We start from the raw sequence: 48,410 nt of genomic DNA, 5'->3' as shown, positions 1-48,410 counted from the left end.
GCGCGGCGAGGCGCTCCAGGCCGCCCTCTACCGGCTCAAGGACGCCGAGGGGCTGGAGTCCGTGGTGGTGGACCACCCGGAGCGCGGCCCGATGACCGTGCCGCTCAATCCCCACCTCTCCGTGACCGAGAACATGGAGCGCTATTTCCGCCTGGCGGCCAAGGCCCGGCGCGGTTTCCCGCACGTGGAGCGCCGCCGCCGGGAGCTGTTGGACCAGTTGGCGGCCGTGGAGGAAGGTCGGCTGCCCGAGGACTTTCCCGCCCCGCGCGACGCCGACGCGCCCGCCGCCTCGCCGCTGCCCACGCGCTACCGTGGGCTGGCCGTCTCCCTGTTCCGCTCCTCGGACGGGTTCACCCTGATCCGTGGCAAGAACAAGCAGGCCAACCACGCCATGTTGAGCAAGGCCGCAAGCCCCTTCGACTACTGGTTCCACCTGGCGGAGGGCCCCAGCTCCCACCTCATTCTCAAGCGCGACCATCCGGGCCAGGAAGTGCCGGAAAGCACCCTGGCCGAGGCGGCCATCCTCTGCGGGCTGAAGAGCTCCCGCAGCGAGGAGCGCAAGGCGGACGTGATGTACGCCCTGGTCAAGGACGTGCGCAAGGTCAAGGGCTTCGCCCAGGGCCAGGTCCGCGTGGACCAGCGCGAGGGCACCCTGCGCGTCGAACTGGATGCATCCCTGGAAAAGAAACTGGCCAAACCCATAGAATAAGAAAAGGACCGGCCCAGCCAGCCCCCCCCAACAAGCCCCCCCGCAAAGCGGAGCTAAAAAGTTCTGGAGAGTCCAGAGAACCTCTTTCAAGAGGTTCTTTGGCCCCGCCGGAGGCGACCCCCGGTAGGGCCGCCGGAGGCATTCCTACACCATCCGATTCAGCGACCGCGTGCCGAGCAGGTTCAGCGCGAGCTGCTTTTCGGTATCCAGCCGGTTGGCCACGGCCTGGCGGACGCGGGCGGTGGAGGAGCCGAACTGGCCCTTGCGGCTGTCGTAGACGCCTTCGATGAGCCGTGAATTGAAGTCCCCCCCCGAGACCGCACCCACGAAGCGGTCGATGACCTTGCCGAAGATGCGGGCCGCGCCCGTGGGGCCGTGCTGCACCGCCGTGCTCCAAAGCACCTCGCGCAGGGCCGGAGGCGCGTTGTCGAAGTCGAGGCCGGTCTGCTCCAGGATCATGCTCCGGGCCGGGGCATAGGTCTCGCTGGAGATGAAATCGTGCTGGAGCGCGCCGAACCGCTCCGGGTTCTCGGCGGCGATGGCCTGCCAGGCGGCGGGCATTCCGCCCGACGCGGAGCCGGTGTCGGCCGGGCCCGCCTCGCGCAGCCGGTCTGCCCAGCCGGGGGCCTCCTTGCCCAGATAGTCGAGAAACCGGTCCATGGTGCCGGGCTTGGAGGCGATCTGGTAGACGCCGTAGGAGGTGCCGCCCGTGCGGTCGTAGCCGACGGAGGCCACGCCCTCGTCGCCCGATTCGAACCGGGCCGAGAGCGCGCCCAGGCCGGAGAGGTCCGGCGCGGCCGGAGACGACGCGGCCGACGCGGCATCGACGCCGGGGCCGGGCGCGTTCGCCGGTTTCGCGCCGGAAGGGCCTTGCGGGTCGTGCTGCGACTCGGCCTGCATGAGCCTGGCGATGGTGGTCAGGGCCTCGTACATCATGGCGTCGCCCACAAAGGGCTCGCCCGCCATTGCGCCGCCCGCCGAAGAAGGACTCCCCTCCCCCCGGAGACGCGACCCTTCTCCAAAAAGATTCTGCGCCATCCGCAACTGCGTCTCGAACGCGGCCCGCATCCCGGCGTTGCGCGCCCCGGTCGCGGTCGCGGACGACACGCCGCCTTCACCGGCGGTTATCGCCAATTGGGCATCAAGGATGGAGTTCAGAGACATACGCATTCTCCCACGTCAAAATTTTGGCTTGGAAACAAGCCTCCGCAAGGGAGAAAGCAAGGGGTGTGCCGTCAGCGACAACCTGTCGGAATTACGTGAAATCAGAAAAGATGCGCATAGCGTGCGTCGCCGCGCATCCACTCGATGAGCCGCCGGTGGCCCGAAGGGAAGGCGAAGCCGTCCAGCTCGGTCCAGGCCACGAACCGCCCTTCCGTGGCCTCGCGGAACACCGGGGCCGGGGGCGTCGGCCCTCCGCTCTCGCACAGGAAGCAGTACATGGTCACCCGGTAGCGGGTGTAGCTGTAGCGGACCACGGTGATGGGCTCCACGGGCCGGACGCTGAGCTCCACCTCCTCCACGTACTCGCGTGCCAGGGCCTGCTCCGGGGTCTCGCCCCGCTCGATCACGCCGCCGGGGAATTCCCACAGGCCGGGCCAAACGTCGCCGGGCCTGCGCTTCTGGATCAGCACCCGACCGCCGTGGACCAGGACGCCGGTGGCCATGTTGATGGGGGTGACCTCGGCGGAGGGCGCGGGCATGGGCCGGTCGGCCACGGTGGAATGCGCCAGGGCCAGGCAGTGGGCCCGGACCGGGCAGTTGCCGCAGTCCGGCCCCCTGGAGCAGACCAGCGCGCCGAGCTCCATGAGCGCCTGGTTGAAGTCGCCGGGCCGGTCCCCGGGGATCAGACCGCGCACCTCCGCCTCCACGGCCTTGCGCAGCGCCGGGGAACGCACCGGCTCGGCCAGGTCCAGGAGGCGGGCGAAGACCCGGAGGACGTTGGCGTCCACGGCCGGCTCGGCCCGGTTGAAGGCGATGGAGGCGATGGCTCCGGCTGTGTAGGGCCCCACGCCTGGCAGGGCGCGGATAGCCGCCGGATCGTCCGGGAACACGCCGCCGTGATCGCGCACGATGGCCTCGGCGGCCTTGCGCAGGTTGCGGGCGCGGGAGTAGTAGCCCAGCCCTTCCCAGAGCTTGAGAACCGCCTCTTCCGGGGCGGCGGCCAGGTCGGCCAGGGTCGGCAGGGCCCGCATCCAGCGGTCGTGGTAGGCCACCACGCGGTCCATCTGGGTCTGCTGGGCCATAATTTCGGAAATCCACACGGCGTAGGGCTCGGGATTCTCCCGCCAGGGGAGGTCCCGGCTGTGGCGGTCGTACCAGCCGAGCAGATCGTGGGTGAAGCGTTTCCCGTCCATGACGGGTCCGGGTTTACCCCGCCTTGGCCTGGTTGGCAACCGCGTCGGCGGCCCTGGCCGCGGCCTCCTGGTCGCCCAGGTAGTAGTGGCGCAGGGGCCTGAGGTCGTCGTCCAGTTCGTAGACCAGCGGGAGCCCCGTGGGGATGTTCAGCTTGGTTATGGCCTCGTCGGACATCCCGTCGAGATACTTGACCAGCCCGCGCAGGGAATTGCCGTGGGCCACGATGAGCACCCGCTCGCCCGCGCGAATCTGCGGGGCCACGGTCTCGAACCAGTAGGGCATGGTCCGGTCGATGGTCAGCTTGAGGGACTCGCACCGGGGCAGTTCGTCGGGCGAGAGGTCGGCATAGCGCCGGTCATGTCCGGGGAAGCGCTCGTCATCGGGCTCCAGGGCTGGCGGCGGCACGTCGAAGCTGCGCCGCCAGACAAAAACCTGGTCGTCGCCGTACTTTTTGGCGGTCTCGGCCTTGTTCAGCCCCTGGAGCGCGCCGTAGTGGCGCTCGTTGAGCCGCCAGGTGCGGCTGACGGGGAGCCACATCAGATCCAGTTGATCCAGGACTATCCACAGGGTGCGGATGGCCCGCTTGAGCAGCGAGGTGTGGGCCACGTCGAAGGAGAGGCCCGCCTCGGCCAGGAGGCGCGCCCCGGCCGCGGCCTCGGCCGCGCCCTGTTCGGAAAGGTCCACGTCGGTCCAGCCGGTGAACCGGTTCTCCAGGTTCCACGCGCTCTGCCCGTGCCGGATGAGTACCAAAGTATGCATGTCCCCTCCGCTGGCTGGGATGATTCATGCGGCAAAGGTACCCGCAAAGCCGGGCGATGGGAAGCGGCGGGAGATGATAATCAGTAGCGCCTGGGTGCGGAGCTGCGGATTTCCTCGTCCAACTGTTCGAAGAGCTCCCGCTTTCGTTTCTCGAAGGTGAGCGCGCTCTTGATGGCGGCGAAGGCGATGCTCAGCACGCTCAGGATGATGACCAGCCCCTTGGCGAACTCCCAGCGCTGCTCGCGCAGGGCGTCCACCATCCAGTTGCCATGCACGTCCTGGGTGAAATAGATGAAGCCGGGCACTCCCACCAGGGCCAGGCCCAGGCAGATCAGTTCGAGCCAGATGAAATTGCGCCCCAGCATGAGCACGAACAGGGTGGAGTCGCGGATGATGCGCAGGGTCACCAGGCGGCCCTGCAAGGTGTCGATGTGGGTCTCCACCTCTTCCAGGAAGACCAGCGCCTTGCGGAAGTTGTCTGCGTCCTTGAGGTTCTGCGTCTTGATCCAGTTGATCTTGTCCACGCAGAAGTTGAAATCCTTGTTGAACTCCAGAAGCAGCTTGGGGAACGGAAACCAGGCCGCTTCCTTCTGGATGGAACGGATGCGGTCCGACTGGTATTCGAGGTTGCCGTTGATGCGCTGGATTTCGCGCCGGACCTCGCCGTCCAGGTCGGCCTGGAACTTGCGCGTGCCGCTGGCGAGCAGCCGGAAGGCCACGTAGTTGTTGGTCGAGGACAGTTTGTTCAGCCGGTCCAGCTCCTCGTTGGCGGATTCGTAGTAGTCGTGGTTCTCGTTGAACCGCCGCCCGATGTCCTTTATCAGCCCCTCCACCTGATCGCGCGCCTCCTGCATCTCGTCGGTGGCCGTGCTCCACAGCTCCCAGAGGGCGCTCATGATCTGCACACGGCCGCGATCCAGCTCCGGGTCGAGCAGGATGCGGTTGAAGATGTGCGGGTCGCGTCGGATGAGGTCGTTGAAGAGGTCCATGGCCTGGCCGGTGAAGCCCATTTTCACCATGCAGACGGCCTGGCGGTAGACCGGATCGATCCAGACCGGCGAATGGCTGTTGGCCCGCTTGTAGGCGTTGATGGCGTCCTTGAGAGCGCCCCCCACCTCCTTGAGCCGGGCCTGCTGATAGGCGAAAAAGCCCTGCTGCAACGGCGTGTAGCTCAGCCTCTCCGCCTCCTGCCAATGGAACAGGGCCTGGTTGAGGTCGCCCCTCTCCAGGTAGAGCAACCCCCACAGGGAATGGGGCTGATAGCTGCGCGGGTACTTGAGCTGGGCGGCCTTGATAAGCTCCTCGGCCTTGTCGTATTCTCCCGCCTCGACCAGCTTGAGCGCATCCCAGACCAGGCCGCCCTCCACGGGCGCGAGCTGGCGGAACCCGTCCGCCCACTCCTTGCTGCGGCTGCGCCAGACCAGCTTGAGCATCCGGATCTGGCCGGGCACGTTGATCTCGAACATGGCCCGCACCAGAAGGCTCGCGAGGTCGTTCTTCCGCTCCATGACCGCCGCGACGGTGTTCGAAAAATCTTCCGGGTTCACCTCGGCGTCCAAGGAAGCCAGGGCCTTGTTGAACTCCTTGACGTCCACCTTGGAGAGCAGGTGCCAGACCTGCGGATGGACCGCCGCCATGGTCCGGGACGGGCACTGGGCCGAAGAATGGTTTTTCTGCCCGCAATAGAAGCACTCCGCCCCCTCCATTCCGAGCAGGACGTTGGGCAGCATGACCTCCATGGTCCCATGCTCCATGAGCGCCCCGCCCTCCTTCTGGGCGATGGTGCACCACGAGTCCAGGGACAGGGCCTCGGTGCCGTAGCGGGCCTCGTTGACCTTGAACCACTGGGAGAGGAGGAAGCCGTCCATGAACCGGACGTGGGGGTAATCCGGGGTCAGCCGGTTCCAGTCCAGGCCCACCTTCTTGGGCAGGTCCTGGGTGAACTGGAGCTTTTCCTGCGACACCGCCGCCATCACCACCGGCCAGCCCTCGCGCTCCGGGTCCTCCTTGACCTCGCGGATCAGGTTCAGGATCTCGATGCAGAAATTCTTGAGCAACTGGAAGTTGTCCAGGGGGAAGAAGATGGCCCCTTCCTTGACGTCGGACACGTACTTGAGGCCGAGGCGCTGGACCAGGGCGAGGATGAGGGAGGAAAAGTCGCGCCAGCCCACGATGCTCTCGCGGTCCGACATCCTGCCCAGCGGCTTGATGATGAAATACCACTTGCGGACGGTCTCGTAGTCCAGCCCCTGGTCCACGTGCAGACCGAGCCACTCCACCGGAGCCAGGCCGTCCACGTTTCCCACGGTCGAGGTGCTCAGGCCCGGCACCGCATTGACCCGGTCCTTGAGCTTGGGGTGGATCAGAATCTCGAAATCATCCGGCACCCGCGAGTCCTGCCGGTCCAGCTCCGCCGACACGGACGCGGAAAAGTCCATGTTGTAGCCCACCAGGAATGTCAGGGGGATCACCTGGCAAAGCACCGCCATGGGATTGACGCGCGCCCACATCTGGAGCCGGGCCAGGGCGCGGAACAGCTCGCTGGTGTTGCAGAACCACAGCGCCTGCCCGTCCTCCTCGGCCATGAGCAGCGAACCGTATTCGCGCAGGGTGTTCTCCAACGCGGAGTTCGGGCTCCCCTTCCAGGACACCCATACGCCGTATCCGGACGCGACCATGCGCGACTGGTCTATGGACGGGAGCAGGTCGATGAGACGGGCTATGGACGACACGAAACACCTCTGCCCGGCCCTTTCCCGATATCCTCAGGGAACGGCCGGACGCGTTGCCGCTGGCGCAAAGCTAACACAGCGAATTCAGGGGAACTTCTTTCCCCTCCCGCACCATGCAAAACAGGTTCCAAACCTGTTTTGCCTCATCACTTTTTCCTCTTTTTTCGCACCCTTGCATATAAATCCGCACTTTACGCTCCAGGGCGGCCAGGGCGTCTTCGGCCTGCCCGGCGTCAAGTTTCCCGCATTGCAGGATTTTCACCAGGGCGCGGATGCGGTGGACGTCCGCGCAGGGCACGCAGTTGGAGAGCTGGTCCGGCCTGCCCCCGTGTTTGACGGTCAGCCGCTCGGCCACCAGCCCCACCGGATAGTGCAGGCAAGCCCGCAGCCACATGTCATAGTCCTCGCAGGACGGCATTCGCACGTCGAACGGACCGATCCGCTCCCAGGCCGCTCGGGTGAACATGGTGCACGACGGGCTGATCAGGCACATCTCCAGCGACTCGCGGAAGAACCACCCCTCGGGCTTGGCGTACTTGGCCTTCTGGTTCACGCGGCGGCCGCCCCGAATCCAGATTTCGTCGGTCTGGCAGATCTCGTAGCCGCGCTCGCGCATGTAGGCCCACTGGGTGGCCAGCTTCTTCGGCAGCCATTCGTCGTCGGAATCCAGCAGGGCGAGGACGGGGCCGGAGGCGCTGGCGATGCCGGTGTTGCGAGCGGCCGAGACGCCGCCGTTCTCCCGGCGGACCACCTTCACGCGCGGGTCGGCGTAACGGGCCAGGACCTCGCCGGTGCCGTCGGTGGACCCGTCGTCCACCACCACAAGCTCCCAGTGCGGCCAGGTCTGGGCAAAGACCGAGTCGATGGCGGTCCCGAGAAAGGCGGCCCTGTTGTAGGTGGGCAATATAATTGAAATCAGCGTCTCATCCATCAATGCTAAACCTTGCCTTCACGTCCGCGACCTGTCATGCTGACAGAATATCGAAACCGGAGCCGTCATGAGAATATTTCAGGTCATCAACGTCCGTTGGTTCAACGCCACCGCCTGGTACGCCATCACCTTGAGCCGCCTGCTGGCCGACGCGGGCCACGAGGTCCTGGTCCTGACCCAGGCGGATACGGACGCCGAGCGGGCCGCCAAGGCCCTGGGACTCACGACCGTCTCCGTGGACCTGAACACCACCAATCCCGTCCGCTTCGCCCGCGCCATCGGTCATATCATACAACTGCTCCGGGCGCACCGTCCCGAGATCGTCAACTGCCACCGGGGCGAGGGATTCTTCCTGTGGGGCCTGCTCAAGCTGGCGGGCTTCCGCTTCAAGCTGGTGCGCACGCGCGGCGACCAGCGCCCGCCCCGCTGCGACGCCTTCAACCGCTGGCTCCACGCCAACGCGGCCGACGCCGTGGTGGTCACCAACCGGTTCATGGCCGACTATTTCCTCAAGCGGATGCGCACGCCCCCCAAGGGCGTCTGGCTCATCCAAGGCGGCGTGGACACCGAACGCTTCGCCTTCGACCCCGAGGGCCGCGAGGCCGTGCGCGCCGAGTTCGGCTTCGGCCCGGACGACCTGGTGGTCGGCCTGCTCGGCCGGTTCGACCGGGTCAAGGGGCACCGGGAGCTGATACGCGCCGTGGCCCGGCTGCGCGCCGAGGGGCTCGCCAATGTCCGCCTCTTCCTCATCGGTTTCGACACCGCCATGACCCGCTCGGAAATCGAGGCCGACATCGAGGCCGCCAAGGTGGGCGACATCACCCGCATCAGCGGCCGTCGCGACGACGTGGCCGCCTGCGTCTCGGCCCTGGACGTCGGCGTGGTCGCCTCCCTCTGGTCCGAGGCCATCGCCCGCTCCGCCCTGGAGATCATGGCCGCCGGCCGCCCCCTGGTCTCCACCTCGGTGGGCGTCATGCCCGACCTGGTCAGCCCGCCCGCCCTAGTGGCGCCCGGCGACGAGGCCGCGCTGGCCCGCGCCATCGCCGAGGTGACGAAGCCCGAGGTCCGGGCCGAGGTGCTCGACCGGCAAAAGCGGATCATGTCCCAACTGACGCTGGAGGAATTCCTCAAGCGGAGCCTGAACCTGTACAGCAGTCTGCTCGACGGCTAGTTCCCGAAAAACCGGTTGGTCTTGTCGATCCTGTCCGCCACTTCCAGGATGGTCAGGGCGTAGCTCTGCGAGTGATTGTAGCGAAAGATGATCTTGAGCTGCTCCTCGCGGCCAAGCCCTTCCTTCCAGCCGTGCTGCCGGAGAAAATTGGCCATGCTGTAGAGTGCGTCGGTGTTGTCGAAGAGGTCCACCCGGCCGTCCCCGGTGCCGTCCACGCCGTAATGGAGCGCGCTGGAGGGGATGAACTGGCACAGGCCGATGGCCCCGTAGACCGAACTGGGGATGTTCATCGGGTCCTGGCCGTTGCGCCGGGCGTAGGTGATGAGCGCCTTGAGCTCCGCATAGGCCCAGTTGCCCTTCTGGGCCGTACGCTGGACCAGCCACTCCTGATCCGCGTGCGACAAATCCTTGTTCGTAATGTACGGGCGGATGCGCTCGAAATCCCCGGCCAGGGCCATGGAGGCGAGGATGGAGAGCCCGTTGCGGCTGCCCACCTGGGTGCCGAGCTTGGTCTCCACCAACATGAGCGCGGTGAGGACCTCGCCGCGCACCTCGTACTGCTTCCGGATGCGCTCCAGCACCGCCGCGTGCTCGCGGAAGTAGGCATAGCCCCCGGCGAGCAGGATGGGATTGAGGTAGCGGTCCAGGACCTGGGGTTCGGACGCGGGGGCCGGGCTCGCGGCCTGGAGCCGCGAGTTCAGCAGGACGTTCATCTTGCGCGCCAGGATCTGCGGGTCGAATTCGAGGCTCTTGCGGCCAAAGAGGGACTGGACGTAGGTGCGGTCGAAGCCGTCGTCCACCAGCCGCTCCACCAGAGGCCGCCATTCGTTGCCCTCGGCGCGGACCGGCAGGGGCGCGAAAAAGAAGACGGCGGCCAACGTGAAGACGATGGCCGCGCGTCCCAGCCGCCTTCCGGCGGCGAAATCAGATTCGGTCCATGGGCACAAACCCCATCTCCTCCTCGAAATCGTCGTCCATATCCTCAGCGAACTTGCGCAGGTCGTATTCCTTTCCGCAGGAGGGGCAGCGCAACGTCACTTCGCGGCAGCCCCGGTAGGCGGTGAGGTCGCGGCCGCACTTCTCGCAGACCATACCCTTGGCCTGCCAGGACCGTTTGCGTCCGAACATGGGGGCTACTTGGCCTCCTTCAGGCCGAGGTTCTTCTCGCCCATGGAGACGTACAGCGTGGAGATGGCGGTGCCGTAGTTGGCCAAGGACTGCGAAAGCTGGGCCTCGGTCTCGGTCAGGCGGGACTGGGCGTTCAGCACATCGGTGTTGGTGCCGACCTGGGCCTGGTAACGGGCCACGGCCATGCGGTAGGCCTCGGTGGCGGCCTCCACGGACTTGCGGGCCACGTCGATGCTGTCGGCGGCCGACTTGATGTTCAGCAGGGCCTGCTTGACCTCGAACCCGGCGTTGAGGCGGGTGTTCTCCAACTCGGCCTCGACCTGCTTCACGACTTCCTGGTACTGCTTCAGGTTGTAGTAGTCCTGGCCGCCCCGGAAAATGCTCATGGAGGCGCTCACGCCGGCCGTCCAGTATTCCTTGTTGCGGTAGGAGTAACCGTCGGAACCGCCCTTGCCCAGTCCGGCGTCCACACCCTTGTTGGTGTAGTCCCACCCGGCGTCGACCTGGGGATAGAAGGTGCTCTCGGCGCCGGTCACGTCCTTCTTGGCGATCTCGACGCTCTTCACGCCGATGACCAGGTCGGGCCGCCCCTTGTAGGCGCGGGTCAGGCAGTCCCTGAGGGTCAGGTCAAAAGGGATGTCCTTGAGCTCGCCCACATAGTCCACCTGGGTCTCCACCGGAATGTTGAGCAGGGTGTTGAGCTGCGTCTCCTGGATGGAGACGTTGTTCTGGGCGTTGAGCAGCCCCTGGCGGGCCGTGGCCAGGTCGACCTCGGCGTCGAGCACTTCGGCCTTGGGCCGCAGACCGACGTCGTAGAAGGCGGTGATCACCTTGAGCTGGGATTCCAGGCGGGCCACGGAGTCCTCGGCGCTCTTGACGTCCATGCGGGCCTTGAGCAGGGACAGGAAATTGGATTGGACGTTGCCGATGAGCGTCAGCTCGACGTTGTCCAGGGAGGCGGCGGTGGATTCCTCTGTCAGTTGCGCCTTCTGCCAACCGGCCAGGATGCTGAAGCCGTGAAACACGGGCTGGCTGACGCTGACGCCGCTCGCCCAGTCGCTGTAGTGGTTGCTGTACGAGTTCTGGCGGTCATAGTGGGTCCAGCCGTAGTTGGCGGAGGCGGAAGGCAGAAACGCGCCGAAGGCGGACTTGGTCCCGAATTTGCTGCCCTGCAACTGGGCGCGGATGGAGGTCATGCTCGGATTGAGCTCCAGGGCCCGCTTGACGCAACGCTCCATGTCGAAGGGACCGGAGATGTCCTGCTGGCCCGCGCCGGGGGCTGCGGGGCCCGCGGCCTGGGGAGCGGGGTCGGCGTCCTGGGCGACGGCGAAACCGCCGAAAACGAGCATCGCCGCGATGACCACGGGCAAAAACCAAAACCGTTTAAGGCGCATAAATATAATCCTGTGCTGATATTTCAATCACTTCTGTTGAACCTGCAACAAAGTCACATCAAACCTAATAGCAAGACTCCGTTCAACCCGCAAGCCTAAACACGACGAATCATTTACGTAAAATTGCACAATCCGAGGGATCGCCCTGCAGTTTCTCCAGGGTGTGGCGCAGGGTCGGCAGCAGGGGCTCCAGGCACTCGGCCACGGCCTTGGGGCTGCCGGGCATGTTGACGATCAGGGCCTCGCCCAAGGTCCCGGCCACGGCCCGGGAGATGGCGCCGTGCGGGGTCTTGGCCAGGCTGGCCCCGGTCATGGCCCGCTCGTAGCCGGGCAGCCGCTTCTCGATGACCGCCAGGGTCGCCTCCGGGGTGATGTCGCGCGGGCCCACGCCGGTGCCGCCCGTGGTCATGACAAGGTCGAACCCCTGGCCCAGGGCCAGCTCCACCAGGAGCGCCTTGAGCCGCGACGGCTCGTCCGGGATGATGAACCCCTGGACCAGGCGCAGGTCCAGTCGGCCGGCCGCCATCTCGCCGATGAGCGGGCCGGACTCGTCCGTGCGCTTGCCCGCCGCGCCCTTGTCGCTCAGGGTGATCCAGGCCAGGGCGTAGCCCTTGCGCTCCGCCGCGCAGGCGTACCGGCCCGGCGCGACGTCGGCCAGCGGCTCCAGCAGGCAGCTCCGCCGGGAGGCCGTCGCGCCCCCGCCGGGCAGCCAGCCCAGCGACAGGACGGTGAATTCCGCGCCCTCCCCGGCCAGCCTGTCGCCGACCTTGAGGGCGGGCAGCGGCCCTTCCGCCGCGATCCAACCGGCCGGAATCTCGCCCCCCGCCGCGCAGCAGTGCGCGCGGCCGCCCTTTGGCGCCGCGCCGTCCAGTTCCAGGGTGATGGTGCATACGGTCATGTTCGCTCCTTGGGAATCAGGCCAGCAGGACGGCCAGGACGCCCGCCACAAAGACGCCGCCGAAGGTCCCGGCCCCGCCGATGGAAATTTCCGGGGTGCCGATGCGCGAGCGCAGGCGCGGCGTGAGCAGCGGGATCAGGTTGCCGCCGATGAGCGTGCCCAGGGTTCCGGCCACGTAGGCCGTGACCGGCCGGAGCGGCTCGGGCACGAAAAAGAATACCGAAAGAAAAGTCATCAGGGCGGGCATGACCAGCGGGACCCGGAGTCCGGTGAAGGGATCGGGCCGGGACATGGCGTAGCAGCCCGCGGCCACGGCGGCCAGGGCGAAGGCGAGCCAAGGGTAGACCCCGGCCGCGTGGCCGGAGACGTGCAGCCCGATCAGGAACGTCGCGCTGAGCAGGACCGGCAGGATGCAGCCGCCCACGTTGACCGCCACCACCTGCTTCTTCAGTTCGTTGCCCGGCTCCTCCTCGATCCGCAGGGCGCGGCCGTGCTCGTCCATGGTGAACTGCACGCTGCCGCGGCGCGGGACCATGATCAGCCGCTCGCTGGTGTAGACCGGCAGGTTGACCGTGCGCCCGAGCAGGATGGCGATGAAGACCAGGAAGCCCTGCACCGGGGTCAGGCCCAGGCGCGAAAACGCCTCGGTGACCAGGGACACCGGCAGGAAGATGAAGAGAAAAAAGAGGGCCACCATGAACAGGAGGGCCGCGAAGATGCCGCCGGAAAATTGAAAATAGGGATAATTCATGCCGTCTGATGCTCCCGGTTTTGCTGAATCGGGTTGCCTTTTCCCGTGTCCGGGACCTATAGTTTCCAAGATGCCATATGGTGTTGGGATGTACCCCAACTCAACGATGAAGTAAATCACAGGACCAGCGAGGGCCCGATGAAAGGCATAATTCTGGCGGGCGGTTCCGGCACCCGCCTCCACCCCCTGACCCGGGTGGTGAGCAAGCAGCTCCTGCCGGTCTACGACAAGCCCATGATCTACTATCCCCTGTCCACCCTCATGCTGGCGGACATCCGGGACATCCTGATAATTTCCACCCCCAGGGACCTGCCCCGGTTCGAGGAGCTGCTGGGCGACGGCTCGCAGCTCGGCCTGAACCTGAGCTACCGGGTCCAGCCCCGGCCCGAGGGGCTGGCCCAGGCCTTCCTCATCGGCGAGGAGTTCATCGGGACCGACACGGTCAGCCTGGTCCTGGGCGACAACATCTACTACGGCCACGGCCTGGGGGCCATCCTCAAGGATTGCGGCAGGCTGCAAAAGGGCGGCATCGTCTTCGCCTACCTTGTCAAGGACCCGGAGCGCTACGGCGTGGTGGAGTTCGACGCGGCCTACCGCGCCCTGTCCATCGAGGAGAAACCGGCCAGGCCCAAGTCGAAATACGCGGTCACCGGCCTGTACTTCTACGACAACGACGTGGTTTCCGTGGCCAAATCCCTGGCCCCCTCCGCCCGGGGCGAGCTGGAGATCACGGACATCAACAAGCTCTACCTCGAACGGGGCGACCTGGAAGTCCGCACCCTGGGCCGGGGCTACGCCTGGCTGGACATGGGCACACACGAGTCCCTCCACGGCGCGGCCAGCTTCGTGCGCGCGGTGCAGGAGCGGCAGGGCTACGTCATCTCCAGCCCCGAGGAGATCGCCTACCGCATGGGCTTCATCAACGCGGACCAGTTGCAGAAGCTGGCCTGCGCCATGAGCCAGAACAGTTACGGCCAATACCTGATGGACGTGGTGCTCGAAGGCCGGAACGACCGCTGCCGGCCCTGAGGCGCCCGGGCAGGCCCCGCCGCGACACCCGCCGGGAAATTATCCGAACAAAAAAGACCGCCCTCCCCGAAGGAAGGCGGTCTTTTTGAAATTCATGACGCGGGGCCGGGGCTCCGCGTTGCCGTCTTAGTGGTGATCCTCGTTCATGGCTTCCTTCACGCGGATGCAGCCGATGGTGAGAATCCACGCCAGATAAATGAAGATCAGGGACACCCCGACAAAACCGGGGCCGGAGCTGTGCGCCATCCCGGAAAGCAGTTCACCAATCATGTCAACCTCCTCACACCCGTTATTGACTTGAAAAACTCCCTGTTATTTGGCCGTTACCGCAGGGAATGTCAAGCCCCCCGGCCGATGAAAATGGGCTCCGCCCCTTGCCCGTCCGCATTCGGCCGCCTTGTCATGACAGAATTTTTGCCCTATGCATCTGCCTAGTCCCAACCCTAAGACATCGACGGAACGCCATGGGAATCTTCTCCTTCATTACCGACCTGTTTTCTTCCGGCAAAGGCAAACCCGGCAAGAAGAAACCGAAGATGACCGGGAAAAAGGCCACTGCCGAAGCGAGCGCGGGCGCAAGAAAGAAAAAGCCGGTCAAGAAGAAGGCCGGGGCAAAACCGGCCGATGCGCCGGGCCTGGGCCTCACCCTGTCCGGCAAGGGCGCCAAGACGCGCAAGAAGTCCAAGCAGGTCTCCGCCGATCCCATCAACGCCGACGCCCTGGGCTTCAGCATTTCCCTCAAGGGCGAGGACGAGCACTCCAAGAAGCGCAACGCCATCCGCATCAAGGTGGACGGCCTGACAACGCTGATAAAGCGGCTGGACAAGCAGTTCCCGGTAAACAACATCAGCGCCACCGGCCTGGGCTTCGACTTCGAGAAACCGCGCATCAAAAGCGGCGTCAAGCTGGAGATGGACCTCATTCTCGATGGCGAGACCAAGGTCGCCGGGATCATGGCCAAGGTCATGCATCACGAGCGCGGCTCCGTGGGCTGCGTGTTCGAGGACCTGGACCGAGCCCAGGACGACGCGGTCCACGCCATCGTCCTGCTGGGCCAGAAGCAGCAGGCCGCGCGCAAGCACGCCCAGCGGGACAAGGAATTCAAGATTCCGGAATAGCTAGAGCTGGGCCCTCAGGGACGCGGCGTACCGCTCCAGGTCGTTGGGCTCGCCCGGCTTGTGGTCTTCAGGATAGAGCAGCGCGGACATGAAGAACACGCTGTCGAACCCCAGGGAGGCCTTGGCGCTGGCGGAAAACTTCCGGAGCCGGGCGTGGACGGCCTCGCCAGCCTCGCCGCCCACGGCCTCGGCCAGGGCCCGCCCGTTCTCGGCCAGCCCGAGCAGGAACCGGGCCTTCTCCCGCATCTTCTCCGCATAGGCGGCCTGGCCCTCGCTCCGGAGCACGGCCTCGCCCTCCGCCTCCAGGCGGCGCACCGTGGCGGCGGCTTCCTCCAGATAGGCGACGATATCGGCAAGCGCTTGATTCGGCATGATCTCTCTCCGTTTTTTCCAGCCAATGTAGCCGTCCGGGCGGGAGAAGACAAGACGGTCCGGCAGCGGATTTTCCCCCTTCGCGCTGGACAAGCCGGGCAAGAGGTTTTACGCAGTTACTCTCGTTTTCAACGCCGAACCAGAGGAGCCGAAGTTGAGCATTCTCGCCGCCAGCCTGGGCCTGACCCGCTACCGGATCATTGAGGAGGTCCCCAGTGAACTTCTCAGCCAGGTACCCGAAAAATTGAGACAATCCTGTTTCGTCGACATCGACGGCACCGCGGACGAGCGGTCCTTCGGCTGGACCAACATCGACGACATGCTGGACGTGAACTGGACCCAGTCCCCGCCCGAGAAGGCGGCCTACTTCGCCTTCAAGCTCCGGCTGGACACCCGGCGCATCTCGCCCGCAGTGCTCAAGAAGCACCTGACCATCGAGATCAACAAGGAACTCGCGCGCAACAAGGAGCAGGGCAAGAACTTCGTCTCCCGCGACCGCAAGCGCGAGATCAAGGAGCAGGTCACGCTTCGGCTGCGCGCCCGCACCCTGCCCGTCCCGGCGGTGTTCGACGTCATCTGGAACCCGCCCGCGAACCGCGTCTACCTGGACACCACCAACGCCAAGGTCCGGGCTCTGCTTGAGGACTACTTCGCCCTGACCTTCGACCTCCACCTGGAGCCCCTGACCCCGTTCTTCGCGGCCATGGACGCCCTGGGCGAGGAGGCCGCGCCCCGGCTGGAAAGCCTCGACCCCACCATTTTCGTCTAGGAGAAGACATGGACCTCTCGCTCGTCGAACGCGAAAACAATATTCTCGGCCAGGATTTCCTGACCTGGCTCTGGTACAAGACCGACAACGACAGCCCGCTGTTCCAGCTCAGGGACAACCGCACCTTCACCCTCCAGATGGAGCAGAAGCTCTCCGTCCAGGGAGGCGAGGGCGAAACCAAGTCCACCACCACGGTCTCCAGCCCCGGCGGCGAAATGAGCGAGGCCAAGACCGGCCTGCTCCACGGCAAGAAGGTGAACAAGGCCCAGATCCTGTTCACCATGGACGCGGAAAGCTGGCTGGTCTCCCTGTCCGCCTCGGACTTCGGCCTCTCCGGCCTCAAGACGCCCAAGGTCTCGGGCAAGGACGAGGAGGGAGACGACCCGGACGCCAAATTCCTGGAGAAGATGTTCCTCATCGAACGGTGCGTGGATATGCTCGACGTGGTCTACGGCCACTTCCTGGCCCTCCGGCTGAGCAGGGACTGGGCCGAGGAATCGGCGCGGGTGAAGCTCTGGATCAACGGCTAGGCTGCCTCCCGTGCCCGGTCCCGTCACCATCGCCTGCTTCGGCGACAGCCTGACCGAAGGCTACGGCCTGGCCCCGGACGAAGCCCTGCCCGCCGTGCTGGAGCGGCTCCTGGCCGACCGGGGGATCGCGGCGCGCTGCCGCAACTTCGGCGTGTCGGGCGACACCTCGGCCGACGGCCTGGAGCGGCTGGGCGCGGTGCTGGACGACGCCCCGGACGCGGCCCTAGTCGCCTTCGGAGCCAACGACTGCTTCCTGGACGAGCCGGCGGAGCGCGTGGAGGCCAACCTCGCGGCCATCATCGAGGCCTTCCGGGAGCGCGGCGTCCCCGTCCTGCTGGTGGGCATCAAGGCCCTGCTCAACCCGGACGACGGCTACCGCCGCCGCTTCGAGGCGATCTTCCCGGCCCTGGCGGAACGCTACGGCCTGCCCCTGTTTCCGGACATCCTCGCGCCCTACTTCGGCAACAGCGACCTGACCCTGATGGACGGAACCCATCCCAACACGGCGGGCGTCGAGGCCGTGGGGCGCGCCCTGATTCCCCTTGTGGCGGATTTGGCGCAATCCGTCGGGAGCTAGTCCCCCTCCCCTTCCTCCAGCAACTTCTTCTTGATCCGGTGGACCACCACGGCCACGGCCGCCCCGGCCGCGACCAGGACCACCGCCGCCTCGGCCGAGGTTCGGCCCGTGACCCCGGCGTTGAGCAAGTGCCCGCCCGAGGCCAGGAAGAGCGTTTCGGGCAGCATGCACACCCAGGACAGGAACGCGTAGGGCAGGGAGCGGACCTCGGTGATGCCCAGCAGGTAGCTGGTCACCGGAAAGGGCAGGACCGGGATGACCCGGCTGAGCGAAATGAGGTGCAGGGGGTGGGAGCGGCTGAGCTTCTGCATCCGCCTGTAGATGGAATTGTCGCGGTATCGGGCCCGGAGCCGGTCGCGCACGCCGTATCGGGCCAGGAGGAACGCGCCCACCGCGCCGATGGTCATGCCGACCGAGGCGTAGGCCGCGCCGAACTTCCAGCCGAAGAGCGCCCCGGCCGCCACGGTGAACAGGACCTGGGGCACCAGCAGCATGGTCATCAGCGCGTTGAGGGCGATGAACAGGACCGGCCCCAGGCCGCCCTGGGCGGCCACCCAGGCCGTCAGCCGGGTCATGTACCCCTCGCCCCAGTGCTCCATGGCGAAGGAGAGCGCGCCGAGCAGCCCGAAGGCCAGCGCGAACTTGAGGATCATCGTCCGGGAGACGGACCGTTTTTCGCCGTGCTGTTCCATGCGCCGCCCGCCCGGCAGGCCGGGCCTTGTGTTCAACGGTGTAATGCCATAGCGTATCGCCGGGTCCCCGCCACCCCGTCCGTATTACGGGGTAATCGGGCAAAAATGAAGAGGGAAAACCAGAGGAAGGCCATGCGCTACAAGCTGCAGATGATGAATACCGACTTCGGCGTGGGCATGTTCGCGGCGCTGCCCGAGCCCAACCTGAGCTTCAACGAGATGACCGACCATCTCCGCCGCCATCCCTATGACGACTACATGCACGAGTTCGTGCTCCAGGGGTTCAAGGATTTCCGCACCCGCAAGCTCAAGAAGCTCATCGAGGAGGTCATGCGCGACAACGGCGCGTCCGACCCGGTGCTGACCGCCGTCATGTACGAGGCGTGCCTCTGCCACGAGCGCCAGCGCCAGCTCCTGCCGCTCTTCGACGGGCTCGCTCCCGCCGGGCTCATCGACCACACCCCGGCCGTCCACATCCGCTCCCGCCTGCTGCCTGACCAGGCGGCCCACAACCGCTGGATCGCCATGTTCGCGGACAACCTCTTCTCCCTGCACCCGCTCATCCACCCGGACGCCATGGGCCTCCCGCCCCTCTACGACGAGGCGGACCTGCCGCGCCGGGAGGCGGTCACGGCCGCCGAGGCGCGCGCCGGGCTCGCGGACAAGCTGCCGCCCGCCAAGGAGCGCTGCCCCCTGGAGGAGACCCTGGACCGCGCCTTCCGCGCCCTGGACAAGGCGGACGCCTTCCTCGGCCCGGTCATGGCCCACAAGGCCTCGCTCTCGCCCATCGGCAGCCTGCGCCACTGGATGGTCAAGACGAGGTCCGTCAACGGCCGCCTGTCCAACGGCCTGGAGGGCATCCAGACCAGCTACGGCCGGGGCCTCTCCCGCGTCCAGGCCGACACCTCCTGCGCCATGGAGATGGCGGAGCGCTTTTCCTCCTACGCCTCCTTCGGGCCCAAGGGCGTGCTCGGCTACGCCCGCGACTATCCGTTGACCTGCGCGGCCCAGGACGAGCTCGCCGCCGAACACCTGGACCTCGGCCGGGTCCGGCTGGAGGCGCCCTACGCGGGCCAGCGGCTCCACTGGTTCGAGGGCCACGCCCCGGACGGCGACGGCGGCTCGGTTCCGGTGCTCATCCCGGCCCAGCTCGTGTTCCTGTTCTGCAACCTGGACGAGCAAAATCTGTTTTCGGCCCTGGGCTCCACCGGGCTCGCCTCGGGCAACACCATGGCCGAGGCCAAGGTGGCTGCCCTGACCGAGGTCCTGGAGCGCGACGCCGACGCAACGGTGCCCTACGACCCGCGCCGCTGCTTCCGCCTGGAGACGGACGACCCGGTCATCGGCCCGCTCCTGGCCAACTACCGCGCCGACGGCATCGACGTCTGGTTCCAGGACGTGACCACGGAGCTGGGCGTGCCCTGCTACAAGTCGGTGGTCCTGGGCCGTCTGGGCGACGTCAACAAGGGCGGCGGCTGCTCGCTGGACGGCCGCCGGGCCGTGGTCTCTGCCATGACCGAGACGGCCTACCCCTACCCCGGCCCGGCCAGCTCCCCCGCGCCCGAAGGCCTGCCAACCCGCCGCCTGGAGGACCTGCCCGACCTCTCCACCGGCAGCGCCGAGGGCGACCTCATGGTCCTGGAGCGGACGCTCCTGGCCAACGGCTACCGCCCGGCCTACGCGGACCTGACCCGCGCCGACCTGGGCATCCCGGTGGTCCGGGCCATCGTCCCCGGCCTGGAGATCGTCTCGGACTTCGACCACTATTCCCGCGTCAGCCCGAGGCTCTACCGCAACTATCTCGACGCCCTGAAATGACGGCCCGGCGGGCGGCGGCGGGCGAAACCCATTGACGCGCCGCCCCCGAGCGGCTAACCAAATCCCGTCAATGCCCGGGTGGCGGAACTGGTAGACGCAAGGGACTTAAAATCCCTCGGACCTTGGTCTGTGCGGGTTCGATTCCCGCCCCGGGTACCAAGAAGCAAGCTGTCCACGACAGCTTGCTTTTTTTGAAAGCGCAATGAGAAAAAACATGCCCATAGAAGAATTCATCGAAACCGGATTCCCGTTTCACAAATACCTCGGCGTCAAGGTCGACAAGATCGGAGAGGACTCGGTCAGGCTGTACATCCCCTTCAAGGAGGACCTGATCGGCCACGCCGAAAGCGCGATGATTCATGGCGGGGTCATCTCCACCCTCGCCGACATCTGCGGCGGATTCGCCGTCTGGACCCGCTGTGAGCGTAGCGACTTCGTGGCCACGATCACGCTCAGCGTCGACTACCTCCGGCCCGCGGCGGCCCGCGATCTCTACGCGGAAGCCAAGGTCCGGCTGCTGGGAAACAAGGTCGGCAACGCCCATGTCGTCATCTGGTCGGAAGGCGAGCCGGACACGCCCGTGGCGGAAGGGCGCGGCGTCTACAACATCAGACGGCGCAGCAAATAGTTGAAAGGCTCGATATCCCCACCTGATGCGGCGTCGCCCTGAATCCGGGCTCCGACAGCCGAACACCCTGCCTGATCCTCCGGCCGTTTTGGTCGGGCCAGCCAATTCCTATTTGCCAATCGTTCTCAAAAAGCGTTAAGAATCGGCCAGCAAAGCCACCAATACCGCATTCAAAGGTCGTTCATGCCGGATTCCGCAAGCAACAAGGACATTTTTCCCGAAGAGACCGTGCTCTCCCGCTACCTGGAAAACCTTCCGGGCATCGTCTGGCGCATCGACATCGCGGGCAACGACATCACCTTTCTCAACAAGTACGCGGCCTCGCCCGAAGGGGAAAAGGTCAGGACCATCCTGCAAAACCCCCACCTCGCCAGGGAAGTCGTCGTGCCCGAGGACCTGGAGACCTTCCAGCACAGCCACCAGTTGATCCTGGGGCGTCGCAGCACCGCCTGCTCCTTCCGGGTCCGCCAGCAGAACGGCCTGGCCAAATGGTTCAAACTCATGTCCATGCCCGACCCGGTCCACCCGACCAGCTCCGTGGGCGTCCTCATGGACATCACCGGCCACGTCAACTCCATCCTGGCCTCGGCCGGTCGCCCCAAGCTCTCCACCAAGATCGAGATGATGAACGCCCCCGTGCTGCTGGTGCGCTTCGTGGACCGCACGGTCTACCTGGCCAACACCGCGGCCAGGCATATGCTGGGCTACGAAGGTCAGGACCTCGGAGGCATCAGCCTGCATGACCTGTTCCGGAACAATACGGACACCGATCTCCTCCAGGTCTACGAAGGGCTCATCTTTTCCGACAACTGGAGCGGCCACCTGCGCATCACCGACGCCATGGGGCGGTGCCACCAATGCTCGGCCCGCATCCAGGCCATCGCCCGCAACGAGGAGAACCTGCTCTGGATAGTCCTCTCCCACCGCAACGACTGCACCACCTGCCGGGGCGTGCCCGTGCGCGGCAACGAGACCGTCGCCCCCCGCTTCTCCCTCAAGTCCCTCAAGCGGTGCACCTCGGTGCGCTCCCTGCTGCGCGCCCTGCTCAAGGCCCTGCCCAAGGAGTCGCCCACCAGCGCCATCCTGCTCTCGCGCATCTTCATCTCCAAGAACGTGGTGGCCGTCACCGGCGTGGGCGCCCCGTTCGAGACCGATCCCGAGGATTTCGTTCATCCCTACGAAGGGTCCATCGCCGAAAGCATCGTGCGCCTCGGCCAGGCCAACCATGTGGTGGTGGACACCTCCAAGAGCATCAAGGCCATCGACTGGGCCCTGTTCATCCCGCGCGGCATCCGTTCCTACTACGCCACGCCCTTCTTCGTGGACGACGTCCTGACCTACGTGCTGATCTTCTGCGCGGCAGAGCCCGACAGCTACGACCCGGACTCCGACGCCCCCCTGCTGGGCCTGCACCAGGACTTCCTGGCCCACTTGGAACGCTGCCTGCAAACCAGCCGTTGACACTGGTCCAACCACATCACTGAAAACCGCTCCTTTCGCCCCGGCCATGCGCCGGGGCGTCTTTGTTTGAGCCCTTGCCGACACCAATGTTTCGTTTTTTATTAATTCGCAATATCAGCTAATTACTGCGAGATTTCGCCTCCATTCCACAAAAATACATACAATCTGGCTGGACCAGTTTTGTGCATATTCTCGCAATTTCCCTTGCCACACTTCTTGTCATCGCCTTAATACGAGATCAAAGGATAACAACACGGCATTCAACATCAAACTGGTTGGACCAGATATGACCACAACAGCTCAACGTCCGCTTCTCTGTCGCAAGTTGGTGACCATGCTCAAGGGCGGCCCCTTCTCCGTGGGGGACAAGCTGCCCGGCGAGCGCCGGTTGGCCGAGATGTTCAACACCTCCCGCAACACCGTGCGGGAGGCGCTCTGCAACCTGGAATCCATGGGCTACCTGGAAATCCGGGGGAAAAGCGGTTGCTACCTGAAAAGCAAGGAAGGCCAGGTCAACTGGGAGATGCTCCGCACCCGCCGCAACCCGGCGGCCCGCAGGCAACTGGTGGAGACCCTGGCCCTGGTGGCGCCCCCGCTGGCCCGTTCCCAGGCCTCAAGCCTCACCGCCAGCCACATCGCCAAGCTGGAGGACGCCACGATCAACCTCAGCCAGGCCATCGTCAAATCGGACCTGCCCACCATCGCCAACCGCTACATCTCCTTTTACATCGTCCTGGCCGAGATTGCGGACAACGACTACCTGCAACTGCTGCTCAAGGAGCTGGCCCTGGCCTCGGAAAAGCTGGAGAGCCAGGAGGGAGGCCTCTCCGAGGTCCAGAAGGACTCCCTCTTCGCCTTTCATGTGGAGCTGTTCCACACCCTGAAGAACGGGCAGCCCGAATCGGTCGAGGAGCTGGCCGAGCGGTGCATGCAGGTCTTCGCCAAACTGGCGCTGCCCGAAGGCTAGTCCGTTTCGCGCGGACGCCGGGAGCCATGCCATGAAAAGAAGAGAACTTTTTTGCCGGTTCATTCCCTTCGGGAGTCGAGGGCGGAAGGATGTTGCGAACGTTCCAGCCGAGGAGCGGCCCAGGCCGCCTCTCTCGGAAAACGAACGTTTCCTCCGCGCCATGGCTCTCGGCATTGATCCGGCGACTGTCACACCCGGGCAACTGGAAACCCTGATTTCGGAATCGGAACCTTCAACCACACTGTAATGAGCGGGACTGGACCCGGGGACCGATCACCCCCCCGTCCGGCCAACTCGGTAGGAGTGCAACATGGACAACAGTAATGTCAGCTACCTTGAGAGTCGGAAGCTGGTAAAACGCTGGAGCGGACCGATTCCGGCTCTGGTGAACACCATCCTCATCTTCGCGTTTTTCTACGCCACCTGGTGGATTTTTCAGGACCCGCGCGGTCTGATGCGCATGTACACCCCCTACGTGGGCTACATGGTCTGCCGCTGGCTGCTGATCCTCTTCATCTGGGTCGCCTACATCTTCGATTTCTGGCCTTTCAAGCGGTCCTGGCTGGAAAAAACCCATCCCCTGGTCAAGGGCGGAGTGCTCACCCTGGTGAGCGTGGCCGCCATGATAATCCTCATCAAGGGCTTCTTCGTCGAGATTCTCGGCAACTTCGGCATCGCCTATTTCGACCCGAGTCGGCTGGAGGCCATGGGCATCACCGACTTCTACTCCATCGAATACGCGGCCGAGGCCATCATGATGTTCGCGGCCATCGCGTCCTGGATCTCCCCCAGCTGGGTGGTGGCCTGCGAGAACGCGCCCTGGCAGAAGCTCGCGCAGCCCGCGCGGGGCGTCACCATCGCGGTGGTCACCTTCTTCCTGAGCATGATCGTCTACTTCCTGACCATGCATTCGCACATGGCCATCCTCTTCTACCCCTGGCAGAAGTTCACGGCCATCTGCCCGCCCTACTGGGAACAGTTCGCCAACACGGTTTCCGGCAACTTCCACATCGCCTGGATCATGTGCTGCACCGTGGTGGTCTGGCTCTTCGAGACCATTTGGGAGCGCTATCCCTTCAACCTCATCAAGAACAACGCCCTGCGCCGAATCACTTCCTTCTTCGGCATCATCGCCATCGCCGTGGCCCTGTGCTTCTTCCTCTACTACGCCCAGGACCTGGTCTGGGGCGAAACCATCCGGGGCACCCGCCGCCTGATGGCTCCCGACTGGCGCTGGCTGCACGTGGGCGAGATGGCCATCTTCTGGCTGGTCCCGTCCCTGTACCTGGCATTCTACTGCAACAACTGGCCGACCAAGTTCAGCCGCCCGGTCAACGTCTGCATCCGCACCCTGCTGACCGCCGCCATGGCCGCCGTCGTCTACATCGTCTACTACAAGACCTCCCACCTGTTCCTGGGGACCCAGAAGGGCTTCTCCCACCCGCAGCAGTTCCCCATGATCCCCATGATCTGGCTTATCAACATCTTCCTGATCAACGTCTGGTTCATGGACGGCTGGCCGGGCTGGAAGGCCGTGCCCAAGACCGAAAGCGAACTCGAAGAGGTCCAGGAAGAGATCGTGGCCCACGACGTCAAATGGAACCCGGGCCTGGCCAAGGGCCTGGCCGTCGGCCTGTGCGCAGGCGTGGTGCTGTACATTGGCATCATCAATGCCCTGCCGTGGATCGGCGCCAACTTCACCGTCATCAAGTAGGCGCAGCAACAAGGAGAAGACTATGAGCAACGAGAAAAAGGATATCAGCCGGCGCGACTTCGTGAAGGGCGCCGCCACGGGCCTGGTGGCCGGAGCTTTCGCCAGCATGGGCGTGTACTCCTACACCTCCTCCGCCTACGGCCGCCTGCCCAAGGCCGAGCGCAAGCTGCAGGACTTCGGCGCCTGCCGCAGCGTGCGCGTGACCAACATCTCGGAAACGAGCTGGTTCAACAACGCCCATCTCATCGGCGACATCCACGAGGCGGGCGGGCTGCTGGTCAACCAGTACACCCTGAACTGGGCCCCCTTCGCCAACGGCAAGGGCTCGGCCAAGGGCTCCTATGGCGAGGGCATCGGCTCCATCAAGGAACTGCTGCCCCACGACCTGAAAAAGGCCTGGGAAATCCAGAAGAAGCTGGCCCTGCACCCGGACAACCCGGGCGGCTACTCCTGCCTGCTCGAAGTGGAGGCCCTGGACGGAACGGTCCACAAGTACCTGCTGGACACCGGCTGGTCCTACGAATGGATGGAGGACAGCTTCAAGCGCGAAGGCATCGACAAGATGCTTGAGGAGCAGCAGATCGAGGCCCTGTTCATCTCGCATGAGCACTGGGACCACTTCTGGGGCCTGCCCGTCACCGTCAAGTACGACAACCGCATTCCCCTGTACGTGCACGACGGCTTCTACAAGGAGGGTCTCCAGTACATCAAGGATAGCGGCTACAAGGGCGAGCTGACCATCGTGGACAAGCCCATCACCGAGATCATCCCCGGCATGGCCCTGCTCAAGTTCGACGTGCCCATCATCAACCGCGTGTTCGGCGAGACCTCCCTGGCCTTCAACATCAAGGACAAGGGGCTGCTGCTCATCTCGGGCTGCTGCCACCAGGGCATCCTCAAGTTCGCGGACTTCGCCCAGGCCAACCTGAAGTACGACAACGACACGTTCTACGGCATCTACGGCGGGCTGCACATCTCGCCGTTCGAGGACTGGGACCCCAAGTACGACGACCTCGTCATCTCGCTCGGCCAGTGGGGCTTCGAACGGATCGGCTGCAACCACTGCACCGGCCACCTGACCGCCAAGAAGTTCATCGAGGCCGGATACCCGGTGGTGCGCGGCACCGCCCGCTTCCGTTCGGCGTCCAAGGACTACCTGGGCAACGGAGATAAAATCAGCTTCGGCTGTTAGCAACAACCTCCTCACCTCAACCCCCCATCAGGCCCGGTCCGCCCCCTCAGGGGACGGGCCGGGCCGCCCCGAGGACCGCCATGCGACTCTCCACCGTACTGCCGACGCAACGCCACGAGAACCGGCTGGTCAACCTGCCGGAAATGCTGTGCAACTGCCTGCTGGCCGCCTGCCAGCACAAGGAATTCAAGCGGCTGGTGGGCTGGAAGGGCATGGCCGTGTGCCCGCGCGCCCCGCAGGGATGGACCTTCAAGGTCCGCGCCCGGCCCGGCGTATACGGCCTGGCCACGGAACGGACCTGGCGCGACGAGTCGGGCCAGCACGCACGCCTCGGGCTCCACTATTTCCCGGCCCCGGACGAGCCCCTGCTCGACACCATGTCGCTGGCCGCGAGCCTCGCCGCGGCCAGGCCGGACTATATCGAGACGTTGCGCCGCTTCACGGCCATGGCCGACGGCGGCGCGCCCTTCCGCCTGGGGGACCTGACGGCCAGCCTGGCTCCCGGCGAGGACGGCCTGCTCCTGCGGATGGACGCGGCGGACCGGAGGCTGAGCGTCGCGCGAGACGGCGTGGCCACAGCGGAAGGACAGTGGGTCATCCTTCCCGGCGAGGCCGAGGAGGACTTCCCGGCCCACGAAATCGCCGCCGACTTTCTGCTGGTCCTGGCCGCGGCCGCCTCCAACAGCCTCGGGGAGCCCCCCTGCCGGGTCGGCAGGCGGACGGAGCCCGGCTCCGGCCTGATTTACGGCGGGGACGGCGAAAGCTCGCCCCTGGACGACGGCGTCACCATGACCAGCGACCTGCTGTACTGGGGCGGCCCCGAAGCCCTGGCCACACTGGCCGCCCCGTCCCTGGCCGAATGCGAAGCCGTGGCCGGAATCGCCCAAAAGGAAACCCTGCCGCCCCCGCTGGATCACGCCCTATTCTGGAGAACCCACGACCTGCGGGCGCTTTCCCTCGAAACGGCCTATGCCCCGATTTTCGACAGCCGCCCCGGACTGATCGTGCTCAGCGGCTTTCTCGGCGCGGGCAAGACCACCTTCCTCAACCAGTTGCTGGAATACCACGCGGCCAGGGACGAACTGGTGGCCATCATCCAGAACGAGATCGGCCAGTCCGGCGTGGACGGCAAGCTGCTGGAGGGCGACGACGCCATCGTCGAGCTGGACGAGGGGTGCGTCTGCTGCACGCTGGCGGGCAATCTTTCCAAGGGAATCCAGCAGCTCCGGGCCCGGTTCAATCCCAAGGTCATCGTGCTGGAGTCCACCGGGCTGGCCAATCCGTTCAATATCCTGAACGAACTGGAGACGCTCCGGCCCCTGGTCCGCCTGGACTCGATCACCACCCTGGTGGATGCGGCCAACGGTCCGGCCCTGCTCAAGAACCACGAGATAGCCCGGGACCAGGTGGCGGCGGCCGACACGCTCCTGCTGAACAAGTGCGACCTGGTCGACGAGGCAGGACGCGAGCGCCTGCGCGACACCCTGCGCGGGCTGAACCCCCGCGCCGTCCTTGTGGAGACCGCCTTCGGGGCCGCCAACCCCGGCGAACTCTATGACCCGGACCCGTTCGAGCCGCGCCTTGGTCCGCCGCCCTGCATGACGCCCCGGACGCACCACACGCACGATCACGATGGCTTCACGTCCCGGCGGTTCGGCTTTACCGCGCCCCTGGACCGAAAACGGCTCACTGAAGCGCTGGACGGCCTGCCCGCCTCGGTCTTCCGGCTCAAGGGAATCGTCCACCTCGCGGACTGCCCGCAGCCCATGGTGGTCCAGTACGTATGCGGACGCCACGAACTCTCCTCCCTGGGGGACGCCTTCGGCGAAGAGGGGTTCCTGGTGGCCATCGGCAAAGACATGGACCTGACCGTCCTGGAAGGACTGGAGGAGGCGAACGCATGAACATCCTGCAACAGGGCGGCCTCCTGATGTGGCCGCTGCTGGCCCTTTCCGTGGCCGCCCTGGCCGTCATCCTGGAGCGGTTCGTGGTCTTCACCACCCGCCGCTTTCCCGCCCCCGCCGCCCTCGACGCCCTGCTGGAGACGTTCCGCAGCCGGGGAGGCGAGGCCGCCATCAAGGACGCCGAGGAGAACTCCCCGGCCTTCCTCGACTTCTTCCGGGCCTGCTTCGGCACCGGCGACGCCGCCAGGAGCGAGGCGGCCATCCAGGCGGCGGGCGAGGACGTCCTGTTCGAGTTCAACGCCCGGCTGGACTTCCTGGCGACCACCGCGACCGCAGCCCCGCTCATGGGACTGCTCGGCACGGTCATCGGCATGATCAACGCGTTTTCCAGGCTCTCTGCCTCGGGCGACGTGGACATCACCATGCTGGCGGGCGGCATCTGGCAGGCCCTGCTGACCACGGCCGCCGGGCTGTGCATCGCCATCCCCACCCTGCTGGCCCAGCGCTGGTTCTGCCGCCAATGCGACAAGACGGCCTTCGCCATGCAGCGCGCGGCGCGGCTGGCCGTCCAGTGGCGGGAACGGCGGGAAGACGGGCGATGATCGAGTTCACGCGGCGCACGCCCAAACCGGCCTCGCCGGACATCACCCCGCTCCTGGACGTCGTCTTCATCCTGCTGATCTTCTTTGTGGTCTCGGCGGTCTTCACGGCCAAGGGCGTGGACATCGAACTGCCCGCCGCCGAGACGGCCAAGGCCGTCACCGGCCGGTCCATGGAGATCGAGCTGCGCGAGGACGGGGCCATCCTCTGCGACACCGCGCCGGTCACCCTGAACGACCTCTCCCACCTGCTGCAGAACACCTACGACCGGCCCATCTCCCTGCAACCGGACCACATCCTGCTGCAATCCGCGCCGGGAGCCCGGGTGGAGCGGTTCGTGAAGATCGTGGACATGGTGCGCAAGACCGGATTCAACAACCTAGTCATCGCCACCCGGACCCGCGACAGGAACGAGGCCAACGGACCGACCCCATGAATTCCCGGCAAACGATCTGGGCCTGCCTGGCCATTTCCCTATGCCTGCACTGGTTCCTGCTCCAGCCGAAGTGGGGCGGCGCGCCGACGCCCCCCGGCGAATCCATCGTCATTCCGGTGAACTTCGACATTTCGGCAGCCGCCGCTGGCGGCACGGGGCTCGCGCTTGAACAGGGAGCCGTCCCGGACGAGGAGAAGACCGAACACGAGGACGTGATCCGTCGGCTGCGCCGCCAGGCCCTGAAAAAGTACCTGGCCCAGGTCCACAGCGCCGTGGAGCAACGCCGTCTCCCGCCGGGGGCCGACGCCGCCGACCTGATCGGCAACGTCCGCTACCGGTTCCGCATCCGGGCGGACGACACCTTCGAAGGCATCGTCATGCAGCAATCCTCGGGCGACGCCCGGCTCGACGCGGCCGCGCGGCGGGCCATCGAGGCCGCCAGCGGCACGGTCAAGCGCCCCGACATCCTCAAGGGCCGGTCCTGGACCATCACGATGACGGTCAAATACCAGTACCGGCTCTAGCGTGGCGGAAGCGAAGGCCGGAGAACCTCCCCGGCCCGCTCAGATCTTGACGGTTTCCAGGAACCGCTTGTCGGCCTGTTTCTTGAGGAATTTCGTGAAATTCTTGGTGATGGCCGGGAGCTTGTAGAGCTTGGTGAAGAAGCTCTTTTCCGTGAGCTTGGCCAAGGTGGAAGGGTCGAAGTAGGCGTTGGCGTTTTCGATGGTCAGGACAAAGGGCGGGAGCCCCTCGTGGGCGAGGATGCCGCTCATGAGCAAGGCCCCGGTGCGGTGGTTGCCCTCGAAGAAGAGCTGGGGGCGGCTCAGCATATAGGTGTAGGTCCGCGCCGCCCGCTCCCAGGCGGAGTCGGACTTGTGCTTGCGGTTCCACTGCACGATCCTGCTGATGTTGCAGTCGCTCTGGTTGTAGAAGCGGATGGCCGTCTGGCGCATGTGGTTCGCGAATTCGAAGCGGACCATCTCGTCCGTGCCGCAGAGCACCCGCTGGTTCAACTCCAGGACGTGGTGCTTGTTCTCCTCGCGCACGAGGTTGATCTTGTTGAGCAACAGCTCGTTCAGGTAGGCGTAGCCCGCCAGCAGGTTCTCGATGATGACGTCCGCGATGGGCTCGCGGCGCATCCTGAGCGTCCCGTTGATCCGCTCGAAATTGGCCTGGACCTCCCGCAGGGAGGCCTCGATCAGGTCCAGTCGCAGTTGATATCTCTTGCTCATTCATCGCCCCGGGAAGCGGTGTGGGACTCGCCCGTCCCGAAAAGAACGGGTAGACAAGGACGACGCACGCCGACACTCAAAAAAGGCGACGGGCCGGAGCGCCGCAGCCCTCCGCCCCGCCTCGCATGATCCAACGCCGCGAAATCAACTGAATTCGCCCTGGAGGTATTCCCGGGTCAGCGTCTCCTGCGGGTCGTCGAAAAGCCGCCGGGTCGGGCCCATCTCCACCAGGTGGCCGGTACGCCCGCCCTGGGAGATGTCCACGGAGAAGAACGCGGTCTGGTCGGCCACGCGCAGGGCCTGCTGCATGTTGTGGGTGACGATGACCAGGGTGTATTTTTCCTTGAGCCGGACCATCAACTCCTCGATCTGCCGGGTGGCGATGGGGTCCAGGGCGGAACAGGGCTCGTCCATGAGCAGGACGCTCGGCTCGGTGGCGATGGCCCGGGCGATGCACAGCCGCTGTTGCTGCCCGCCGGACAGGGAGAGGCCGCTGCGCTTGAGGATGTCCTTGACCTCGTCCCAGAGCGCGGCCCCGCGCAGGGCCTTTTCGACCTTTTCCATCATGTTGCCCTTGAACCGGTTGAGCCTCAGGCCGAAGGCCACGTTCTCGAAGATGCTCAGGGCGAAGGGGTTGGGCTGCTGAAAGACCATGCCGATGTGGCGGCGGACCACCACCGGGTCCACCTTGGGGCCGTACATGTCGATGCCGTGATAATGCACGCTGCCCTCGAACCGGAAACTCCGGATGAGGTCGTTCATGCGGTTGATGCTGCGCAGCACCGTGCTCTTGCCGCAGCCCGAGGGACCGATGAACCCGGTGATCTCGTTGCGGCAGATGGGCACCCGGCTGTCGCGGACCGCCAGGAAATCCCCGTAGTAGATGTTGTCCACCCGGCAGTCCAGGATGACGTCATTGTCCCGGCAGGCGGCGGGGGCGTACGCTTCGGCCGTGTTGGCGACGGTATCCATAGTGTTTTGCGACTCCATTGAAGGATGAAACGATTACTTGTTGCGCTGGCCGATGAGGCGGCTGGCGATGTTCAGCACCAGGACGAGGAGGACGAGCACCAGGGAGGCGCTCCAGGCCAGCTCGATCAGGTTGGCGAAGGGACTGCCCGAGTAGTTGTAGATAAGCACGGCGAGGGAGGCCGTGGGCTGGTTGACCTCCAGCCAGTAGTCGCTGAACAGGGCCGTGAAGAGCAGCGGCGCGGTCTCGCCCGCGGCGCGGGCCACGGCCAGGAACACGCCGGTAATGATGCCGGGCATGGCCACGGGCAGCGAGACCTTCATCATGGCCTGGGCCGGGGTGCAGCCCATGCCGTAGGCCGCCTCCTTCATGCCGCGCGGGACCATCTTGATGGCCTCCTCGGCCGTGAGCATGACGATGGGGATCATGAGCAGCGAGAGCGCGATGCCGCCCGCCCAGGCCGAGTAGTGGCCCATGACCAGGACCACCGAGGCGTAGGCGAACACGCCCGCCAGGATCGAGGGCAGGCCGGTCAGCGTCTTGGCGCAGAACCGGGCCGCCTGGGAGAGCTTGCGGTGCGGCCCAAGCTCGGCCAGGAAAATGGCCGCCAGGATGCCGAAGGGAATGCTGATGAGCCCGGCCAGGCCGACCATGAACAGCGTGCCAAGGATGGCGTTGCCGAACCCGCCGCCGTCCTCGAAGGCCGTGGGGGGCAGGGAATAGAACACCGTCAGCGCCAGCCGCTGGCCGCCCCGGTACAGGAGCATCAATATGACGGAGAAGAGCGGGAAGCAGGCCAGGATCGCCATGCCCACGGTGAGGGTGCTCAGGACGTAGGACTGGAGGGCCCGGCGCTCGTAGGGATTCTTCTCGAAGCTCGGCTTGCGGAGCTCGTTGTCGACTTGCCTGGCGGTCATCTCGCCCCTCCCGGCCGGGTGAAGTTGATGATGAGCTGGCCGATGACGTTGACCACGAGGGTTATCACCAGCAGGACGATGGCCGCGAACATCAGCACCTGGACCTCCATGGGTCCCGCTTCCGGGAAGTTGAGGGCCAGGAGCGCGGCCAGGGTGTTGGCCGGAGAAAAGAGCGAAAGGGAAATCTGGTTCGAGTTGCCGACAAGCATGGCCAGGGCCATGGTCTCGCCCAGCGCCCGGCCGAAGCCGAGGACCAGCGCGCCGAAGATGCCGCCCGAGGCGGTGGGCAGCATGACCCGGAGGATGGCCTCCCAGCGGGTGGTGCCCATGCCGTAGACCGCCTCCTTGGTCTTGAGCGGAATGGCCCGGAACGCGTCCTGGGACACCGCCGCCACAGTGGGCAGAATCATGATCGACAGGACCAGCGAGGCCGGAAACAGGCCCGGGCCGTTGAGCTTGGTCCCGAAGAACGGAATCCAGCCCAGGTACTCGTGCAGGAAATCGGCCAGGGGCCGGATGATGGGGATGAGCACGAAAATGCCCCACAGCCCGTAGACGACGCTGGGGATGGCCGCCAGCATCTCGATGATGTTCTTGAGGACGATCTCGACCTTGTGGGGAAGGAAGTCCTGGGTGAGGAAGATGGCGATGGCGACGCCGAATACGCCGCCCACGGCCAGGGCGAAGAGCGAGCTGTAGAGCGTTCCCCATATTTCGGGCAGGATGCCGTAAACCTTCCGGTTCACGTTCCAGTCCGAGGAGGAAAGCAGTTGCATGCCGTACTCCTTCACCGCGGGCAGCGCCTTGCCGCCGATCTCGAAGACGATGTAGGCGAGGACCAGTATGGTCAGCACGGTGAAGGCGTAGGCCACGCCCCGGAAAACCCTGTCAAAAACCACATCCCCGAAGGAAGGGGGCGTAGCAAAGCTATCGCCCCACTTCCTGGGGGTCTCTTTCGGAGAGCCCATCGTTAACGCCTTTGGCTTGGCTGAGGAAGCCCGCCTACTTGATGTTCTTGGCGGCCGCGGCGACCTTCTTCACGACGGTCTCGGGCATCGGGATGTAGCCGGCCTTGTCGGAGATGGCCTGGCCCTTGTAGAGGCAGTAGTCGATGAGCTTGTGAATCCACTCCACCTTTTCCTTGTCCTGATAGGTCTTGTAGAAGAGCATCCAGGTGTAGGTGACCATGGGGTAGGAGCCGTCGCCGTCAGGATCGGTGATGAAGACGATCATGTTCTCGGGCAGCACGGCGTTGGCCAGGGCGGCCTGGCCGCTCTTGAGGCCGGGGGCCACGAACTTGCCCGCCTTGTTCTGCAGGGAGGCCATGGGCAGCTTGGCCATCTGGGCGTAGCCGAACTCGACGTAGCCGATGGCGCCGGGGGTCTGCTTGATGGCGGCGGCGACGCCGTCGTTCTTGGGGGCCTTGATCAGGTTCTGGGACAGGGGCCACTCGACGGTCTTGCCGAAGCCGACCTTGTCCTTGAAGGTCTTGCTGATGGCGCACAGGTGCTGGGTGAAGTTGAAGTTGGTGCCGGAGCTGTCGGCGCGGGCGACCACGACGATGTTCTCGGAGGGCAGCTTCACGCCGGGGTTGGCCTTGACGATGGCCGGGTCGTCCCACTTGGTGATCTGGCCGAGGAAGATCCCGGCGTAGACGTCGCGGGGGAGCTTGAGATCGCTCACGCCTTCCAGGTTGTAGGTCAGGACGATCTCGCCCGCGGTCATGGGCAGGAGCTGCACGCCCTCGGCGACCTTGGAAATTTCCTCGGGGGTCATGGCGGCGTCACTGGCGCCGAAGTCCACGACATGGTTTTGAAAATCCCTGATTCCCGCGCCGCTGCCCTTGGACTGGTAGCTGACCTGCACGCCGGAATTCTCGCGGCTGAAGGTCTTGAACCAGGTGGTGTACAAGGGAGCCGGGAAACTGGCGCCGGAACCAACCAGGCTGACGTCAGCAAAGGAAACCGCCGGAAACACCAGGGCCATCAGCATCAGCATGGCCATCAGTTTAGAAAGGTACTTCAATTCCAAAACCTCTTGGTTGATGTTGAAAGACTGCGTCAACCTATCCCCCCTGCGTGCATATCCGGTGTCGGAATTGTCATGGTTGTGTTAAGAAGCGTGATTTTGTCGAGTCGAACGCCCGCCTTCGGGTGAAAACGCCCCGAAAAGAACCGTGGACGCGCCGGTCCCAACAGGCCGGATACCCGCCGCAGGCCGAAAAACGGTGCAAAAACGGCCGGTCACCTATGGAGACCGGCCGTTTTCAATTCGCCATGGAGAGTTTGGGGCCCGCTTCGGACGGGATTCCGTGGGATCAGTACGACTCGAATTCGTCGTCGTCCATTTCGAGGGCCACCATCAAGTGACCCGGCGTGAACGCCCCCCTTCATCTCGATCCAACTATCATTATAATGGATATGGCGTCTCGTTGGGATATGCTGTACCCTCCTGGCAAATGTGGAGTACTATCACACACGTAACCGTTTTTTTCCCAACACTCTCGCACCCTCGCCCGAGGCGAAGCTACGCTGGTGGTGAAGGTGGCGGACGCGAGGTGGATTCATGAAGATCGGCCCCAAGATGACAACCCTCGGCATAACCCTGGTCGGCCTGACCACCGCCGGCATTCTGGCCATTCTCTTTTGGCAGAGTTCCGTCGTGTCCAACGTGCTGGCCGCCTACTTCGACAAGCAGGCGCACCACGAAATGGAACTGGCCGTTGCCGACGCCAAAAATCTGCTGGAAACCCAGCACGCCACCCTGGTCAAGCAGTTGGAGAACGACATGCGCGTTCTTCTCAGCGTGGTGGACCGCAACGGCGCCATCGCCCTTTCGCCCGAGACGGCCACCTGGCAGGCCGTCAACCAGATCACCAAGGAGAAGTCGGAGGTCGTCCTGCCGAAGATGACCATGGGCGGCCGCTGGTTCGGCCAGAACAGCTCGCCCGACGTCCCCACCCCGCTGGTGGACGACATCATGAAGCTGACCGGCACCACCTGCACGGTCTTCCAGACCATGGACGACCGGGGAGACCTGCTGCGCGTGGCCACCAACATTCTCAAGACCGACGGCAAGCGCGCCGTGGGCACCTACATCCCCAGTTCGAGCGTCGTGGCCAGGACCGTTCGCTCCGGCGAAACCTACCGGGGCACGGCCTATGTCGTGAACGCCTGGTACCTGACCCAGTACCGCCCCATCAAGGACGCTAGCGGCAGGGTCATCGGCTGTCTCTACGTGGGCATCCTCCAGGAGGGCGTCCAGCAGCTCCGGGAAGGGCTCAAGTCCGTGGTCCTGGGCACGACGGGCTCCCTGTCCGTCCTGGGCGGATCGGGCGCGGCCGAGGGCGTGGTCAAGCTGCACAAGAAAGCCGACCTGGAGGGCACGAGCCTCCTGGACGACAAGGATGACGCCGGGGCCCAGGTCTACCGGGATCTCATCGTGGCCGCCCGCGAGGCCGGGGGCAAGCCCACGACCGCCGCCGCCCGCATCGGCGGCAAGGACGTCCTGCTCACGGGCGTCTACTTCAAGCCCTGGGACTGGGTCATCGTCGGCACCGGCTATGTGGAAGAGTTCATGGCCGGGGAGCGCGCGGCCCAAGCGGCCCTGACAAGCACGAAGTGGTGGTCGGGCGGCATCGGCGCGTTCATGGTCGTCATCGGCCTGCTCATCACCCTGTTCTTCGCCCGGCAGATCAGCGCCGCCGTGGGCCGCACCGTGCTGGTCCTCAACCGCATCGTGGACGGCGACCTCGACGTGGAGCGGCTGCCCGTGCACGAAAAGGGCCCGCGCGACGAGCTGGAGACCCTCGGCGCGGCCCTCAACTCCATGTCCGCCAAGCTGCGCGAGATCGTCTCCAACGTCCAGGCCGCAACGGGCAGCGTGACCAACGGCAGCAACGAGCTGGCCTCCACCTCGCAGTCCCTTTCCGAAGGGGCCAACAGTCAGGCCAGCGCGGTGGAGGAGGTGTCCGCCTCCATGGAGGAGATGACCGCCAACATCGAGCACAATACCGGCAACGCCCGCGAGACCGAGAAGATCGCCCGGCAGGCGGCCGAGGACGCCCGACAGGGCGGCGAGTCCGTGGACAAGACCATGCACGCCATGCGCCAGATCGCCGAGAAGATCGCCATCATCGAGGAGATCGCCCGCCAGACCAACCTCCTGGCCCTGAACGCGGCCATCGAGGCGGCGCGGGCGGGCGAGCACGGCAAGGGCTTCGCCGTGGTCGCGGCCGAGGTGCGCAGGCTGGCCGAACGCAGCGGCCTGGCCGCCTCGGAGATCAGCGAGCTCTCGGCCAGCAGCGTGGCCATCGCCGAGCAGGCGGGCAAGATGCTGCAAAAGATGGTGCCGGACATCATCCGCACCGCCGAACTGGTCCAGGAGATCGCGGCGGGCTCCACCGAACAGCAGGAGGGCTCCAACCAGATCAAGCACGCCATCATGGAGCTCGACCGCGTGGTCCAGCAGAACTCCGCCGAGTCCGAGGAGGTGGCCTCCTCGTCCGAGGAGCTGGCCAGCCACGCCGCCCTGCTCCAGGAAACCATCAGCTTCTTCCGGCTGGGGGCCCACGCCCCGGTCCAGACGCGCAGGGCCGCGCCGCCCGTATCGGGCAAGCCCGGCGCAAAGGCCAGGCCCGCCGTCCGGGCCAAATCCTCCGGCGCCGCCCTGGAAATGGCCGACGACAGCTTCGAACGGTTCTGATCCGCAAGGACCCCGCCCGGCGAGCCCCCTTTCCCGGGGAATCCGCCGGGCGGTTTCCCGCTCCTCCCCCATGCTCGAGCAACCGCCAAGAATCCTTAAAAGCGTTGACAGATAACGGTTTTGGGACTAACAGATTCGCGGTGTTCACATTTTCAAGACATTATGGGGCGTAGCGGGACACACCCCCTCCTTTCCTCTGCCCCACGACCACAACGCTTCAACAAACACGACGATCCACATGGCGAAAAGAGCACTCATCACCGGCATCACGGGCATGGTGGGGTCGCACCTCACTGATTTTCTCCTGGCCAACACCGACTGGGACGTCCACGGCATGTGCCGCTGGCGCAGCCCCCTGGACGACGTGGAGCACCTCCTGGACCGCGCCAACAAGGGCGACCGGGTCTTCTTCCACTACGGCGACCTCTGCGACTACATCTCCCTGCACAACGTCATGGAGGAGGTGAAGCCGGACTACGTCTTCCACCTGGCGGCCCAGAGCTATCCCAAGACCAGCTTCGACTCGCCCATCCAGACCTACGACACCAACATCCTCGGCACCCACCGGCTCCTGGAGGCCATCCACAAGACCGGCTGCGACCCGTACATCCACGTCTGCGCCTCCTCGGAGGTCTTCGGCCGGGTGCCCAAGGAGTGCCTGCCCATCGACGAGGAGTGCAAGTTCCACCCCGCCTCGCCCTACGCCATCTCCAAGACCGGCACCGACCTGGTGGGCCGCTACTTCGCCGAGGCGCACCACATGAAGATCATGACCACCCGCATGTTCACCCACACCGGCCCGCGCCGGGGCGACGTGTTCGCGGAGTCCACCTTCGCCAAGCAGATCGCCATGATCGAGGCGGGCATGATCGAACCCGTGGTCAAGACCGGCAACCTCGACTCCATGCGCACCTGGTCCGACGTGCGCGACGCGGTCCGGGCCTACTACATGCTGCTCACCGTCAACCCGATCCCCGGCCAGTACTACAACATCGGCGGCACCTTCTCCTGCACCGTGCGCGACATGCTCGCCCACCTCGTCTCCATCTCCACGGTGAAGGACAAGATCCGGGTGGAGACCGAGCAGGCCCGCCTGCGCCCCCTGGACGCCGACCTCCAGGTGCCCAACACCGCCAAATTCACCAACCACACCGGCTGGAAGCCCGAAATTCCCTTCGAGACCACCATGCTTGACCTGCTCAACTACTGGCGCGAGCGCGTGGCCTCCGGCCGCCGCTTCCTGACCAGGTAACGCCATGAACACGACGCTTCACACGGAACTCTACCGCAAGGTCTACACCGTCCGCATGGCCGAGGAGCGCATCCGGGCCGACTACATGGGCGACGAGATGAAGACCCCGGTCCACCTCAGCCTGGGCGAGGAAGGGCTGGTGGCGGGCGTGGTCCACGCCCTGACGGCCACGGACAAGGTCTTCGGCACCTGGCGCAACCACGCCCTGTACCTGACCAAGGGCGGCAGCCTGGACGACTTCTTCTGCGAGCTCTACGGCCGCGAGACCGGCGTCGCCTGCGGCAAGGCCGGGTCCATGCACCTCTCCTCGCCCGCGCACGGCTTCCTGGCCTCCTCGGCCGTGGTCGGCTCCATCCTGCCCGTGGCCCTGGGCGCGGCCTATGCCCAGAAGGCGCAGGCAACCGGCGACATCGCCGCCGTCTTCTTCGGCGACGGGGCCACCGAGGAGGGCGTGTTCTGGGAGACCCTGAACTACGCCGCCCTGGCGAAACTCCCGCTCCTCTTCGTCTGCGAGGACAACGGGCTGGCCATCCACTCGCACATTCAAAACCGCCAGTCCTACGACATCGCGACCACGGTCAAGACCTTCAACCTGCCGGTCTTCACCTCGGACTCCACGGACGCGGGCGAGATTCACGAACTGGCCGCCACGGCGGCGGCCGCCGTGCGCAGGGGCGAAGGCCCGGCCTTCCTGCTCCTCAAGTACCTGCGCTACCTGGAGCACGTGGGCGTCAACGAGGACTTTTCCGCCGGATACCGCTGCAAGGAGGACTGCGCCGACTGGTTCGACCGCGACCCGGTCCGGGTGCAGCGCGCCAACGCCCTGAAGGCGGGCGCGACCGAGGCGGAGATCGCCGCCCTGGAAAACGGGATCAGGGCGGCCATCGAAGCGGCCGTCGCCAAGGCCACGGCCTCCGCCTTCCCAGCCCTGGATGAACTGCGCAAGGACGTCTACGCATGAGCACCCTCACCTATCGCAACGCCATCGTCGCGGCCCAGGTCCAGGAGATGGAGCGCGACGCCTCCGTGTTCCTCTACGGCCTGGACGTCTCGGACCACAAACGCATTTTCGGCTCCACGGCGGGCATCGTGGAGAAGTTCGGCCCGGAGCGGTGCTTCATCACCCCCACGGCCGAGGACTCCATGGCCGGATTCGGCCTGGGCGCGGCCCTGTGCGGCATGCGCCCGGTCCACATCCACATCCGCGTGGACTTCATGCTCCTGACCATCAACCAGTTGGCCAACATGTATTCCAACCTGCGCTACATGTCCGGCGGCCGCCTGAGCGCGCCCGTGACCATGCGCGCGGTCATCGGCCGGGGCTGGGGCCAGTCCTGCCAGCACTCCAAGTCCATGCAGTCGCTCTTCGCGCACATCCCCGGCATCAAGGTGGTCATGCCCACCTCGCCCGCCGACGCCAAGGGACTGCTGGCCGGGGCCATCCGCGACGACAATCCGGTGGTGGTCCTGGAGCACCGAATGCTCTACGACATCGAGGGCGAGGTGCCGGACGGCGAATACGTCATTCCCATGGGCAAGGGCCGCGTGGTCCGCGAGGGGGCCGACCTGACGGTCATCGCCACCTCCTGGATGAACATCGAGGCGGTCAAGGCGGCGGAAATCCTCGAGCGGCGGCACGGCGTGTCTCTGGAGGTCGTGGACCCGCGCACCATCCATCCCCTGGACGAGGAGCTGCTGGTAAACTCGGTGAACAAGACCGGCCGCTGCCTGGTGGCCGACTACGACTGGACCTTCTGCGGCTTTTCCGCCGAGGCGGCGGCCCTCATCGGCGAACGCTGCTTCGGCGCGCTGAGGAGCCCGGTGACCCGCCTCGGGTTCGCCCACGTCCCCTGCCCGACCACGCGCCCGCTGGAAAACGCCTTCTACCCCAACGCGGAGAGCATCGTCCGCTCGGTGGAGAAAACCCTGGACCTGCCCGCCTGCGACCTGTCCGGCGAGGTGTTCTACACCTACGAGCACAACTTCAAAGGCCCCTTCTAGGCGGCCGGAAGCAAGGATTCCCATGGCTTACAACGTCGGCCAAGTCCAGATCAACAACAGCTTCGCCAACGCCTCCTACTTCCCGTACTCCCTCGGCAAGCTCCAGGCCTACGCCCGGAAGTTCGGCAGGGAGACGGACAAGTTCCGCTTCATGCTCCCCATCTTCCGCCGCGTCACCGTTGAGGAGGCCCTGGAGAACCTGCGCGGCGCGGACCTGGCGGTCTTCAGCCTCTACGCCTGGAACTTCGAGCTCTCCATGGCCATCGCAAAGGCCCTCAAGGCGGCCCGGCCCGAGGTCCTGATCGTCTGCGGCGGCCCGCACGTCCCGGTGCGCGAGCGCGACTTCCTGCTCCGCCACCCCTGGCTGGACATCGCCATCCACGGCGAGGGCGAGCAGACCTACGCCGACCTTCTGGACCACTACGAGGGCCGGGACTGGGAGAACGTGCCGGGCATCTCCTTTGTCCGAAACGGCGAGGAAATCCGCACCGCCCCGCGCGAGCGGCTGGCCGACCTGGCCGACATGCCCTCCCCCTACCTGGACGGGCTGTTCGACGAGCTCATGGCAGCCCATCCCGAGACCGAATGGCTGGGGCTGTGGGAGACCAACCGGGGCTGTCCCTTCAACTGCGCCTACTGCGACTGGGGCGGGGCCACCCACGCCCGCATGTACGCCTTCGACCGGAAGCAGCTTGAGGACGAGATGGTCTGGTTCGCCAAGCACAAGGTGGAATTCATCTTCTGCTGCGACTCCAACTACGGCCTGCTCAAGCGCGACCTGGAGCTGACCCGGTTCGTTGTGGCCACGCGGGAGAAGTACGGCTACCCCTGCGCCCTCTCCGTGCAGAACACCAAGAACGCCACCGAGCGCTCCTACGCCATCCAGCGCATGCTCCACGACGCCAAGCTGAACAAGGGCGTGACCATGGCCCTCCAGACCGTGGCCCCGGAGGCGCTGAGGAACATCGGCCGGGAGAACGTCTCTCTCAAGTCCTTCGAGGAATTGCAGCGACGCTTCAACCGGGACGGCATCGAAACCTACACCGACCTGATCCTGGCCCTGCCCGGCGAGACCTACGAGACCTTCGTGCGCGGCGTGGACCAGATCATCGACAACGGCCAGTACAACCGCATCCAGTTCATCAACCTCTCCATCCTGCCCAACGCCACCATGGGCGACCCCGAGTACCGCAAAAAGCACGACATGCAGGTTGTGCGCACCAAGATCATCAACCTGCACGGGGCCATGGCCACCGGCAACGAGGTCGAGGAGACCCAGGACCTGGTGGTGGGCACCAGCTCCATGCCCCGCGCGGATTGGATCAGGACCCGCGTCTACTCCTGGATGATGGCCTTCCTGTTCTTCGACAAAATCCTCCAGATTCCCATGGTCCTGGCCCACTCCCGCTTCGCCATGCAGTACCGGGACATCGTCAACGCCTTCCTCGCGGCCGATCCGGCGGCGTACCCGGTCGTCCATTCCATCAACGAATTCTTCGAGCGGGAGGCCCGCCAGTTGCAGGAAGGCGGCCTGGAGTACGCCTTCTCCCGCGAGTGGCTGAACATCTACTGGCCCCACGACGAATACGCCTTCATCCAGCTCTGCCGCGAAAACACCTTCGACGACTTCTACCGCGAGGCCGAGGCCATCATCCTCTCGCTCATGGCCGACCCCGCGCCCGCGCGCACGGTCATGGACGAGGCGGTCCGCCTGAACCGGGCGCTCATCAAGACGCCCTTCCAGACCGAGGACCTGTCCCTGACGCTCTCCGGCAACATCTGGGAGGCCTACCGCGTCGCCCTGGAGGAGAACCGGGACATCCTGGAGCAGGGGGAATTCCGCTACCGCATCGACCGCACCGCCGAGACCTGGAACGACTGGGATACGTGGTACAAGGAAGTGGTCTGGTACGGGAACAAGAAAGGGGCCTACTTCTACACCATCAAGGCCGACGGCTAGCGTCGGCACGGGACGGCAGCATGCAATTCGACGGCAAGAAGGTTCTGGTGGCCGGTGGCACCGGCATGATCGGCATTCCCCTGGTCCGGCTCCTCGTCGAGCGGGGCGCGCAGGTGCGCATCAGCTCCCTTGACTCCCCGGAGCGCGCCCATCCGGACGCGGAGTTCCTCCGCCTGGACCTGACGGACATGGCCAACTGCCGCGCGGCCTGCGCCGGGATGGACTTCGTGTTCAACCTGCTGGGCGTCAAGGCCTCTCCGGCGCTGACCCGGACCAAGCCCGGCCGGTTCCTCTACAACACGGTGATGATGGAGTTCTCCATGCTGGAGGCCGCCCGCCTGGAGGGCGTGGCCGGATACCAACTGACCAGCTCCGTGGGCGTCTACGCCCCGGCCGAGGTTTTTGCGGAGGACGACGTCTGGTCCACCTTCCCTTCGCCCAACGACTGGTATTCCGGCTGGTCCAAACGCGTGGGTGAGCTCCAGGTCGAGGCCTACCGCATCGAGTACGGCATGGAGGACCTGACCATCACCCGGCCCGCCAACGTCTACGGCCCCTTCGACAATTTCGACAGCGAGAACGCCATGGTCGTGCCCTCGCTCATCAAGCGCGCCCTGACCTCGGACGGAACCCTCTCGGTCTGGGGCGACGGCAGCGCCATCCGCGACTTCATCTTCGCCGAGGACGTGGCCGCGGGCATGCTCCGCGTGGCCGAGGCCGCGCCGGACAAGCCGGTCAACCTGGGCAGCGGCCACGGCTACTCCATCCGCGAGCTCGTCACGGCCATCGCGGCCAACATGGACAACCCGCCCGAAATCCACTGGGACACCACCAAGCCCACCGGCGACGCCCGCCGCATCCTGGACATGGACCGCGCCCGGTCCCTGGGCTTCACCCCCGCCACCTCCCTCACCGAGGGCGTGCGCAGGACCATGGAGTGGTACGCCGCCAACCGCGACGCCACCTCCCTGCGCTACGACGTGTACGGGGACGGCAAATAGATGGGCGCGCGGGGCGGCATCCTCGTCGCGGGCGGCACCGGGCTCATCGGGGCCAACACCGCCCGCCGCCTGGCCGGGCTGGGCGCGGACGTCACCGGTACGCGCCACGCCAGCGCCCGGCCGGAATTCGCCGCCCTGCCGAAGTTCGACTTCACGAACTTCGAGGACTGCCTGGAGGCCACCAGGGGCCGCGACGGCCTGGTCATCAGCGCGGCCATCAGCCACGGCGCGGCCGAGAACAAGGCCAATCCCACGGGCGCGACCCTGCCCAACCTCAGGATCATGGCGGGGCTGCTGGAGGCGGCGGCCCGCAACCGGGTCCGCAAGGTGGTCCTGCTCAGCAGCTCCACGGTATACCAGCCCGCCGCCCACCCCATCCGGGAGGACGAGCTGGACCTGAACCAGCCGGTCCACGCCGCCTATCGCAGCGTGGGCAACCTGTACCGCTATCTGGAGCAGTTGGCCGCCGGATACGGAGAGATTTATGGTCTGTCGGCCTACATCCTGCGCCCCACCAGCGTCTACGGGCCCTACGACAGCTTCGACCCGCAGAAATCCAACGTCCTGCCCGCCCTGATCCGCCGGGCCTGCGCCGGTGAGGACCCGTTCATGGTCTGGGGAAGCCCGGACGTGGTCCGCGACTTCGTCTACGTGGCCGACGTGGCCGACGCCATCGCCGCCTGCCTGCTCACCGACGACGTGCCCCCCGCGACGCCCGTCAACCTCTGCTCCGGCGCGCCCGTGACCATAGGCCAGGCGGTAGCCGCCGTCCTGGCCGCCTGCGGCCGCTCACCGGAGGTCGTGTTCGACGCGGACAAGCCGACCACCATCCCCTACCGCGCGGTTGACGGCGGCCGCCGCAACCGGTACTTCCACGGCTCGCCCGTCACCCCCCTGCCGGAGGGGCTGCGGCAAACGATCGAATGGTATCTGGCAGACCTGAACAAAGAGTAAGATGACACGACACCGCACCATCACCCTGCTGATGCCCACCTACAACGAGGTGGACGGTCTGCGGGCCACGCTCAAGGACCTGGACAAGAACGTCGTTGACGAAATCCTGATCGTGGACGCGGGAAGCACCGACGGCACCCTGGACGTGGCGGCCGAGCACGGCCTGCGCGTGGTGCGCCAGCGCCGCAAGGGCCTCGCCTTCGCGGTCTTCGACGCCATCAACGAGAACATTTCCACCGACTGCGTCATCGAGTTCAGCCCGGACGGCAACTGCCTGTGCGACCAGTTGCCGGACCTGGTTGCCCGGCTGCGCGAGGGCTGCGACCTGGCCGTGGTCTCCCGCTACCTGCCCCCGGCCAAGTCCTACGACGACACGGCCGTCTCCGCCTTCGGCAACTGGATGTTCACCAAACTTTTCAGCTCGCTGGGCAAGTTCCCGGTCACCGACTCCCTGACCATCTACCGGGGCTTCGACTGCGCCATCGCCAAGGACCCGGTCTTCGAGAAATTCCTCTACGGCCCGGTCTTCGAGCCGCTGGTAACGGCCATGGCCCAGATCCGGGGCCTCAAGATCACGGAAATTCCCGGCGACGAGCCCGAGCGCATCGGCGGCGAGACCAAGCGCAGCATCCTCTACAACGGTTCCTGCTGCCTGCTCATGTGGCTGCGCTGCGCCGTGTACAAGGTTACCGGCCTGGCCCTCTAGAAAGCTCCCGCAAAGAAACGAAACGGGGCCGGAGCGCGACAGTCGCGCTCCGGCCCCGTTTTTCATGCGTTGGCGGCCCGCCTAGAGCAGGTTCTCGCGATACCAGGCGATGGTCCGGCGGATGCCCTCGTCCAGCGGGATGGTCGGCTCCCAGCCGAAATCGCGCCGGGCCTTGGAGATATCCAGGCAGATCTTCGTCGGAATATGCGGCTTGGAAAGGTCGTGCTCCACGGCGATCTCCCTGCCGGAACTGGCGATGATCCGGTGGACCAGGTCCTTGATGGACACGGCGCGGCCCAGGCCGACGTTGACCAGCTCGAAGGGGGTCTCCTGCCGCTCCATGGCGGCGCGGACAAAGGCCACCAGGTCGTCCACGTGGAGCAGGTCGCGCTCCTCGGTGCCCGGGCCCCAGCAGACCAGTTTGCCGTCCTCGTTGGTCAGCACCTTGGTCATGGTCGCGCCGAAAACGTGGGAGCGCGCCAGGTCGTACTTGTCGTGCGGGCCGTAGATGTTGGAGTGGCGCATGACCGTGAACCGGGTGCGCCCCAGGCGGGCGTAGAACTCGCACATTTTTTCGATGTAAAGCTTGGTCCATCCGGCCCCGAAATACTGCGGCGGCAGGGGCGCGGCGATGTCGAAATCCTCCTCGCGGATGGGTGCGGACGACGAGGCGTACATGATGGTGCAACTGAAAAAGAGAACGTGGCCCACCGAGTGGTCGTAGGCGGCGCGCAGGATGTGCGAGTTCATGACCGCGTTGTCCGCGGTGTGGATGTAGGGCCGGTTGATGATGTCCCCGGCCCCGGAGGTGGTGGCCGCCGCCTGGATGATGACGTCCATGCCCTTTACGGCGCGGTCCGCGTCCTCGGGCCGGGTCAGGTCCGCCTGGACGGGCGTGACGCCGGGATGCTCCAGCGGCGGCCGCTTGCAGTGGGTGCCGTAGACCTCGTAGAGGCCGGTGTCGGCCAGGGCCTCGGCCATGTTGCGGCCGATGAAGCCGGTGGAGCCGCAGACGAGTATCTTCAAACGTACCATGGCGAATCCTTTCGGCCGGTTACCGCTTTTCCCCCTTGCGGAACAGGAAGAGCACGGCCGGGAGAGAGGTGACGACGGAGATGATCCTGAACGTCAGGAACACGGTTCCCGAAACGGTCAGGCTCGACGCCGGGTTGAGGATGGCGTTGATCTGGGCGTAGGCCACCTCGCCCACCCCCAGGCCGCCGGGCGAGATCGGCAGCATGTTGAGCAGCACGGTCAGCGGGCCGGAGATGCCCACGTCGAGAAAGCTCATGACCCCGCCCAGGAGCACACCGGTCTGATACAGGATCAGGACCATGATCCCCTGATTGAGGATGGAGATGCCGAGCACGGACAGGAGCACGCCGGGGCGGCTGCGGTAGAGGTAGAACGCCTCGGTGACCAGCAGGACCTGCTCGGCGATGCGCCCGCCGCCGAACCGGCGCTCCACCCAGCTCGAAAAACCGAGCCGCCGCCGATTGAGAAAGAGCATCCCGACAAACAGGACGAAGAACGCGCCGCCCAGGGCCAGGAAGACGCTGACCGCCCGGAACAGCGGGGAATGGGACATGGCGTCGTACTTGAAGGCCACGCAGACGCAGGCCCAGAGCAACAGCGCGGCCAGGGAGGCCACCTTGTCCACCACGATGGAGATGGCCCCCTTGCGCTTGGCGTCCGGCGACTGGCGGAAAATCATGTAGGCGCGCGAGAACTCGCTGGCCATGCCGCCCAGCAGCGAGGCGGCCCAGAAGGAGCCGATGTAGGTGATGCGCAGGGTCTGGGCGAAGGGCGGGGCCATGTCCAGGCAGCCGAGCAGCAGATGCCAGCGCACGGACGAGAGCACGTAGAGCGCGCACATGCAGCAGCAAAAGAAGGCCAGGGCCCAGGGATGGCGACCCAGGCCCACCAGGTCGCTCACCGAGATGATCCGGAAATAGAAGATGGCCCAGACCAGCAGTGCGGCCACGCCCAACTGGAGCGCGGGCTTGCCGTATTTCGCCACACCGGCCGCCATCACGCCTCACCGCCCAGCCGGTCGAACCAGTCGGCGTCGGCCGCGCGGGCGAAGTCCTCGGGCGTGCCGATGTCCAGAAACGGGGCGTCGCAGCGCATGGCCCGCAGGGACCCGGCCGCCTTTTGCAGCAGGTCCGTCTCCAGGGAGGACGCGCCCTCCGGCAGCGCCTCGACCACGTCCCTCGGGAAATAGTACACACCCGCGTTGATCCACCCCTCGCCGGTGCGTCCCTTTTCCAGGAAGCGGCGGACCACGCCGTCCTCGATGTCCAGGGAGCCGTAGCGCGCCGTGTCCGCCACCTTGACGGCCAGGAGCGCCGGGCCCTCGCCCGCCAGGGCGAAGCGGACGAAATCGGTGAGCGGCGCGTCCACCGCGCTGTCGCCGTTCATGACCAGCACGCCCTCGGTTTCGATGCGCGAAAGCGCAAGCCTGACCCCGCCGCCGGTGCCGAGCCGCTCGTGCTCGCGGGAATAGTCGATGCCGAGGCCGCGCCACTGATGGCCCAGCACGTCCATGACCGCCTCCGCGCCGTAGCCGATGCTGATGCAGGCGCGCGCAAAGCCCGCCCCCCGAATCCAGTCCAGCAGGTAGGTGATGAACGGCCGCCCGCGCACCTCGGCCAGGACCTTGGGCAGCTCGCCGGTGACCGGCCGGAGCCGCGTCCCCAGCCCGCCGGCCAGGATGATCGGCGCGAGGCTAGGCGTGGGAGAAGAAGGCAATGTGAGACCCCAGGCTCTCGAAGGTGAACGGGATGTAGAGCAGGTCCTTGAGCGCCTCGCGCACGGCGGGCTGCGCCTGCGGGGGGACGTAGACCATGAGGAACCCGCCGCCGCCCGCGCCGCAGAGCTTGCCGCCCAGAGCGCCCGCCCGGCGCGCCGCCTCGTACATGTCGTCGATGGCCTGGTTGGACACCTTGGTGCCCAGGCCGCGCTTGAGCCGCCACGACTCGTGCAGCAACCGGCCGAAATCGTCCACGTGGTCCGGCCCCTGGTGGAGGATGTGCAGGGCCTCGTAGGCCATGTCGCGCATGGTGAAGAGATCGTTGGCGTTCTTCTTGGCGTTGGCGATCTGCTCCTCCGCAATGGTGGAGGCGAAGCGGGAGATGCCGGTGTAGAAGATGAGCAGGTTGTCCTGGAGGGTGGTGATGGTCTCCCTGGGCGCGGTGACCATCTTGACCTTGAATTCGTTCTTGGCGTCGAACTCCACGAAGTTGAGCCCGCCGAAGGCGGCGGCAACCTGGTCCTGGGAGCCCACGTTCTCGCCGATCATGTCCTGCTCGATGTGGATGGCCTCCAGGGCCAGCTCCCGCTTGGTGCGCAGCTCGCCGCGCATGGCGGCCAGGGCGTGCACCAGCCCGACGGTGAAGGACGAGCTCGACCCCACGCCGGACATGGCCGGGATGTCGCCGCTGTGATTGACCTCCAGCCCGGTCTCGACGCCGTACTTGCGCATGCACTCGCGCACGGAGGGATGCTCGATCTGGTCGATGGAGTTGGGACACTCGGTGCGGGAGTAGCGCACCAGATGCTTGTGCTCAAAGAACGGGGGCAGGTCGCGGCAGATGATGTGGCAGTACTTGTTGATGGTCGTGTGCAGGACGCAGCCGCCGTGCTCGCGGTAGTGGACGGGATAGTCCGTGCCGCCTCCGAAGAAGGAGAGGCGGTACGGCGTGCGGGTGATGACCATGGTCATGGCGATGCTTCCTTTACTTCTGGTATTCGGTCAGGAACCGCTCGACCACCTGGAGGAAATACGCCATGTGCTCCGTGGTCAGGTCCTGGTGGCAGCCGATGTGCAGCCCGTTGACGCCGATGTACTCCGCCTCCGGGAACTCGCCCAGTTGATGGCCCAGGTAGGCGAAGCCGGGGCACTGGGTGGGCATGGACTGGAAGAGATTGCGCGTCTCGATGCCGTTCTTTTCCAGGTAGTTGGTCAACTGGACGCGGGTGAAGGTCGCCTCGGGGCCGACCACCACGGGCACGGCGTGGGGGCCGATGAACTCCCACTCCTCCTCCCTGAGTGTGGTCAGGTAGGGAGCGAAGC

Annotated in this window: 48 protein-coding genes and 1 tRNA gene; 26 read left to right on the top strand and 23 right to left on the bottom strand. The window is 65.7% G+C overall.

Annotated features, from left to right (window positions below; all coding sequences use genetic code 11):
- Window positions 1-709 (top strand): NFACT RNA binding domain-containing protein (locus tag PHP91_RS08660; RefSeq protein ID WP_300139600.1); only part of this gene is annotated, 709 nt, incomplete at its 5' end.
- Between the two features lie 144 nt (window positions 710-853).
- Here the strand turns inward: PHP91_RS08660 and PHP91_RS08655 are convergent.
- The 5 genes from PHP91_RS08655 to PHP91_RS08635 all read right to left on the bottom strand — a co-directional run bounded on the left by PHP91_RS08655 (window position 854) and on the right by PHP91_RS08635 (window position 7,489).
- On the bottom strand, window positions 854-1,675 hold the full coding sequence (locus PHP91_RS08655) for a hypothetical protein (RefSeq protein ID WP_300139598.1): 822 nt from the start codon (window positions 1,673-1,675) through the stop codon (window positions 854-856).
- A gap of 299 nt (window positions 1,676-1,974) precedes the next feature.
- Window positions 1,975-3,066 (bottom strand): A/G-specific adenine glycosylase, encoded by a 1,092-nt coding sequence (gene mutY, locus PHP91_RS08650; RefSeq protein WP_300139596.1) that lies wholly within the window; start codon window positions 3,064-3,066, stop codon window positions 1,975-1,977.
- Window positions 3,067-3,079: 13 nt separating this feature from the next.
- Window positions 3,080-3,826 carry a 2,3-diphosphoglycerate-dependent phosphoglycerate mutase gene (gene gpmA, locus PHP91_RS08645; protein WP_300139594.1) on the bottom strand — a complete coding sequence of 249 codons (747 nt, stop codon included), beginning with the start codon at window positions 3,824-3,826 and terminating at the stop codon, window positions 3,080-3,082.
- Between the two features lie 80 nt (window positions 3,827-3,906).
- A complete protein-coding gene (locus PHP91_RS08640) occupies window positions 3,907-6,558 on the bottom strand; it encodes a tetratricopeptide repeat protein (RefSeq protein ID WP_300139592.1) in 2,652 nt (883 codons plus the stop codon).
- A 70-nt stretch (window positions 6,559-6,628) separates the two neighbouring features.
- Window positions 6,629-7,489, bottom strand: a complete 861-nt coding sequence (locus tag PHP91_RS08635; protein ID WP_300139590.1) for a glycosyltransferase family A protein — start codon at window positions 7,487-7,489, stop codon at window positions 6,629-6,631.
- A gap of 67 nt (window positions 7,490-7,556) precedes the next feature.
- Between PHP91_RS08635 and PHP91_RS08630 the strand changes: the two genes are divergently transcribed.
- Window positions 7,557-8,660, top strand: a complete 1,104-nt coding sequence (locus PHP91_RS08630) for a glycosyltransferase family 4 protein (protein ID WP_300139588.1) — start codon at window positions 7,557-7,559, stop codon at window positions 8,658-8,660.
- Here the strand turns inward: PHP91_RS08630 and PHP91_RS08625 are convergent.
- From PHP91_RS08625 to PHP91_RS08605, 5 genes are all read right to left on the bottom strand, one after another.
- Window positions 8,657-9,607, bottom strand: a complete 951-nt coding sequence (locus PHP91_RS08625; protein ID WP_300139586.1) for a lytic murein transglycosylase — start codon at window positions 9,605-9,607, stop codon at window positions 8,657-8,659. The genes PHP91_RS08630 and PHP91_RS08625 overlap by 4 nt on opposite strands.
- The gene (locus tag PHP91_RS08620; RefSeq protein ID WP_366141554.1) at window positions 9,585-9,752 is read right to left on the bottom strand and encodes a dual CXXC motif small (seleno)protein; all 168 of its coding nucleotides are present in this window, start codon (window positions 9,750-9,752) and stop codon (window positions 9,585-9,587) included. The genes PHP91_RS08625 and PHP91_RS08620 overlap by 23 nt, the downstream gene beginning before the upstream one ends.
- Before the next feature lie 41 nt (window positions 9,753-9,793).
- Window positions 9,794-11,182 carry a TolC family protein gene (locus PHP91_RS08615; RefSeq protein ID WP_300139582.1) on the bottom strand — a complete coding sequence of 463 codons (1,389 nt, stop codon included), beginning with the start codon at window positions 11,180-11,182 and terminating at the stop codon, window positions 9,794-9,796.
- A 109-nt stretch (window positions 11,183-11,291) separates the two neighbouring features.
- Window positions 11,292-12,080 (bottom strand): MogA/MoaB family molybdenum cofactor biosynthesis protein, encoded by a 789-nt coding sequence (locus PHP91_RS08610; RefSeq protein ID WP_300139580.1) that lies wholly within the window; start codon window positions 12,078-12,080, stop codon window positions 11,292-11,294.
- A gap of 16 nt (window positions 12,081-12,096) precedes the next feature.
- A complete protein-coding gene (locus PHP91_RS08605) occupies window positions 12,097-12,831 on the bottom strand; it encodes a DUF1614 domain-containing protein (RefSeq protein WP_300139578.1) in 735 nt (244 codons plus the stop codon).
- A gap of 138 nt (window positions 12,832-12,969) precedes the next feature.
- Here PHP91_RS08605 and rfbA point away from each other — a divergent pair, with 138 nt between their 5' ends.
- Entirely contained in the window at window positions 12,970-13,860 is an 891-nt protein-coding gene (gene rfbA, locus PHP91_RS08600; protein ID WP_300139576.1) for a glucose-1-phosphate thymidylyltransferase RfbA, read from the top strand.
- 126 nt (window positions 13,861-13,986) lie between these two features.
- Here rfbA and PHP91_RS08595 read toward each other — a convergent pair whose 3' ends face one another.
- Window positions 13,987-14,130, bottom strand: a complete 144-nt coding sequence (locus PHP91_RS08595) for a hypothetical protein (protein ID WP_300139574.1) — start codon at window positions 14,128-14,130, stop codon at window positions 13,987-13,989.
- A 266-nt stretch (window positions 14,131-14,396) separates the two neighbouring features.
- Between PHP91_RS08595 and PHP91_RS08590 the strand changes: the two genes are divergently transcribed.
- Window positions 14,397-14,978 (top strand): PilZ domain-containing protein, encoded by a 582-nt coding sequence (locus PHP91_RS08590; protein ID WP_300139572.1) that lies wholly within the window; start codon window positions 14,397-14,399, stop codon window positions 14,976-14,978.
- Here the strand turns inward: PHP91_RS08590 and PHP91_RS08585 are convergent, their stop codons facing one another.
- A complete protein-coding gene (locus tag PHP91_RS08585; RefSeq protein ID WP_300139570.1) occupies window positions 14,979-15,350 on the bottom strand; it encodes a hypothetical protein in 372 nt (123 codons plus the stop codon).
- A gap of 154 nt (window positions 15,351-15,504) precedes the next feature.
- On the opposite strand from PHP91_RS08585, the gene rdgC reads away from it, so the two are divergent.
- From rdgC to PHP91_RS08570, 3 genes are read left to right on the top strand one after another with little or no spacing between them, the layout of a single operon-like run.
- A complete protein-coding gene (gene rdgC / locus PHP91_RS08580; RefSeq protein ID WP_300139568.1) occupies window positions 15,505-16,119 on the top strand; it encodes a recombination-associated protein RdgC in 615 nt (204 codons plus the stop codon).
- Between the two features lie 8 nt (window positions 16,120-16,127).
- The gene (locus PHP91_RS08575) at window positions 16,128-16,649 is read left to right on the top strand and encodes a hypothetical protein (RefSeq protein ID WP_300139566.1); all 522 of its coding nucleotides are present in this window, start codon (window positions 16,128-16,130) and stop codon (window positions 16,647-16,649) included.
- A 10-nt stretch (window positions 16,650-16,659) separates the two neighbouring features.
- Window positions 16,660-17,226 carry an arylesterase gene (locus PHP91_RS08570; RefSeq protein WP_300139564.1) on the top strand — a complete coding sequence of 189 codons (567 nt, stop codon included), beginning with the start codon at window positions 16,660-16,662 and terminating at the stop codon, window positions 17,224-17,226.
- Here the strand turns inward: PHP91_RS08570 and PHP91_RS08565 are convergent.
- Complete coding sequence (locus PHP91_RS08565) at window positions 17,223-17,918, bottom strand: VTT domain-containing protein (RefSeq protein WP_300139562.1); 696 nt, start codon at window positions 17,916-17,918, stop codon at window positions 17,223-17,225. The genes PHP91_RS08570 and PHP91_RS08565 overlap by 4 nt on opposite strands.
- 132 nt (window positions 17,919-18,050) lie before the next feature.
- Here PHP91_RS08565 and PHP91_RS08560 point away from each other — a divergent pair, with 132 nt between their 5' ends.
- The 11 genes from PHP91_RS08560 to PHP91_RS08510 all read left to right on the top strand — a co-directional run bounded on the left by PHP91_RS08560 (window position 18,051) and on the right by PHP91_RS08510 (window position 29,162).
- Window positions 18,051-19,736, top strand: a complete 1,686-nt coding sequence (locus PHP91_RS08560; protein WP_300139560.1) for a YcaO-like family protein — start codon at window positions 18,051-18,053, stop codon at window positions 19,734-19,736.
- A gap of 72 nt (window positions 19,737-19,808) precedes the next feature.
- Window positions 19,809-19,895 (top strand) — tRNA-Leu (locus PHP91_RS08555).
- Between the two features lie 55 nt (window positions 19,896-19,950).
- The gene (locus tag PHP91_RS08550; RefSeq protein WP_300139558.1) at window positions 19,951-20,364 is read left to right on the top strand and encodes a PaaI family thioesterase; all 414 of its coding nucleotides are present in this window, start codon (window positions 19,951-19,953) and stop codon (window positions 20,362-20,364) included.
- 183 nt (window positions 20,365-20,547) lie between these two features.
- Window positions 20,548-21,825, top strand: a complete 1,278-nt coding sequence (locus PHP91_RS08545) for a diguanylate cyclase (protein WP_300139556.1) — start codon at window positions 20,548-20,550, stop codon at window positions 21,823-21,825.
- Between the two features lie 286 nt (window positions 21,826-22,111).
- Complete coding sequence (locus PHP91_RS08540) at window positions 22,112-22,792, top strand: GntR family transcriptional regulator (RefSeq protein WP_300139554.1); 681 nt, start codon at window positions 22,112-22,114, stop codon at window positions 22,790-22,792.
- A 310-nt stretch (window positions 22,793-23,102) separates the two neighbouring features.
- Window positions 23,103-24,506 carry a hypothetical protein gene (locus tag PHP91_RS08535; protein ID WP_300139552.1) on the top strand — a complete coding sequence of 468 codons (1,404 nt, stop codon included), beginning with the start codon at window positions 23,103-23,105 and terminating at the stop codon, window positions 24,504-24,506.
- Window positions 24,507-24,528: 22 nt separating this feature from the next.
- On the top strand, window positions 24,529-25,698 hold the full coding sequence (locus PHP91_RS08530; protein ID WP_300139550.1) for an MBL fold metallo-hydrolase: 1,170 nt from the start codon (window positions 24,529-24,531) through the stop codon (window positions 25,696-25,698).
- A gap of 80 nt (window positions 25,699-25,778) precedes the next feature.
- A complete protein-coding gene (locus PHP91_RS08525) occupies window positions 25,779-27,602 on the top strand; it encodes a GTP-binding protein (protein WP_300139548.1) in 1,824 nt (607 codons plus the stop codon).
- A complete protein-coding gene (locus PHP91_RS08520; protein ID WP_300139546.1) occupies window positions 27,599-28,204 on the top strand; it encodes a MotA/TolQ/ExbB proton channel family protein in 606 nt (201 codons plus the stop codon). Before PHP91_RS08525 ends, PHP91_RS08520 begins: the two co-directional genes overlap by 4 nt.
- Window positions 28,201-28,638, top strand: a complete 438-nt coding sequence (locus PHP91_RS08515; RefSeq protein WP_300139544.1) for a biopolymer transporter ExbD — start codon at window positions 28,201-28,203, stop codon at window positions 28,636-28,638. The genes PHP91_RS08520 and PHP91_RS08515 overlap by 4 nt, the downstream gene beginning before the upstream one ends.
- A complete protein-coding gene (locus PHP91_RS08510) occupies window positions 28,635-29,162 on the top strand; it encodes a TonB family protein (RefSeq protein ID WP_300139542.1) in 528 nt (175 codons plus the stop codon). The genes PHP91_RS08515 and PHP91_RS08510 overlap by 4 nt, the downstream gene beginning before the upstream one ends.
- A 39-nt stretch (window positions 29,163-29,201) precedes the next feature.
- On the opposite strand, the gene PHP91_RS08505 is transcribed toward PHP91_RS08510, so the two are convergent.
- From PHP91_RS08505 to pstS, 5 genes are all read right to left on the bottom strand, one after another.
- A complete protein-coding gene (locus PHP91_RS08505; RefSeq protein ID WP_300139540.1) occupies window positions 29,202-29,870 on the bottom strand; it encodes a hypothetical protein in 669 nt (222 codons plus the stop codon).
- Between the two features lie 144 nt (window positions 29,871-30,014).
- Window positions 30,015-30,842, bottom strand: a complete 828-nt coding sequence (pstB, locus tag PHP91_RS08500) for a phosphate ABC transporter ATP-binding protein PstB (protein WP_300139538.1) — start codon at window positions 30,840-30,842, stop codon at window positions 30,015-30,017.
- A 33-nt stretch (window positions 30,843-30,875) separates the two neighbouring features.
- Window positions 30,876-31,757, bottom strand: coding sequence for a phosphate ABC transporter permease PstA (gene pstA, locus PHP91_RS08495; RefSeq protein ID WP_300139536.1), 882 nt, complete (start codon window positions 31,755-31,757; stop codon window positions 30,876-30,878).
- Complete coding sequence (gene pstC, locus PHP91_RS08490) at window positions 31,754-32,656, bottom strand: phosphate ABC transporter permease subunit PstC (protein WP_300139534.1); 903 nt, start codon at window positions 32,654-32,656, stop codon at window positions 31,754-31,756. Before pstC ends, pstA begins: the two co-directional genes overlap by 4 nt.
- Window positions 32,657-32,759: 103 nt before the next feature.
- Window positions 32,760-33,782, bottom strand: coding sequence for a phosphate ABC transporter substrate-binding protein PstS (gene pstS / locus PHP91_RS08485; RefSeq protein ID WP_300139532.1), 1,023 nt, complete (start codon window positions 33,780-33,782; stop codon window positions 32,760-32,762).
- A gap of 540 nt (window positions 33,783-34,322) precedes the next feature.
- Between pstS and PHP91_RS08480 the strand changes: the two genes are divergently transcribed.
- The 8 genes from PHP91_RS08480 (at window position 34,323) to PHP91_RS08445 (ending at window position 44,335) form a co-directional block, all read left to right on the top strand.
- Window positions 34,323-36,461 (top strand): methyl-accepting chemotaxis protein, encoded by a 2,139-nt coding sequence (locus tag PHP91_RS08480; RefSeq protein WP_300139531.1) that lies wholly within the window; start codon window positions 34,323-34,325, stop codon window positions 36,459-36,461.
- Window positions 36,462-36,699: 238 nt separating this feature from the next.
- A complete protein-coding gene (locus tag PHP91_RS08475) occupies window positions 36,700-37,713 on the top strand; it encodes a GDP-mannose 4,6-dehydratase (RefSeq protein ID WP_300139529.1) in 1,014 nt (337 codons plus the stop codon).
- Between the two features lie 4 nt (window positions 37,714-37,717).
- Complete coding sequence (locus PHP91_RS08470) at window positions 37,718-38,674, top strand: thiamine pyrophosphate-dependent dehydrogenase E1 component subunit alpha (protein WP_300139527.1); 957 nt, start codon at window positions 37,718-37,720, stop codon at window positions 38,672-38,674.
- Window positions 38,671-39,714, top strand: coding sequence for a transketolase C-terminal domain-containing protein (locus PHP91_RS08465; RefSeq protein ID WP_300139525.1), 1,044 nt, complete (start codon window positions 38,671-38,673; stop codon window positions 39,712-39,714). Before PHP91_RS08470 ends, PHP91_RS08465 begins: the two co-directional genes overlap by 4 nt.
- A gap of 22 nt (window positions 39,715-39,736) precedes the next feature.
- Window positions 39,737-41,674, top strand: a complete 1,938-nt coding sequence (locus PHP91_RS08460; protein ID WP_300139524.1) for a cobalamin-dependent protein — start codon at window positions 39,737-39,739, stop codon at window positions 41,672-41,674.
- Window positions 41,675-41,694: 20 nt separating this feature from the next.
- Window positions 41,695-42,675 carry an NAD-dependent epimerase/dehydratase family protein gene (locus PHP91_RS08455; RefSeq protein WP_300139522.1) on the top strand — a complete coding sequence of 327 codons (981 nt, stop codon included), beginning with the start codon at window positions 41,695-41,697 and terminating at the stop codon, window positions 42,673-42,675.
- A complete protein-coding gene (locus PHP91_RS08450) occupies window positions 42,676-43,629 on the top strand; it encodes an NAD-dependent epimerase/dehydratase family protein (RefSeq protein ID WP_300139520.1) in 954 nt (317 codons plus the stop codon).
- 1 nt (window position 43,630) lies between these two features.
- Entirely contained in the window at window positions 43,631-44,335 is a 705-nt protein-coding gene (locus PHP91_RS08445) for a glycosyltransferase family 2 protein (protein ID WP_300139518.1), read from the top strand.
- A gap of 81 nt (window positions 44,336-44,416) precedes the next feature.
- On the opposite strand, the gene PHP91_RS08440 is transcribed toward PHP91_RS08445, so the two are convergent.
- The 5 genes from PHP91_RS08440 to PHP91_RS08420 all read right to left on the bottom strand — a co-directional run.
- A complete protein-coding gene (locus PHP91_RS08440; protein WP_300139517.1) occupies window positions 44,417-45,370 on the bottom strand; it encodes an NAD-dependent epimerase/dehydratase family protein in 954 nt (317 codons plus the stop codon).
- Between the two features lie 19 nt (window positions 45,371-45,389).
- Window positions 45,390-46,367, bottom strand: a complete 978-nt coding sequence (locus PHP91_RS08435; protein WP_300139515.1) for a lysylphosphatidylglycerol synthase transmembrane domain-containing protein — start codon at window positions 46,365-46,367, stop codon at window positions 45,390-45,392.
- Complete coding sequence (locus tag PHP91_RS08430) at window positions 46,367-47,086, bottom strand: sugar phosphate nucleotidyltransferase (protein ID WP_300139513.1); 720 nt, start codon at window positions 47,084-47,086, stop codon at window positions 46,367-46,369. Before PHP91_RS08430 ends, PHP91_RS08435 begins: the two co-directional genes overlap by 1 nt.
- The gene (locus PHP91_RS08425) at window positions 47,064-48,059 is read right to left on the bottom strand and encodes a kinase (RefSeq protein WP_300139511.1); all 996 of its coding nucleotides are present in this window, start codon (window positions 48,057-48,059) and stop codon (window positions 47,064-47,066) included. The genes PHP91_RS08430 and PHP91_RS08425 overlap by 23 nt, the downstream gene beginning before the upstream one ends.
- A 13-nt stretch (window positions 48,060-48,072) precedes the next feature.
- On the bottom strand, window positions 48,073-48,410 hold a 338-nt coding region (locus tag PHP91_RS08420), incomplete at its 5' end, for a DegT/DnrJ/EryC1/StrS family aminotransferase (RefSeq protein WP_300139509.1).

It is taken from the genome of Pseudodesulfovibrio sp. (genome assembly GCF_028692895.1).
GTDB lineage: Bacteria > Desulfobacterota > Desulfovibrionia > Desulfovibrionales > Desulfovibrionaceae > Pseudodesulfovibrio.
Note: the sequence above shows the minus strand (reverse complement) of the source record. Positions and strands in the feature narration are given on the sequence as shown.

Excerpts from the sequence above, each read along its gene's own strand:
- PHP91_RS08560 (WP_300139560.1), top strand. The coding sequence starts at position 18,051 with ATGCGCTACAAGCTGCAGATGATGAATACCGACTTCGGCGTGGGCATG.
- PHP91_RS08620 (WP_366141554.1), bottom strand. The coding sequence starts at position 9,752 with ATGGTCTGCGAGAAGTGCGGCCGCGACCTCACCGCCTACCGGGGCTGC.
- gpmA (WP_300139594.1), bottom strand. The coding sequence starts at position 3,826 with ATGCATACTTTGGTACTCATCCGGCACGGGCAGAGCGCGTGGAACCTG.
- PHP91_RS08590 (WP_300139572.1), top strand. The coding sequence starts at position 14,397 with ATGACCGGGAAAAAGGCCACTGCCGAAGCGAGCGCGGGCGCAAGAAAG.
- PHP91_RS08460 (WP_300139524.1), top strand. The coding sequence starts at position 39,737 with ATGGCTTACAACGTCGGCCAAGTCCAGATCAACAACAGCTTCGCCAAC.
- pstB (WP_300139538.1), bottom strand. The coding sequence starts at position 30,842 with ATGGATACCGTCGCCAACACGGCCGAAGCGTACGCCCCCGCCGCCTGC.
- PHP91_RS08435 (WP_300139515.1), bottom strand. The coding sequence starts at position 46,367 with ATGGCGGCCGGTGTGGCGAAATACGGCAAGCCCGCGCTCCAGTTGGGC.
- pstA (WP_300139536.1), bottom strand. The coding sequence starts at position 31,757 with ATGACCGCCAGGCAAGTCGACAACGAGCTCCGCAAGCCGAGCTTCGAG.
- PHP91_RS08630 (WP_300139588.1), top strand. The coding sequence starts at position 7,557 with ATGAGAATATTTCAGGTCATCAACGTCCGTTGGTTCAACGCCACCGCC.
- PHP91_RS08510 (WP_300139542.1), top strand. The coding sequence starts at position 28,635 with ATGAATTCCCGGCAAACGATCTGGGCCTGCCTGGCCATTTCCCTATGC.
- PHP91_RS08480 (WP_300139531.1), top strand. The coding sequence starts at position 34,323 with ATGAAGATCGGCCCCAAGATGACAACCCTCGGCATAACCCTGGTCGGC.
- PHP91_RS08475 (WP_300139529.1), top strand. The coding sequence starts at position 36,700 with ATGGCGAAAAGAGCACTCATCACCGGCATCACGGGCATGGTGGGGTCG.
- PHP91_RS08470 (WP_300139527.1), top strand. The coding sequence starts at position 37,718 with ATGAACACGACGCTTCACACGGAACTCTACCGCAAGGTCTACACCGTC.
- PHP91_RS08540 (WP_300139554.1), top strand. The coding sequence starts at position 22,112 with ATGACCACAACAGCTCAACGTCCGCTTCTCTGTCGCAAGTTGGTGACC.
- PHP91_RS08605 (WP_300139578.1), bottom strand. The coding sequence starts at position 12,831 with ATGAATTATCCCTATTTTCAATTTTCCGGCGGCATCTTCGCGGCCCTC.
- PHP91_RS08610 (WP_300139580.1), bottom strand. The coding sequence starts at position 12,080 with ATGACCGTATGCACCATCACCCTGGAACTGGACGGCGCGGCGCCAAAG.
- PHP91_RS08635 (WP_300139590.1), bottom strand. The coding sequence starts at position 7,489 with ATGGATGAGACGCTGATTTCAATTATATTGCCCACCTACAACAGGGCC.
- PHP91_RS08615 (WP_300139582.1), bottom strand. The coding sequence starts at position 11,182 with ATGCGCCTTAAACGGTTTTGGTTTTTGCCCGTGGTCATCGCGGCGATG.
- PHP91_RS08525 (WP_300139548.1), top strand. The coding sequence starts at position 25,779 with ATGCGACTCTCCACCGTACTGCCGACGCAACGCCACGAGAACCGGCTG.
- mutY (WP_300139596.1), bottom strand. The coding sequence starts at position 3,066 with ATGGACGGGAAACGCTTCACCCACGATCTGCTCGGCTGGTACGACCGC.
- PHP91_RS08585 (WP_300139570.1), bottom strand. The coding sequence starts at position 15,350 with ATGCCGAATCAAGCGCTTGCCGATATCGTCGCCTATCTGGAGGAAGCC.
- PHP91_RS08425 (WP_300139511.1), bottom strand. The coding sequence starts at position 48,059 with ATGACCATGGTCATCACCCGCACGCCGTACCGCCTCTCCTTCTTCGGA.
- PHP91_RS08550 (WP_300139558.1), top strand. The coding sequence starts at position 19,951 with ATGCCCATAGAAGAATTCATCGAAACCGGATTCCCGTTTCACAAATAC.
- PHP91_RS08575 (WP_300139566.1), top strand. The coding sequence starts at position 16,128 with ATGGACCTCTCGCTCGTCGAACGCGAAAACAATATTCTCGGCCAGGAT.
- PHP91_RS08545 (WP_300139556.1), top strand. The coding sequence starts at position 20,548 with ATGCCGGATTCCGCAAGCAACAAGGACATTTTTCCCGAAGAGACCGTG.
- PHP91_RS08565 (WP_300139562.1), bottom strand. The coding sequence starts at position 17,918 with ATGGAACAGCACGGCGAAAAACGGTCCGTCTCCCGGACGATGATCCTC.
- PHP91_RS08595 (WP_300139574.1), bottom strand. The coding sequence starts at position 14,130 with ATGATTGGTGAACTGCTTTCCGGGATGGCGCACAGCTCCGGCCCCGGT.
- PHP91_RS08520 (WP_300139546.1), top strand. The coding sequence starts at position 27,599 with ATGAACATCCTGCAACAGGGCGGCCTCCTGATGTGGCCGCTGCTGGCC.
- PHP91_RS08505 (WP_300139540.1), bottom strand. The coding sequence starts at position 29,870 with ATGAGCAAGAGATATCAACTGCGACTGGACCTGATCGAGGCCTCCCTG.
- PHP91_RS08450 (WP_300139520.1), top strand. The coding sequence starts at position 42,676 with ATGGGCGCGCGGGGCGGCATCCTCGTCGCGGGCGGCACCGGGCTCATC.
- PHP91_RS08515 (WP_300139544.1), top strand. The coding sequence starts at position 28,201 with ATGATCGAGTTCACGCGGCGCACGCCCAAACCGGCCTCGCCGGACATC.
- PHP91_RS08440 (WP_300139517.1), bottom strand. The coding sequence starts at position 45,370 with ATGGTACGTTTGAAGATACTCGTCTGCGGCTCCACCGGCTTCATCGGC.
- PHP91_RS08445 (WP_300139518.1), top strand. The coding sequence starts at position 43,631 with ATGACACGACACCGCACCATCACCCTGCTGATGCCCACCTACAACGAG.
- PHP91_RS08465 (WP_300139525.1), top strand. The coding sequence starts at position 38,671 with ATGAGCACCCTCACCTATCGCAACGCCATCGTCGCGGCCCAGGTCCAG.
- PHP91_RS08455 (WP_300139522.1), top strand. The coding sequence starts at position 41,695 with ATGCAATTCGACGGCAAGAAGGTTCTGGTGGCCGGTGGCACCGGCATG.
- rfbA (WP_300139576.1), top strand. The coding sequence starts at position 12,970 with ATGAAAGGCATAATTCTGGCGGGCGGTTCCGGCACCCGCCTCCACCCC.
- PHP91_RS08530 (WP_300139550.1), top strand. The coding sequence starts at position 24,529 with ATGAGCAACGAGAAAAAGGATATCAGCCGGCGCGACTTCGTGAAGGGC.
- PHP91_RS08655 (WP_300139598.1), bottom strand. The coding sequence starts at position 1,675 with ATGGCGGGCGAGCCCTTTGTGGGCGACGCCATGATGTACGAGGCCCTG.
- PHP91_RS08535 (WP_300139552.1), top strand. The coding sequence starts at position 23,103 with ATGGACAACAGTAATGTCAGCTACCTTGAGAGTCGGAAGCTGGTAAAA.